This is a genomic window from Actinosynnema sp. NPDC037264, assembly GCF_055603705.1.
Genome location: NZ_JBVJVK010000018.1, coordinates 1 through 56398, shown reverse-complemented (window position 1 = coordinate 56398; position 56398 = coordinate 1). Strand labels below are relative to the sequence as shown.

Below are 56398 nucleotides of genomic sequence, written 5' to 3'. Positions count from 1 at the left end.
GTCGCCCGCGAGCTGATCTACACCGGCAGGCACGTCGACGCGCCGGAGGCACTGCGGCTCGGGCTCGTCAACGCGGTGTTCGACGACCGCCATGAGATGCTCACCGCCGCACGCGCCGTGCTCGGCCGGGTCGCCGGCAACTCGGCCACGGCGGTGTCGCTGGCCAAGGCCGCGGTCAACGCGACCAACGGCACGACCGTCGCCGCCGGCCTGGCACTCGAGCTCGACGCGTTCCGGGAGGCGTTCACCACCGACGACATGCGGGAGGGCACGGCGGCCTTCCTCGCCAAGCGCCCGCCCGCCTTCGCGGGCCCGACCCCGCTGGGCACGACCCGGGAACCGCTGCTCCACGACTAGCCGAGGAGGTGCGCGATCAACGACACTCACATCGCCCTGCTGCGCTCCCTCCACGACGAGCACGCGCCCGCCCTGTGGCGGTACGTGCGCCGGCTGACCGGGGACGACGAGCTGTCCCGCGACGTGGTGCAGGAAGCGCTGCTGCGGGCGTGGCGCAACCCCAAGGTGCTCGAACAGGGCGCGACGGCGGCTCGGGCGTGGCTCTACACGGTGGCGCGCAACGTGGTGATCGACGAGCGCCGCAGCGCACGCGCGCGCTGGGAGATCGGGTCCGAACGGCTGCCCGAACGGGCGCGCGACGACCACAGCGACTCCGCGCTGGACGCCTGGCTGGTGGCCGACGTGCTCACCCAGTTGACGCCGGAGCACCGCGCGGTGATCGTGCGTGCGTACTACATGGGGCAGTCGGTCGCCGAGCTGGCCGTCGCGCTGGACCTGCCGGAGGGCACCGTGAAGTCCCGGCTGCACTACGGTCTGCGGGCGCTGAGGGTGGCGCTGGAGGAGAAGGGGGTCACCGGACGTTGAGCTCGCCAGTCGATCCGTACCGGGACTGGGGTGCCGCGTACGTCCTCGGTTCGCTGTCGCCCGGCGAACGGCGGGAGTTCGAGGGGCACCTCCCGGGGTGCCCGGAGTGCTCGGGTGACGTCGCGTCGTTCGCGGGCGTGCCCGGCATCCTCTCGGCGGTGCCCCGTGACCGTGCGCTCGACCTGCTCGAACCCGAGGCCGCGGCCACCGAGCCGCCGCCCGCGGTGCTCGTCGGCCTGCTGGCCGCGGAGCGGGCGCGACGGTGGCGCGCGCGGGTCCTGGTGGCCGCCGCGCTGGTCGTGGCGGCGTTGACGGGGGCGGCGGTCGCGACGGCCGTGCGACCGACCGCCCCCGTCGCCGCGACCACCGTCCCGGCCACCTCGACCACCACGCCGACGCCCCCGCCCGACGTCGAGCTGCACCAGACCATGCCGAGCCCCGTGACGGCCAGCGTGCGGCTGGTGGACGAGCCGTGGGGCACCCGGATCGACGTGCTGTGCTCCTACGCCGTGCCGGACGGGCCGCCGCCGCCCGTGTTCGCCTACTCCCTGCACGTGCTCCTGGCCGACGGCGCCGCGGTGCGGGTCGCGACCTGGACGGCCGGTCCCGGCTCGACCACCCGGCCGACCGCGACGACCGAGCTGGCCCGGTCCGACATCACCGGCGTCGAGATCAGATTGGTGCAGAAGGACCTGGTCCTGCTCCGCGTCTCGTTCTGACCCCGGCCCGCGGCGGCCCGCCGGCCGCCAGGACGATCACCCGCAGGCCCGGGACCTGCTGCAAGCGCACCTGCACGACTGGATGCACGTGCGCTCGCCGAAACGGCCGCCGACGTGTCCCAGATCACCCCGGGCGACGGCCGGCGCGGCCTCAGACACCTTCCTGGCCGATCGTCAAGAGGGGTGAGCGTCGATACGGTGCGTTGCATGACCGCACCTGAGCGTTCGCGGCTGGCCCGAGAACGGCTCTCGCGCGAGTTACGAAGGCTGCGCACCGAGGCCAAGATGACCGGAACGGCCACGGCGCGCGCTACCGGGATGAGCCAGTCCAAGCTGTCGAAGATCGAGAACGGCATGCTCCTCCCGTCCGTGACCGACGTGGAGCGCCTGGTCGCCGAGCTGTCCGCGACCAGGGAGACCAGGGTCGAGCTGGTGGAGTTGGCCCGTCAGTTGCACGCCGAGGCGGAGACCCGCCGCGTGGTGCTGCACCGCGGGGCGCACCGCCACCAGCAGACCGTGGCCCGCATCGAGGCCCGTGCCACCACCAGCCGCTTCTTCCAGAACGCGGGTGTGCCCGCGCTGCTGCAGAGCGAGAACTACCTGCGGGTCGTGCACAACACGATGCCCCTGCACGAGCAGGACACGGCGATCGCCACCCTGCGCAGCCGCCGTGCCCGGATGGACGACCTGGGCAAGCGGTTCGTGTTCCTGCTGGCCGAGAGCGCGCTGCGCTGGCGGATGGGGTCCGCGGACCTGATGTGCGAGCAGATCGACCACCTCGTGCAGATCGTCCGAAGACCCAATGTGCAGCTCGGCGTGGTGCCGTGGACGGCGGACGCGAACATGGTGGCCCTGCACGGGTTCCAGGTGTACGACGAGCGGGTGGTGACGTTGAGCGTGCTGACCGGCAACGCCACCATCACCGACCCGCACGACGTGCGCGAGTACCTGGCCCTGTTCGGCAGGCTCGAACGGCTGGCGGTGCGCGGCGACGCGCTGGAGGACCTGCTGGAGCACATCTCCAGGGACCACCGCAAGCTCGGCTGAGCTGGGTGGTTAGGCTGCCGGTGACCACTTCGTCCCCGTCGGTAGGTGCCCCGCCACCCCATGCTGAACATCTTCGCCCGCGCGTCCGTTTCGCGCGTCACCGATCCGATCGGCGCGTGGCTGCTGCGCCGCGGCCTCACCCCGAACGCCGTCACGGTGCTGGGCACCGTCGGCTCCGTCGCCGTCTCGCTGTGGTTCATCCCGCGCGGGCAGCTGTTCACCGGCGCGGCGCTGGTCACCGTGTTCGTGCTGTTCGACCTGATCGACGGCGCGATGGCGCGCGCGCAGGGCGGCGGCACGAAGTTCGGCGCCGTGCTGGACGCGAGCTGCGACCGGATCGCCGACGGCGCGCTGTTCGCCGCCATCGCCTGGTGGGCGTTCGGCGCGGGCGAGCACGGCCTGGCCGCGGCGACCCTGGTCTCGCTGGTCGGCGCCCAGGTCACGTCCTACGTGAAGGCCCGGGCCGAGGCGTCCGGGCTCTCCGCCGACGGCGGGCTGGCCGAGCGCGCCGAGCGGTTCATCGTGGCCCTGGTCGGCGTCGGCCTGCACGGGCTCGGCGTGCCCTACGTCCTGCCGGTGGCGCTGTACCTGCTGGCCGCGCTGGTGTCGATCACCGTGGTGCAGCGCATCCTGGCCGTGAGCCGCGCCGCGAAGGAGCTCGGTACGTGACCGCTCGCGACATCAAGGGCACCCTGGTCGACCTGGGCTACGCGGCCGGGTGGCGCCTGGTGCGGCTGCTGCCGGAGAGGGCGGCGCGGGCGCTGTTCGACGCGGTCGCCGACCGGGCCGCCGGGCGTGGCGGCGGTGGCGTGCGGCAGCTGCGGTCCAACCTGCGCCGGGTCGTGCCGCAGGCGGGCGAGGCCGAGCTGGACGAGCTGGTCCGGCTGGCCGTGCGCTCCTACGCGCGGTACTGGCGCGAGGCGTTCCGGATGCCGTCGCTGGACCAGCGGGAGCTCTACGCCGAGCTGGACCGGACGATGACCGGCGTCGAGAACCTGGACGCGGCGCTGGCCGAGGGACGCGGCGCGGTCATCGCGCTGCCGCACTGCGGCAACTGGGACATGGCGGGCGTCTGGCTGGTCGGGCACTGCGGCACGTTCACCACCGTCGCCGAGCGGCTCAAGCCCGAGTCGCTGTACCGGCGGTTCATCGCGTTCCGGGAGAGCCTGGGCTTCCAGGTCGTGCCGCTGACGGGCGGCGACCGCAACCCGGCGCTCGTGCTCGCCGAACGACTGCGGGCGAACCAGGTCGTCTGCCTGCTCGCCGACCGCGACCTCACCGCGGGTGGCGTGCCCGTGACGTTCTTCGGCGAGCGCACCATGATGCCCGCCGGCCCCGCGCACCTGGCCGCGACCACCGGCGCGGCGCTGATCCCGGCCGGCCTCTGGTTCACCGAGGACGGTTGGGTCATCCGGCTGCACCCGCCGATCCGGGTCCCCGGCACGGCGGGCGTGCCCGCGGCGACCCAGCAGATGGCCGACGTGTTCGCCGCCGACATCGCCGCGCACCCCACCGACTGGCACATGATGCAGCAGCTGTGGCTGGCCGACCTGCCGGAGAGCAGGCAGAAGGCGCTGCGCCGGGTCCTGGCCCGCCGGGGGGAATCCGCGTGAAGGTCGGCATAGTCTGCCCGTACTCCTTCGAAGTGCCAGGGGGAGTGCAGGCGCACGTGGTCGACCTGGCGCGCGCGCTGCGCGGCCTCGGGCACGAGGTGGAGGTGCTGGCGCCCGTCGACGACGACACGCCGGTGCCGGAATTCGTCACCTCGGCCGGTCGGGCGGTCGCGATCCCGTACAACGGTTCAGTGGCGCGACTCTCGTTCGGACCGGTGTCGTTCACCCGCGTGCGGCGGTGGATCGCCGAGCACGACTTCGACGTGCTGCACCTGCACGAGCCGACCGCGCCGTCGTTGTCGATGCTGGCGCTGATGGTGGCCGACGGCCCGATCGTGGCCACCTTCCACACGTCGACGCCGCGCTCGAAGATGCTCTCGGCGTTCCAGGCGGTGCTGCAGCCGTTCCTGGAGAAGATCACCGCCCGGATCGCGGTGTCCGCGCTGGCCCGCCGCGTGCAGGTGGAGCACCTCGGCGGTGACGCGGTGGAGATCCCCAACGGCGTCGACGTCGGGTTCTTCGCCGACGCGACGCCCCTGGACGGCTACCCGCGACCCGGCGGCACGGTCGGGTTCGTCGGCCGGTTCACCGAGCCGCGCAAGGGCATGCCGGTGCTGCTCGAGGCGTTCCGCGAGCTCGACGCGCCGGACGTGCGGCTGCTGGTGGTGGGTCGCGGCGACGCAGACGAGCTGCGCAAGCAGGCGGGGCCGGAGCTGGCGTCGCGGATGGTGTTCCTCGGCATGGTGGACGACGAGACGAAAGCGCGCGCGCTGCGCAGCGTGGACGTCTACTGCGCGCCCAACACCGGTGGCGAGAGCTTCGGGGTCATCCTCACCGAGGCGATGTCGGCGGGCGCGGCGGTGCTCGCCAGCGACCTCGACGCGTTCCGCCGCGTGCTCGACGACGGCAAGGCGGGCGTGCTGACCCCGGTGGGCGACTCGTCGGCGCTGGCCCGGGCGTTAGGGGAGCTGCTGACCGACCCCGGCCGGCGGGCGGACTACGTGGACGCGGCGCGGCAGCGGGTGATGATGTTCGACTGGTCGGTGGTCGCGAACCAGGTGGTGCGGGTGTACGAGAGCGCCATGGCGGCGGACCCGCGTCGGGTGGGTGAGGCGTGACGAGCTCCGGCGTCGCGACGACGTTCCTGGTGTTGCTGGCGTTGGCCGTGCTGGTCGGCCCGTGGACGCTCGGCACGGCCAACCGGCTCGACCGGCTGCACGTGCGCACGGACGCGGCCTGGGCGGCGCTGGACGCCGCCCTGGCGCGGCGCGCGGTGGTGACGCGAGCGGTGGCGGCGGTGTGCGGCAAGCCGGAGCTGCGTGCGGCGGCGGACCGGGCCGAGCGGTCGGCGCGGCCGGACCGCGAGGCGGCGGAGAACCGGTTGTCGGCGTTGCTGGACGCGCTCGACCGGTCCGTCCTGGAGCCCGCGCTGGCGGCCGAGCTGTCCGATGCGGAACAGCGGGTGGTGCTGGCCCGTCGGGTGCACAATGACGCCGTGCGCGACACGTTGGCCTTGCGCCGGCGTCGGTCCGTGCGGTGGTTGCGGCTCGCGGGCACCGCGCCGACGCCGTCCTATTTCGAGATCGCCGAACCCGGCGGTGACGCCGAGGCGTCCACGTTGACCCAGCGCGTGTCGGCGCGGGTCGTGCTGCTGGACGTCGAGGACCGGGTGCTGTTGTTCGAGGGGTTCGACCCGAGCCGGCCGGACGAGCCGTTCTGGTTCACCGCGGGCGGTGGGGTCGAGCCGGGGGAGGACGTCCGGACCGCGGCGGTGCGGGAGCTGTTCGAGGAGACCGGTGTCGAGGTCTCCGGTGACGAGCTGGTCGGTCCGGTGTGGAAGCGGCACGCCGTGTTCGCCTTCGACGGCTTGAACTACGCGGCGGTCGAGTGGTTCTTCGTCGGAAAGGTGGAGGCGGTCGACGTGGACACCTCGCGGTTCAACGAGATCGAGCAGCGGACCATTCGCCGGCACCGGTGGTGGTCGGTGGAGGAACTGGCGTCGACCGACGCCACGGTCTACCCGGCGCAGTTGGCGGAGGTGCTGCCCGACGCGCTGGTCGGGTGGGACGGCACGACCCGTTCGGTCCGATGATCGGGATCTCGAGCCGGATGGACGACGTCGTCGCCTTCTACCGCGCTCTGGAGGAGTCGGACCGGCCGCGCGCGTACTTCGAGTTCGTGGACGTCGAGGGCTGGGTGGACGAAGGCGCGCGTGCGCTCTACGAGACCGTGGAGCACGAGGGTGAGCTGATCGCGATCCGGCAGATCGAGTTACCCTCGGCGGGTGGGATGCACCGCTACTCGTGGCGGCGGATGGAGGACGCGTACGGCGGCCTCACCGACGAGCCGATCGACCCGCACGACGACCCGGTGAAGCCCATACCCCGTGAGGTCTTCGTCGAGCGGTGGAACTCGTTGATGTACGAGGTGTGACGGCGCTCGACCCGTTGCGGCACAGGCTGATCACCACCCCTCGGCGCCGTGCCTCGCGCGAGGCCGGACCGCGCCGCGCGCGTGCCCGCGTCGGTGACGCTCGACCCGGCCGCGCTCTGCCCGCGTCGGGACGCTCGACCTGGCCGCGCACGTGCCCGCATCGGTCACGCTCGACCTCACCGGCGCCGAGCCGATCGGCCGCGGCCTGAGGGCTCCTACCGGCAGGGCGTGCCGGCCCGGACCCCGGCCACCGGTGTGCCCGCCGCCACCAGCGTGCAGCGTGTCCGCGTGACCAGCGTGCGGAGTGCCCGCCGCCGGCGTGCGGAGTGTCCGCCGTCGCCGCCGGCGGGCACGACCGGTTGGCGGCGGCGTCACCCCGGCGCGGCTAGAGGATGAACGTCGCGATCATCTGCCCGAGCAACCGCACGTCGGCGTGCCCCTTGAACTCCAGCCGCACCTGACCCAGGCCGCTGAACCACAGGTCGAGCTCGGCGTCCATGTCGAACGTGCCCGCCGTCTCGATCGAGAACGCCTGCACCCGGCTGTAGGGCAGCGACGTGAAGTCCTTCTTGCGGCCGGTCATGCCCTGGACGTTCACCGCGATCACGCGCTTGTTGGTGAACACCACGAAGTCCCGGACCGTCTTGAAGCTCGACACGATCTGCTCGCCCTGGATCAGGATCGGCGACACCTGCGACGCGATGTCCTCCGGCCGGCACGGCGCCAGCTTGAAGACGGACTGCTTCTCGAAGTCGATCACGACTTCGACGGTACCGGCTACCGGGGCCACCCCGCTGGGTTCGAGCACGATTCCCGGGAGATCCCCGACCCCGTACCGGGGAAGTCCCCGAACCGGTCCGCGTGCGCGTGGGCGAAGAAGTAGCAGAACGCCTCGCACTCGGCGTCCACCACCGCCACCCGGGGATCGCGGGCCACGGCTTCGTAGAACTCCTGGCCGAGCGCCAAGACGAAGCCGCGCGCGTACAGGAAGCCGTCGTCCGAGCCGTCGGTGACCGCCTGGACGTCCGCCCGGTCGATGTCGTACAGCTTGCGCTCGACGACCCGGTCCAGCGCGGTCAGCTCCTCGGCGGACAGCCCCTCGCACGCCCGCGCCAACGCCCGCAGCACGCCTTCGAGGTGCTCTTCCAGCTCGGCGGCCTCCTCGAAGGCCTCCTCGGACACGTCGCGCTTGGCCAACGCGCGGCGCACCTCGTTCGGGCCGGGACCGAGACCGGCCCAGGCGTCTTCCAGCATCGCCCAGAAACGGGCCTCGTCAGCGGCGGTGGGGAGAGTCATGCGGCGACGCTAGCGAGGGGGTCCGACAATTCCGGTCCCGGCGAGGTCAGCCGGCGCGCTCGAAGCTGTCGATCGCGCCGCCCCAGGAGGGCCCCTCCCATGTGACGACGAGCGCCGAGCCGTCCGGCTTGAGCTCCAGCGTCCCGCGCTTGCGGTCCTCGTTCGGCGTGGTGCAGTCCAGGGTGAGGGCCGGCTTGGCCGAGTCGGCGTCGGCGATCGTGCCGGGGCAGGCCAGCTCACCGGTGGTCCGCGCGGTCGTGCCGGTGATGGTGAGGGTGGCGATCGGGCTGTCGTTGATCGGCTCCCACGTGCCGGTCAGACCCTCGGCCTCCGGCTCCTCCGCCGCCTCCGACGTGGCCGCAGTGGTGGTGGTCGTCGCCGGGGACGCGTTCTGCCCGCCGTCGTCACCGCCGCAGCCGGACAACACCCCCGCGGACAGCCCGAGAACCGCGGCGGTCAGTGCCAAGCGCATGGAAGGGTCCCTCCTCGTTGATCTTCCCGAGAACGCGGACCATCCCAGCACAACACCCCCGGACCGGGGCGATCGACCCCGGGGCGCGCGGGTGGCCGCGCGCCCCGGACGCGGTCACACCCGGCCGATCACCCCGTCCCCGTAGGACGCGAGCGTCTTGTCCTTGTCGTCGTGCATCAGGTACAGCGCGAAGTTGTCCACGCCGACCTCCTTCAGCTCCTGCAACCGGTCCACGTGCGCCGACGCCGGCCCGAGCAGGCAGAACCGGTCCACGATCGAGTCCGGCACGAAGTCCGCCGACCGGTTGCCCGCCTTGCCGTGGTGGGCGTAGTCGTAGCCCTCGCGGTCCTTGATGTAGTCGGTCAACGCCGCGGGCACCGCGCCCGAGTCGCCGTACCGCGCGACCAGGTCGGCCACGTGGTTGCCGACCATCCCGCCGAACCAGCGCAACTGGTCGCGCTGGTGCGGCAGGTCCGTCCCGACGTACGCGGGCGCGGCCACGCACATCGTGATCGCCGACGGGTCGCGGCCCACGGCCACGGCCGCTTCGCGCACCGTCCCGATCGTCCACCGCGCGATGTCCACGTCCGCGGTCTGGAGGATGAACCCGTCGGCCTGCTCGCCGACCATCCGCAACGCGCGCGGCCCGTAGGCGGCCATCCACATCTCCAGCCTGCCGTCGCGCACCCACGGGATGCGCACCGGCGTGCCGTGGTGCTCGGCCTCCCGGCCCTCGGCCAGGTCCTTGATCACGGTCATGGCCCGGCCGAGCGTGGCCAGCGACGCGGGCCGCTGCCCGATCACCCGGCGCGCCGAGTCGCCGCGCCCGATGCCGCACACCGTGCGGTTGCCGAACATGTCGTTCAACGTCGCGAACAGCGACGCCGTCACCGACCAGTCCCGCGTGCTCGGGTTGGTCACCATCGGGCCGACGACCAGCTCCTTCGTCGCCGCCAGCACCTGCGAGTAGATGACGAACGGCTCCTGCCACAGCACGACCGAGTCGAACGTCCAGCCGTAGCGGAAGCCGTTGTCCTCGGCGGCCTTGAGCCCGGCCACCACGTCCCGCGCGGGCGGGTCGGTCTGGAGCACCACCCCGAAGTCCACGTGCCCCCCTACACCAGGTACTGGTTCAGCTCGCGGGACAGGAACTTCCCGTGCCCGGCCGCGCCGTGGAAACCGCCGGCGTCCACGACCACCCGGCCGCGGGAGAGCACCGTGTCGACCTTGCCGGTGATCTCCATGCCCTCGTACGCCGAGTAGTCGACGTTCATGTGGTGCGTGGCGGCGGAGATGACCTGCTGCGCCGACGGGTCGTACACCACGACGTCGGCGTCCGCGCCGGGCGCGATGACACCCTTGCGGGGGTGCAGGCCGAACATCCGCGCCGGCGTGGTGGAGCAGATCTCCACCCACCGCTCGAGGCTGATCTCGCCCTTGACCACGCCCTGGTGCAGCAGGTCCATCCGGTGCTCGACGCCCGGCATCCCGTTGGGGATCTTGGAGAAGTCGCCGCGCCCGAGCTCCTTCTGGTCCTTGAAGCAGAACGGGCAGTGGTCGGTCGACACCACCGACAGGTCGTTGGTGCGCAGGCCGCGCCACAGCTCCGACTGGTGCTCCTTGGGCCGCAGCGGGGGAGAGGCGACGTACTTCGAGCCCTCGAAGTCCGGTTTGGCCAGGTCCTCCAGCGACAGGTACAGGTACTGCGGGCACGTCTCGGCGAACACGTTCTGCCCGGTGTCGCGCGCCTTCGTCACCGCGTCCAGCGCCTGCGCGGCGGACAGGTGCACGATGTAGAGCGGCGAGCCGGTGACCTTGGCCAGCGTGATGGCGCGCGAGGTGGCCTCGCCCTCCAGCTCGGCGGGCCTGGTCAGGCCGTGCTCGACCGGGTCCGTGCGGCCCTGCGCGAGCGCTTGCGCGACCAGCTGGTCGATCGCGATGCCGTTCTCCGCGTGCATCATGATCGTCGCGCCGGTCTCGCGGGCCTTCTGCATGGCGCGCAGGATCTCGCCGTCGGTGGCGTAGAAGACGCCGGGGTAGGCCATGAACATCTTGAACGTGTTCACGCCCGCGTCGATGCAGGACTCCATCTCCTTCAACGACGTGTCGGTGACGTCGGAGACGATCATGTGGAACCCGTAGTCGACCGCGCACCGGCCGTCCGCCTTGGCGTGCCACTTGTCCAGGGTGGACAGCAGCGAGGAGCCCTTGGGCTGCACGGCGAAGTCGATGATCGTGGTGGTGCCGCCCCACGCCGCCGCGATCGTGCCGGTCTCGAACGTGTCGGCGGAGAACGTGCCGCCGAACGGCATCTCCATGTGGGTGTGCCCGTCGATGCCGCCGGGGATCACGTACTTGCCCGTGGCGTCGACGGTCTCGTCCGCCCGCACGGGGAAGCCGGGCGCGAGCAGCGCGGCGATCTTCTCGCCGTCCACCAGCACGTCGGCCTCGAACGCGCCGGTGGCGTTCACCACCGTGCCGCCCTTGATGAGGATGCTCACGGCCGCACCAGCCCTTCGTAGGTGTCGGGGCGGCGGTCGCGGTAGAACGCCCACAGGTTCCGGACCTCGGCCAGCAGGTCCATGTCCAGGTCGCGCACCACGACCTCCTCCTCGGTGTCGGAGGCCGCCTCACCCACGAGCTGCCCCCGTGGGTCGGCGAAGTACGACTGGCCGTAGAAGTCGTTGTCGCCCAGCGGTTCCACGCCGACGCGGTTGATCGTGCCGACGTAGTACTCGTTGGCCACGGCCGCCGCGGGCTGCTCCAGCCGCCACAGGTACTCGGACAGGCCGCGGCTGGTCGCCGACGGGTTGAACACGATCCGGGCGCCGTTCAGCCCGAGCTCCCGCCAGCCCTCCGGGAAGTGCCGCTCGTAGCAGATGTAGACGCCGACCTTGCCCACCGCGGTGTCGAACACCGGGTAGCCGAGGTTGCCCGGCTTGAAGTAGAACTTCTCCCAGAACCCCTTGACCTGCGGGATGTGGTTCTTGCGGTGCTTGCCGAGGTACGTGCCGTCCGCGTCGATCACCGCGGCGGTGTTGTAGTAGATCCCCGGCTGCTCCTCCTCGTACATCGGCACGACGAGCACGACGCCGAGCTGCCCCGCCAGCTCGCACATCAGGTCGGTGGTCGGGCCGTCGGGGATGCCCTCGGTGTAGGAGTAGTAGTCCGCGTCCTGCACCTGGCAGAAGTACGGCCCGTAGAACAATTCCTGCAGGCACACCACCTGCGCGCCCTGCGACGCGGCGGAGCGCACCGCCTCGACCGCGTTCGCGATCATCGACTCCTTGTCGCCGGTCCACTTCTGCTGCACCAGACCAGCACGGATGATGTTGCTCACGCGTTCTCCCTCCGTGGCGCCAGCACCAGGTAGGCGAGCATGCCGCCGACCAGGCCGACGACCCAGTTGTAGTCGTAGAGCGGTTTGAGGAACGGGATCAGGCCGTCGACCGGGAACGGCCCGCCGTGCGCGCCGCCGACCGCCAGCACCGAGCCGATCGCCGTGGCCACCACCGCGCGCCAGTTCCAGCCCGCCTTGAACCAGTACGCGCCCCGCCCGGCCAGGTACAGGTCCGGCAGCTCCAGCCGCGTCTTCGCCAGCACCCAGTAGCCGGCCACGAACACACCCGCCACCGACGCCAGCAGGCCGCCGTAGAAGCCGAGCCAGGTGAAGATGTAGATGCTCGGGTCGGAGATCAGCCGCCACGGCTGGATCACGATGCCGATCACGCCGGTGATCAGGCCGCCGACCGCGAAGGTGATCTTCTTCGGGAACGCGTTGGAGAAGTCGTAGGACGGGCTCACCACGTTCGCCGCGAGGTTCGCCGAGACCGTCGCCAGCACCAGCGCCACCAACGCCACCAGCACCACCGCGGTGCTGTCGAACCGGCTTGCCAGCTCCGCCGGGTCCCAGATCGCCTCGTCGTACAGCGCCATCGCGCCCGAGGTGGTCAGGATGGCCACGATCGCGATAAACGACATCGTGGTCGGCAGGCCGAGGACCTGGCCGAGCACCTGCTTGCGCTGGCTGCCGCCGAACCGGGTGAAGTCCGGCATGTTCAGCGACAGCGTCGACCAGAACGCGATCATGGCCATCAGCGACGGGAAGAACACCTTCCAGAAGTCGACGCCCCAGCCGAGCTTGGACGGCTCCGACAGGATCGGGCCGAACCCGCCCGCCTTCACCGCCACGTAGCCGAGCAGGATCAGGAAACCCACGCTGACCAGCGGCGCGGTCCAGTTCTCGAACCGGCGGATCGCCTCCATGCCGCGCCAGATGATCAGCATCTGCAGCACCCAGAACGCCAGGAAGCACAGCCACAGCGTCCACACCTGGCCCAGCACGACCGGCGCGTGCACCCACCCCTCGCCCGCCAACCGGCCCACGATGACGTGCAGCGCCTTGCCGCCGACCCAGGTCTGGATGCCGAACCACGCGCACGCGATGAACGCGCGCAGCAACGCGACCAGGTTCGCGCCGCGGATGCCGTAGAACGCGCGGGCGAACACCGGGAACGGGATGCCGTACTTCGTGCCCGCGTGGCTGTTGAGCAGCATCGGGACCAGCACGATCAGGTTGCCCAGGGTGATGGTCAGGAACGCCTGCACCCAGTCCATCCCCAGCGCCACCAGCGACGCGGCCAGCGTGTAGCTGGGGATGTTGTGCGCCATGCCCATCCACAGCGCGAAGAAGTTGTAGGTGGACCAGGTGCGCCGCTCCAGCGGCACCGGCGCCAGGTCGGAGTTGTAGTGCGGGCTGTCCGCGATCGCGGAATGATCACGCAGCTCGACGCGGCCGTCGGGATCGGCTGTGACCTGGGTTGCGGAGTCAAGGGCCATCGGTCACTTCCCTGTTACGCTCGTGAAACACCCTTCGTGCGGGCGGTTCGGCGCGATTTCCATCCCGGCATCCTCCGGTCGGCCCGCGCGCGTGGGCAGTGGCAAAGTGTCCACGCTTGCCATGATCAGGGCACACTCTGTCCATTGCCACTCAAGCCGCTGGTCCGGGCCGGTGCGCGTGGTCCCGGCCGGCCCTCGACTGGCGGGTGAGCGGTGTCCTAACGTCCGTTGGATGAAGCTCGAACTGCGGCACCTGCGGGTCGTCTGCGCGATCGCGGACGCGGGCAGCCTGTCGAAGGCGTCCTCCCTCTTAGGCCTGGCGCAACCCGCCCTCACGGCCCAACTGCACCGGATCGAAGGTCTGCTCGGCGGCAAGCTGTTCGAGCGCGACCACAAGGGCGCCCGGCCGACCGTGCTCGGCGAACTCGTGCTGGAGCGGGCGCGCGTGCTGCTGCCCGCGTTCTCCCGGTTGCAGGAGGACGCGACGCGCCTGCTCGACGACACCGCGCCCGGCGACCGGTACCGGGTCGGCGCGGTGAACGGCCCGATGCTCGGCGGGCTGGTGCACCGGCTCACCGAGGCGCACCCCGGCGCGCACGTCTCCACGCAGGTGTCGTGGTCCGGGCGGGAGCTCTCCGCCATGGTCGCCGCGGGCCGGCTGGACTACGTGCTGGTCGGCGTGTGCGGGGACGCGCCGCCGCCGTCGGAGCACGGGCTGACGTGGCACGTGATCGCGGTCGACCCGGTGTTCGTGCTGATGCCCGAGGACCACCCGTTCACCGTGCTGGGCGAGGTGGAGCTGGGTGCGCTGAAGGACACGCAGTGGGCCGTGACGCCGGGTGACGGCTGCTTCGGCGACTGCTTCGTGGCCGCGTGCAGCCGGGCCGGCTTCACCCCGCGCACCATGTACGAGGTCGACATCAACAGCTGCATCGACCTGGCCTCCTCCGGCGACGCGGTCGCGCTGTGCCAGCCCACGTTCCGCCGCACGCCGGGCCTGGTCGCGATGCCGCTGGCGGGCGCGCCGCTGCGGTGGCGGCACCTGATCGGCTGGGACCCGGAAGGGCCGGCCGCCGCGTTCGGCCCGCAGGTGCTCCGCTACGCCGCCGAGGCCTACCGGGAGACCGCCGAGCGCAACCCGCGCTACGCGGGCTGGTTGCCGGCGCACCCGGAGTACGGCGCGGTGCCGCCTCAGGCGTTGGTCTGACCTCGCCCTCGGTGCCCGGCCCGGGTTCGGGGCGCTCGCCCTGGCCATCGGACCGGGACTTCGTGCTCGGGCAAGGCGGCCATCACCGCGTCTTATGACCTAAGTGGTATTACCGCGAACGGATCGGCGGACCTACTTTCACGGGGAATCCCTGCCCTCCTTCGAGGAGAATTCCCCATGTCAGCACTGTTGAGACCGATCGCGCTCGCCGCGGCGCTCGTCGCGGCGGGGATCCTGACCCCCGCCGCCGCGCAGGCGGCGCCCGCGGGCCAAGAGGCCGAGGTCCTGGCCGCCATCCAGCGCGACCTCGGCCTGGACGCCGACCAGGCGCGTGCCCGGCTGGCCGCCGACGAGCGCTCCGCCGACACCGCGCGCGGCCTGCGCAAGCGGCTGGACGGCCGGTTCGGCGGCGCGTGGGTCGACTCGTCCGGCACGCTCACCGTCGGCGTGACCCGCGCGTCCGACGTGGACCAGGGCGGCGTGCGGACGAAGCTCGTCCAGCGCAGCGAGGCCGACCTGGACGCGGTGAAGTCTGCACTGGACGCGAACGTGGCGCGCGCGCCGAAGTCCGTGCCCGGCTGGTACGTCGACCTGCCCACCAACACCGTCGTGGTCAAGTCGCACCCCGGCGACATCGCCGCGGCACGCGCGTTCGTCGCGTCGTCCGGTGTCGCGGCGTCGGCCGTCCGGTACGCCGCCACCACCGAGGCCCCGCGCCCGCTGATCGACGTGATCGGCGGCAACGCCTACAACATCGGCAGCGGCACCCGCTGCTCGGTCGGCTTCTCCGTGAACGGCGGGTTCGTCACCGCCGGGCACTGCGGCTCCACGGGCGCGTCGACGTCCAACCCGAGCGGCACGTTCCGCGGGTCGAGCTTCCCCGGCAACGACTACGCCTGGGTGCAGGTCGCCGCGGGCAACACCCCGCGCGGCCTGGTCAACAACTACTCCGGCGGCACGGTGTCGGTCGCGGGCTCCCAGGACGCGCCGGTCGGCTCGACCGTGTGCCGCTCCGGGTCGACCACGGGCTGGCACTGCGGCACCATCCAGGCCCGCAACTCGTCGGTGACCTACCCGCAGGGCACGGTGACCGGCCTGATCCAGACCACGGTGTGCGCGGAGCCGGGCGACTCGGGCGGCTCGCTGCTGGCCGGCACCCAGGCGCAGGGCGTCACGTCCGGCGGCTCGGGCAACTGCCGCACCGGCGGCACCACCTACTTCCAGCCGGTCAACGAGATCCTCCAGGTCTACGGCCTCACCCTGGTGACCAGTGGCGGCGGCGACCCCGACCCGCCGACGGGCTGCCAGAACTCGGAGACCACCTACAACGGCTCCCTCGGCGCGGGCGGTCAGGCGTACCAGCCGAACAACAGCTACTACCAGTCCACGGTGTCGGGCGCGCACGTCGGCTGCCTCGCGGGCCCGGGCGGCACCGACTTCGACCTCTACCTGGAGAAGTGGAACGGCAGTTCCTGGGCGGTCGTGGCCAAGGGCGACAGCCCCGCCGCGAGCGAGACGGTCAACTACAACGGCACACCCGGCTACTACCGCTACCGCGTGCACGCGTACAGCGGCTCGGGCAGCTACACGCTCGGGGTCACGAACCCCTAGCCCGGGGGGGAAGAAGCCGCCGCGGGACCGTGTCGCCCTTACGTCTCCCCGACACGGTCCCGCGCGGCCACGATCCGCCAACGGGGGCGGGCGGCCCCGCGGTTCCGGTACCCCGACCCCGGACCCGCGGGGCTCTCACCACCGCCCGCGCACCGCATCGGCCTCGGGGTGGCCGATCCCGGTGAACAGCTCCCACGACTCCCACCAGGCGCGACGGGCGTCGTCGTGCCGCCCGAGCGCGGCGTGCGAGTCGCCGAGACGGCACAGCGTGTACGCCCGCGACCAGCGGTCACCGAAGTCGCGGTGGCACTCGAGAGCCTCCTCGAACCGCGCCACGGCACCCTCGAAGTCGCCGATGCGGTGGTGGATGCGCCCCAGCCCTTCGGTGGCGTCCGCGTAGCTGATCCGGTCGCCGGAGCCGGCCATCATGTCGATCACCTGGTGGAAGCGGTCGCGCGCTTCGTCGAGGTCGCCCACGCCGACGAGCGCGCGGCCGAGCTGGATGCGGGCGTTGACCCGGCGCGCGCGGTGACCGGTGGCATCGGCGATGGCGACCGCCCGCTGGGCGTGGGAGTGCGCGTCCTCGACCGCGCCGCGGCGCTCGTGCGCCAGGCTGATCGCCTCGTGGGCATGTGCTCGACTGGTGTCCCCGGCGGGGATCGCCAACGCCCGGTTCAGGACCTCGACCGCCTCCAGGTACCGCCCGCTGAGCGTGTACACCCGGCCGAGCACGCACAGCACCAGCGCCTCGATCCCGCGGTCGCCCAAGGCGCGGGCCGCCGCCAACGCGTCGAGCTGGGTGGCCTCCCAGTCGCGCCACCTGCCGCTGCGCCCGAAGTACGACGACAAGGCCCACGGCAGCCGCCACGTGTGACCGGTGAAGCCCTCGCGGACGGCGAGGTCCACCGCCGCCAGGAGGTTGCCGTGCTCGGCGGTGAACCAGTCCCACGCCGAGCCGAGGTCCGGCACCTCGGGCAGGACGACGCCGGGCCGGGCGGGTTCGAGGGGGATGGGGTCGCGGTGGGGGTAGAGCTGCCGTTCACCGGCGAAACCGGCGTGCAGGTAGCAGTCGAGCATCCGGGTCACCGCCGCGTGCGTCTCCTCCGTCGCCTCCTCTTCCGCCGCCCGCTCTGCGGCGTACTCGCGCAGCAGGTCGTGGTGGCGGTACCGGCCGGCTGAGCGCACCTCCAGCAGGGCCGCACCGGTCAGCTCGCCCAGCAGGCGTCGCGTCCGCGGCGCGGGCAGGCCTACCAGGCTCGCCGCCGCGGGCACCCCGACGTCCGCGCCGGGGTGCAGGCCCAAGAGGCGGAACAACCTCGCCGCGTCCTCGGACAACGTGCGGTAGGACCAGTCGAAGACCGCCCGGATGTCCAAACCGTCCCCGGTGGACAACTCGGCGATCTCGGTCACCAACTCGCCGACGCCCAGGTGCGGCTCGGTCGTCGCCCGGCTGCCCGCGATGGCCAACGCGATCGGCAGCCGCGCGCAGCGCTCGACCAGCTCGTCGACCGCCCGGCGTTCCGCCCGCGCCCGGTCCGCGCCCAGGTAGGTCGAGAGCAGCTCACGGGCCTCCACCCCGGACAGGAAGTCGAGCACCAGCGGCTTGGCCTGCTCACGTGCCACCAGACCGGCGAGGCGATTGCGACTGGTCACCAGCACGACGCAGGTGGGGCTGCCCGGCAGGAGCGGCCGGACCTGGTCGGGGTCGCGCGCGTTGTCGAGCAGGATCAGCATGCGCCTGCCCTCGACGTGGCTCCGGTAGAGCGCGACCTGCGCCGCCAGGTCCACCGGGATGCGCTCTTCGGGCACCTGGAACGCGTCGAGGAAGCCGCGCACCGCGGTGGCCGGGTCGATCGGGCCGCGCGGGTCGAAGCCCCGCAGGTCCACGTACAGCTGACCATCGGGGAACCGGTCGCGTTCCCGGTGCGCCCAGTGCACCGCCAACGTCGTCTTCCCGATGCCGGCGGTGCCGCCGATCGACGTGATCAGCAGGGTGGACTGGCGATCGACCTGCGCGGACAGGAAGTCGAGGGCGTCCGCACGTCCGACGAAGTGCGGCACGGCCGGCGGCAGTTGGTTGATAGGGGCGGGTGGTGCGGGGTGGACGTGCACGCCGCCGTGGATGGCGCCGGCTTGCAGGACCGGACCGTGCACCGGTCCGACCACCCCGTTGTGTAACTCGTCCACGCAGCCAGTGTGCCTCGATCGGGTGGGGTGTGGACACGGAGCGTCAGTCACCTGATCGAGCGGTCAAGGGTGGGGGTGGTTCCGGTCGATGCGGAGTAGGTCAACTTGCAGGTCCCCAACCAGGTTAGGAAAACCGTGTCCGGATACCGCACGCGCGGACTCCTGCGTGCCGCCGCCCTGCTCGCCGTTGGTACGTCCCCGCTGCTCGCCTCCGCCGCCTCCGCGGCGGAGGGGCCCACCGAGATCGTCGACGGCACGATCGGCAAGATCGGCAACGCCCCCGAGATCGGCCTCGACGCGACCAGGCCCGTCACCGACCTGCTCAGCGGTCAGGCCGTGAAGCTGCCCGTGCCGCTGCCCGGCGGCACGTCGGACGTCACGGCGCCCAAGGTGGCCGCACCGGCCGCGCTGAAGGCACCCGAGGCGCCCGGGCTGCCGTTCGTGGGCGACGTCCTCGCGCCGCAGGCCCGCGCCCTGCCCGAACTGCCGGAACTGCCCTTGAAGCCGGCGATCTCCGGCCCGGCCGAGACGCCCGACCTGGCCGGCGAGCTCGGCAAGCTGCCGGTCCCGCTGGGCTGAGTCGCTTCAGGTGGGCGGGCGGGGTAGCTGAGGATCCCGCTCGCCCATCTCCTGCACCAACAGCGCCACGTACAGCGAGAGCACGGACTCCGGGTCCTCCAGGGACACCCCGAGCACCTGCTCGATCCGGCTCAGCTGCTGGTAGTACGCCGTGCGCGACAGGTGCGCGGCCGCCGCCGCGGCGGACTTGTTGCCGCCGTGCTCGCAGAAGCACCGCAGCAGCTCCACCAACCGGGTGCCCTGGTTGGCGTCGCGCGACAGCAGCGTCCCCAGCTCACGGTCCGCGAACGCGACCACCCGCTCGTCCTCCCGCAGCAGGTGCAGCAACCCGCGCAGCCGCACGTCGTCCAGCCGGTGGTAGAGCCTGGTCCCCGGCGACCGCAGCGCCGCACCCGCCACGTGCGCCGCCTCGCCCAACGACCGCCGCACGTCCGGCACCGCGGTCACGGTCGTGCCGACGGCCACCACCACCGGCAACGCGTGCTGCGTCGCCGCCGCCCGCCGGTGCACCTCCCGCGCCAACCGCCGCAGCACGCCGTCCAACCCCGCCTGCGGCGGCAACGACAGCAACGCCCGCACGCTCGTGTCGTCCACGACGCCCACCAGCGCGGGCACGGTCACCCGCCGCGCCGCCAACGCCGTCGCCTCGGCCAGGTCCCGCAGCACCTCCTGCGACGCCAACGCCTGCGCGGGCGCGCTCGCCGTCCCCGGCCGGATCGCCACGCCGACGAGCTGCCGCCGTTCCAGCGGCACGCCGAGCGCCGCCGCCCGCGTCGGCAGGTCGTGCGGCGGCTGCCCGAGCAGCTGCGTGAGCAGCGTCCGGTGCGTCTGCCGTTCCAACGACTCCCGGTCCCGCGCCACCAGCCGGTGCACGGCCAACGCCGACGCGGCCCGTTCGGCCACCACGACGTGCCGGTGCGGCGGCTGCTCGGGCGTCAGCAGCACCAGCCGGCCCCAGTCCGCGCCACGTGCGCCGACCACCGTCACCAACCACCCGGCCTGCTCGTGGTAGGCGGTCCGCTCGGACACGGCCACCGCGCGTGAGCGCTGGCCCCAGTCGGCCAGCAGCGCGGTCGGGTCCTGACCGGCCGCGTCGTAGGCCAGCACCTCGTGCCCCAACGTCTCCAGCACCACCGGCAGCCCGGCCGTCCGGGCCACCTCCCGCAGCACCTCGGCGGGCTCGGCGCCTGCCACGGTCAACGCGGTGAACGCCTCGTGCACCTGCTCGGCCGCCCGCAGCTCGGTCAGCTGCGCGTCCACGATCAGCGACACCACGGCCTCGGTCACCGACACGAACCGGGTCTCCCGCGCCAACGTGACCAGCGGCAGCTCGTGCTGCTCGGCGGCGGCGACCAGCGCGCCCGGCACCGCGTCGCTCCACCGCCGCACCAGCTCGACGACCAGCCCGGACGCGCCGACCGACGCGAGGTCGGCGACGTAGCGGCGCAGCCCGTCCGGGTCGTCGGGCAACGCGATGCCGGTGGTCAGCACCAGCTCGCCGCCGCGCAGCAGGTGCGCGATGTCGGCCACCTCGGCGACGTGCACCCACCGCACCCGGCGGCCCATCCCGGCCGCGCCCGCGACCACGGCGGGCTCGCCGCGCCGGACCACGGGCAGGGCCAGCGCTTCGGCAACCGTGGGGTACATGGACACAACGTAATCCGCCGGGCCGGAAAGCGGTACAGGTTGTCCATGGCGGCCCTCCGCGCCGCCGACCACACTCCACGGGAGGGACCTACGACCGGAGGACGCGATGGGACACGAGGAGCTGCTCGCCCGGCACCGCGCGGTGATGCCCGACTGGATGGCCCTCTACTACGAGCGCCCGATCGAGCTGGCGAGCGCGAGCGGACGCCGCGTCACCGACCGCGAAGGGCGCACCTACCTGGACTTCTTCGCCGGCATCCTGACCAACGCGGTCGGCTACGACGTCGCCGAGATCTCCGACGCGATCCGGTCCCAGCTCGCGACCGGCGTGCTGCACAGCTCCACGCTCTACCTGATCCGCTCGCAGGTCGAGCTGGCCGAGAAGATCGCCGAGCTGTCCGGCATCCCGGACGCCAAGGTGTTCTTCACCAACTCCGGCACCGAGGCCAACGAGACGGCGCTCATGCTGGCCACCCAGTTCCGCCGCAGCGACCAGGTCCTCGCGCTGCGCAACTCCTACCACGGCCGCGCGTTCGCCACGGTCGCGATCACCGGCAACCGGGGCTGGTCGGCGTCCTCGCTCAGCCCGGTGAAGGTCAGCTGGGTGCACGGCGGCTACCGGTTCCGCAGCCCGTTCAAGGACCTCTCCGACGCCGACTACGTCAAGGCGTGCGTCGCGGACCTGCGCGAGGTGATCGAGACGACCACCGCGGGCGACGTGGCGTGCATGATCGCCGAGCCGATCCAGGGCGTCGGCGGGTTCTCCTCGCCGCCGGACGGGTTGTTCGGCGCGTTCAAGGAGGTGCTGGACGAGTACGGCATCCTCTTCGTCTCCGACGAGGTGCAGACCGGTTGGGGCCGCACCGGGGAGCACTTCTGGGGCATCCGGTCGCACGGCGTGACGCCCGACGCGATGACGTTCGCCAAGGGCCTCGGCAACGGCCTCGCGATCGGCGGCGTGGTCGCGCGCGGCGACCTGATGGACTGCCTGACGGCCAACTCGCTGTCCACGTTCGGCGGCAACCCGATCGCCACGACGGGGGCCCTGGCCACGCTGAACTACCTGCTCGACCACGACCTGCAGGCCAACGCCGCCAAGCTCGGCGAACGGCTGATCGACGGGTTGCGCGACATCGCGGCGGACCGGCCCTCGGTCGGCGACGTGCGCGGCAAGGGTTTGATGATCGGCATCGAGCTGGTGGGCCCGGACGGCGCGCCGGACGCGGCGCGGGCGGTCGCCGTGCTGGAGGGCACGCGGGAACGCGGCCTGCTGGTGGGCAAGGGCGGCCTGTACGGCAACGTCATCCGCCTCGCGCCGCCGATGAGCTTGACCGAGGACGAGGTCGAGGAAGCGCTCGGCATCCTGGAGGACGTGCTGTGAACACGAGCAGGGTCTCGCACTGGATCGGCGGCAAGCCTTGGAACGGCGAGAGCGCGCGCTCCGGTGACGTGTTCGACCCCGCGACCGGGCAGGTGGCGAGCCGGGTCGACTTCGCCGACGAGTCCACCGTGGACGCGGCGGTGGCTGCGGCGCGCGAGGCGTTCGGTTTGTGGCGCAGCGCGTCGCTGACGCAGCGGTCGAACGTGATGTTCGCGTTCCGCGAGCTGCTGAACGCGCGCAAGGGCGAGCTGGCCGCGATCGTCACCGCCGAGCACGGCAAGGTGCTGTCCGACGCGGCGGGGGAGGTGCAGCGCGCGCTGGAGGCCGTGGAGTTCGCGTGCGGCATCCCGCACCTGCTCAAGGGCGGGTTCAGCGAGAACGCGTCCACCCGGGTCGACGTGTACTCGATCCAGCAGCCGCTGGGCGTGGTCGGCGTGATCTCGCCGTTCAACTTCCCGGCCATGGTGCCGCTGTGGTTCGTGCCCAACGCCATCGCGTGCGGCAACGCCGTGGTGCTCAAGCCGTCGGAGAAGGACCCCTCGGCGGCGAACTTCATCGCGGAGCTGTTCGCCGAGGCCGGATTGCCCGACGGCGTGCTGAACGTCGTGCACGGTGACAAGGTCGCCGTGGACCGGCTCCTGGAGCACCCGGACGTGAAGGCGGTGTCGTTCGTGGGGTCGACACCGATCGCGCGCTACGTCTACGAGACCGGCACGCGGCACGGCAAGCGCGTGCAGGCGCTGGGCGGCGCGAAGAACCACATGGTCGTGCTGCCGGACGCGGACCTGGACCTGGCGGCGGACGCGGCGGTGTCGGCGGGCTTCGGCTCGGCGGGCGAGCGGTGCATGGCGATCTCGGTCGTGGTCGCGGTGGACCCGGTCGGCGACGAGCTGGTGGCCAAGGTCGTGGACCGGATGGAGAAGTTGCACGTCGGCGACGGCCGCCGGCCCGGCTGCGAGATGGGACCGCTGGTCACGGGCGCGCACCGCGATCGCGTGCTGTCCTATGTAGACAACGGACAGGCCGAAGGGGCGTCGTTGGTGGTGGACGGCCGGCAGCACGCGATCGACGGCGCCGCCGAGGGGTTCTGGCTCGGGCCGACGCTGTTCGACCACGTCGGCACGGACACGGCGCTCTACCGGGACGAGATCTTCGGGCCGGTGCTGTCGGTGCTGCGGGTGGCGACGTACGACGACGCGCTGGACGTGGTCAACGCCAACCCGTACGGCAACGGCACGGCGATCTTCACCAACGACGGCGGCGCGGCGCGGCGGTTCCAGAACGAGGTCGAGGTCGGCATGGTGGGCGTGAACGTGCCCATCCCGGTGCCGGTCGCGTACTACTCGTTCGGCGGGTGGAAGGACTCGCTGTTCGGCGACTCGCACGCGTACGGGCCCGAGGGCGTGCACTTCTTCACCCGCACCAAGGTCGTCACCGGCCGGTGGCTCGACCCGTCGCACGGCGGGGTGAACCTCGGCTTCCCCCAGAACACGTGAGGGCGCTGGTGGAGCGGTTCTACGCCGACGCGTGGAACCGCTGGGACGACTCGGTGGTCGACGGGCTGCTGGCCCCGGACTTCACGTTCCGGGGCTCGCTCGGCGACACCGTGCGCGGGCGGTCCGGCTGGCGGGCGTACCGCGACCGGGTGCGCGCCGCCGTGCCGGACTTCCACAACGAGGTCACCGCGCTCGTGGTCGAGGGCGACGCCGCCGCGGCACGCCTGCGCTACACCGGGCACCACCGCGGGGTGCTGCTCGGCGTGCCCGGGACCGGCGCGCTCGTCGACTACAGCGGCGCCGCCTTCTTCACCGCGCGCGGCGGGTTGCTGGCGGACGCCTGGGTGCTGGGCGACCTCGACGCGTTGCGCGCCCAGCTCACCTCTGCGCCGCCAACGCCTGGGGGAGCGGGTCGTACCGGCTGAACCGGCGGGTGTAGGTGCCGGTGCCCGAGGTCAGCGAGCGCAGTTCCACCGCGTACCGGAGCAGTTCGGTGGCGGGCACCTCGGCGCGGATCACCGTGTACCCCGGGCTCTCCGCCTCCGTGCCGAGCACCCGGCCGCGTCGGCTCGACAGGTCTCCCAGCACGGTGCCGAGGTGGTCGTCGGGCAGTCGCACGGTCACCTCGTCGACGGGTTCGAGCAGGCACGTCTTGCCGTTCGCGGCGGCCTCCTTCAACGCCAGCGCGCCGGCGGTCTGGAACGCGGCGTCCGACGAGTCGACCGAGTGCGCCTTGCCGTCCACCAGCGTGACGCGGACGTCCACCACGGGGTGGCCGCCCGACAGGCCGCGTTCGAGCTGGGCCCGCACGCCCTTCTCGACGCTCGGGATGAACTGGTTGGGCACCGCGCCGCCGACGATCTTGTCCACGAACTCGAAGCCGGACCCGCGCGGCAGGGGGTCGACCACGATGTCGCACACCGCGTACTGGCCGTGCCCACCGGACTGCTTCACGTGCCGCCCGTGGCCCTTGGCCTGGCTCGCGAACGTCTCCCGCAACGCCACCCGCACCGGCTCGGTGTCGACCTCCGCGCCGCCTGCGCGCAACCGCGCCAGCACGACGTCCGCGTGCGCCTCGCCCATGCACCACAGCACCAGCTGGTGGGTCTCGGCGTTGCGCTCCAGCCGCAGCGTGGGGTCGCCCGCGACCAGCTTGCCCAGGTTGCGCGCCAGGTTGTCCTCGTCGCTGCGGCTGCGCGGGACGACGGCCACCGGCAGCAGCGGTTCCGGCATCTCCCACGGCGCCACCAGCAGCGGCTTCTCCGGAGCCGACACCGTGTCGCCGGTCTCGGCGGAGCCGAGCTTGGTCAACGCGCACAGGTCGCCCGCCACGCAGTACGGCACTTCGCGCAGGTTCGCGCCCAGCGGCGAGTAGACGTGCGCCACGCGTTCGTCCACGTCGTGGTCCTCGTGACCGCGGTCGGCCATGCCGTGACCCGACACGTGCACCGGGCGTTCGGGGCGCAGCGTTCCGGAGAACACGCGCACCAGCGACACCCGGCCCACGTACGAGTCGACCGCCGTGCGCACGACCTCGGCCACCAGCGGGCCGTTCGGGTCGGCGGCCAGGCGCGGCTGCGGGATGCCGTCCACGCCGGTGACCTGGGGCAGCGGGTGCTCCAGGGGAGAGGGGAACGCGCGGGCGATGCCGTCGAGCATTTCCGGCAGGCCGAGACCGGTCAACGCGCACACCGGCATCACGGGGTGGAACGAGCCGCGCGCGACCGCCGTCTCCAGGTCCGCGACGAGCGTCGCCTGGTCGATCTCCTCGCCGCCGAGGTAGCGGTCCATCAGGGTCTCGTCCTCGCTCTCCGCGATGATCCCCTCGATGAGCGCGTTGCGCTCCTCCTCGAAGCGGGGGTCGTCGGTGGTGAGCAGGTTGACCAGCCCGTCGCCGTCGGGCAGGTACAGCGGCACGACGCCCGCGCCGAACGCCGCCTGGCACGCGGCGATCTCGCCCGGCACGTCGGCCCGCTGGTGGTCGGTGCGGGCGACCACGACCGCCCGCGGCATGCCGACCATCGCGCACTCCTCCCAGAGCGCGACCGTGGCCGGGTCGACGCCTTCCGCCGCGCTGACCACGAACAGCGCCGCGTCGGCCGCGCGCAGGCCGGCGCGCAACTCGCCGACGAAGTCCGCGTAGCCGGGCGTGTCGATGAGGTTGATCTTGATGTCGCCGTGCTGGACCGGGGCGACCGCGAGACCGACCGACCGCTGCTGGCGCACCGCGGCGGGGTCGTGGTCGCACACCGTGTTGCCCTCGGTGACCGATCCTGGTCGGGTCAGCACGCCGGTGCTGGCGAGCAGGGCCTCGGCGAGCGTCGTCTTGCCGGAGCCGGACGGGCCGACCAGCACGACGTTGCGGACCTTGGCCGGGTCGTCCACAGCGACCGCGCCTGCCGAGTGGCCGTTGTCGGAGTGTTTGCTGCCCATTGGGACCACCCTCCACAAGTATTTAGTGTTCGATCTCACACCCGTGGGGCGCGGGGGACAACCCCAAGCGGCCACACCCAACCCGGCAGGAGGAATCCGGACGGAGGCCGCGCCCACCTCAGCCGCACGTCGCCGCGTCGTCGACCGGCCCGCCGCCAAGCCGGCGGGTGGCGTGCACCACTACCTGCGAAGGAAGTGGAAGTGGCCTGCCGAGAACGTGCCTGATTGGCATGCTTCGGCGGTCCACGTCGGCCGTACCATGGTGGTGTTCGCCCCCTACTTCGAGAAAGGCTGGTCGTGACCACTTCACCCGACGCCGGCACCCAGGTCACCGGCACTTCCCGCGTCAAGCGGGGCATGGCGGAGATGCTCAAGGGCGGCGTGATCATGGACGTGGTCAACGCCGAGCAGGCCAAGATCGCCGAGGACGCCGGCGCCGTCGCCGTCATGGCGTTGGAGCGGGTGCCAGCCGACATCCGCGCGCAGGGCGGCGTGTCCCGGATGAGCGACCCGGACATGATCGACGGCATCATCGCCGCGGTGTCGATCCCGGTCATGGCCAAGGCCCGCATCGGTCACTTCGTCGAGGCGCAGGTGCTGCAGTCCCTCGGCGTGGACTACATCGACGAGTCCGAGGTGCTGACCCCGGCCGACTACGCCAACCACATCGACAAGTGGCAGTTCACCGTGCCGTTCGTGTGCGGTGCGACGAACCTGGGCGAGGCGCTGCGCCGCATCACCGAGGGCGCGGCGATGATCCGCTCCAAGGGCGAGGCCGGCACCGGTGACGTCTCCAACGCCACCACGCACATGCGCAAGATCCGCGCGGAGATCCTGCGGTTGCAGAACCTGCCCGCCGACGAGCTGTACGTCGCGGCGAAGGAGCTCCAGGCGCCGTACGAGCTGGTCCGCGAGGTCGCCGAGGCGGGCAAGCTGCCGGTCGTCCTGTTCACCGCGGGCGGCATCGCCACGCCGGCCGACGCGGCGATGATGATGCAGCTCGGCGCGGAGGGCGTGTTCGTCGGTTCGGGCATCTTCAAGTCCGGCAACCCGGCGCAGCGCGCGGAGGCGATCGTGAAGGCGACGACGTTCCACGACGACCCGGACGTGATCGCGAAGGTCTCGCGCGGCCTCGGCGAGGCCATGGTCGGCATCAACGTGGACGAGATCCCGGAACCCCACCGCCTGGCCGAACGCGGCTGGTAATCCAGGACGTGACGAGCGGCCCGCCGGACTTCCCGGCGGGCCGCTTCTGCGTCAGGAGATTGAGCACCTCTCCGGTGATCAGTTCGGGGGCGGCGAGTTCGCTGGTCAGGACGCGGTGGCGGAGCGGTTGGACGGGCTCGGCGCCGATCAGTGCTTCGATCAGGGCCGAGGCGTCGATCACGATCGTCGCCACAGGTGCTTGAACAGTTCGTCGTGGTGGGCGTCCTGCTCGGCCCGGCAAGCGGCCAGGACGGCGACGGCGTTCGTGGGCTCGCCGCGGAACAGGTCGAGGTCCGCCATGACGTCCGACATGGTGGGGCCCCCGGTGAACTCGGCCTGGCGGTGCGCGACCTGCGTGCGTAGGCCGAAGGCGTGGTTGTCGGACACGTGATCCAGGTTAGTCCTGGGCATCGACATTCGCGTGCACCTCCCGTGGTGTCATGCGAGGTCTATCGGCTGGTCGACCGCCCGGCCTGATCGCTCGAACGTGCGTTCTAGGCGTGCTCCGAGACCAGTAGGGCGGTGGTCCCCTGTTCGAGTGCCTGGGCGGTGTGCGGGACGTCGCCGGGGTAGAGCAGGTAGTCGCCGGGACCCAGTTCGACCGGCTCGGTCTGCGGGCCGGCGAGCATGCGGCCGGTGCTGACGATCACGTGTTCCACGGTTCCCGGCATGTGCGGCTCGGACTCGCGGGCCGGGCCCGGTTCCAGTTGGAGCATGTAGATGTCACGCCGGGCGCCCGGCGGGCACGACGCCAGCAGGGTCGCGGTGTAGTGCGCGCGTTCCGAGTAGATCGCCGGACCCTCGCCCGCGCGGATCACCCGGATGCGCGGCGTCGGCGGGTCGACCAGGCGCGAGAACGGCACGCCGAGCGCAACGCCGAGCGCCCACAGGGTCTCCACGCTGGGATTCCCGCTCGCCGACTCCAGCTGGGACAACGTGGACTTCGCGATGCCCGCCCGCTTGGCCAGTTCGCTCAACGACAGCCCGACGCGCTCGCGCTCACGGCGCAGCGAGGCGGCGATGACGTCGAGCGGAGCCCCTGTGTTCGACATGACAGTCCAATCGTTCGGCTTGACGAACGCCTTGTCACTGTTCATCGTAAAAGACGATGCGTTCGACATGGCGAACCCTTGATGCCGAGCTGCTGCGTGACGTCGCCGCGGTAGCCGCCGGCGCCGCGGTCAGCGGCGCCTCGTTCGGCGCGATCTCCACCGGCGCGGGCCTGCCCTGGTGGCTGCCCGTGGTGATGTCGCTGCTCGTCTTCGCGGGCGGCTCGCAGTTCATGGCGGTCGGGGTCGTCGCCGCCGGTGGCAGCCCGGCCGCCGCCGTGCTCGCGGGCCTCCTGCTCAACATCCGCCACCTGCCGTTCGGTCTGGCGGTCGGCGACGTGCTGGGCAAGGGCCTGCTGCCACGGCTCGTCGGCAGCCACCTGCTGATCGACGAGACGACCGCGTTCGCGCTGGCCCAGAGCGACCCGCGCAAGGCCAAGGCCGCCTACTGGTCGTGCGGCGTCGCGCTGTTCATCGCCTGGAACGTGGCCGTGGTCGCGGGCGCGCTGGTCGGCCGGAACATCGGCGACCCGGCCGCGTTCGGGCTGGACGCCGCGTTCCCCGCCGCCCTGCTCGCGCTCCTGCTGCCCGCGCTCAAGGACAAGGCCACCCGGCACGCCGCCCTGCTCGGCGCGGCCATCGCCCTGGCCACCACGCCGTTCCTGCCCGCAGGCGTCCCGGTGCTGTTCGCCCTGGGCGGCCTGCTGATCACCGCACGACAGGAGGTCAAGCCGTGACGCTGACCGCGGTCCTCGTGCTCGCCGTGGGCACCTACGCGTTCCGCCTGGCCGGGCCGCTGCTGCGCGACCGCCTCACGCTGTCCGACCGGGTCAAGCTGCTGATGTCCACCTCGGCCACCGTGCTGCTGTTCGCCCTGGTCGCCACGGCCACGCTCACCAAGGGCCAGGGCTTCGCGGGCCTCGCCCTGCCGATCGGCGTCCTGGTCGCCGGTGTCGCGGCGTGGCGCAAAGCGCCGTTCGTCGTCGTGGTCGTGCTGGCCGCCGTGACGACCGCGGGCCTGCGCTTCGTCGGCGTGTCCTAGAGGTATTCGCGCAACCGCCCGGCGAGCCGGTGGCGGTCCTGGGTCGCGCCGAAGTCCGGCTCCGCGCCGCCCGTCCGGCCGGCCAGCACGTCGTCGACGAACTGCGCCACCTCGTCCGGCGGCGGCACGAGCGGCTGGCCGAGGTGCGCCACGACGACCGGCTTCTCGGTCGGATCGGTCTCCACCGCGATCGACCAGCCGCGCTGCTCGTTCCACAGCAGCATCAGGTCGGGTCCCGGCCCCTCCAGGCCGAGGTACGCGGTGGCGGTGTCACTGACCTCGAACTCGGTGCCCTCGGGTGGCACGCCGATCTCCTCGGCCACCGCTTGCACGTACCGGGCCAGTCCGAGGCTGATCAGCGCACTGTCGTCCATGTCCTCATTCTGGACCTCTCCGCGCGCTCCCGGCCGCTCACCCGGCGATCGGGGCCGTGAGCCACGTCTCCGGGATGCCGAACGCGTCCACCAGGCCGCGCGCGTGCGGCCGCAACCGGCCGCACAACTCGTTCACCGCCTGGGACACCGCCTTCGCCCGCTGCGGCGTGAGCCTGCCGTGCTCCAGGAACCACGCCCGGTCCGCCTCGATCGTGCTCAACGCGTACAGGTCGCACACCTGGTCCAGCAACGCCGTGGCCTCCGGATCGCGGCACCGGTCCACCGCCGCCACGAACGCCTCCAGCACCACCCGGTCCACGTGGGCGCGTGCGGCGTGCAGCACGTGGTCCTGCGCGGCGTTGAACACGTCGAACGCGTCGTCCCGCGACGCGCGCCGCAACCTCCGCGCCAACCCCTCCAGCACGTGCTTCTCGCGGTCCTCGAACTGCCGCACCTGCCACCCCCGGTCCAGCAACGCGTCCGAGCTGCCCGACACCAACCGGTCGATGATCGCCCGCGCCGCCGTCCGCTCGATCACCACACCGACCGCCTGGTCCGCCACGAACCGCGCCATGCCCCACGGGTCCAGGTCGCCGACGTGATCGCGATAGCTGGTCAGCAACCCCTTCGCGACCAACTGCAGCAGCACCGTGTTGTCGCCCTCGAACGTCGTGAACACGTCGGTGTCCGCCTTCAACCCGGCGATCAGGTTCTCCGACAGGTACCCGGCCCCGCCGCACGCCTCCCGACACGTCTGGATCGTCTCCGTGGCGTGCCAGGTGGCCACCGCCTTCAACCCCGCCGCCCGCGACTCCAACTCCCGCTGCTGCCGGTCGTCGGCCACGTCGTGCAGCGCCGACACCAGCTCCTCCTGCGCGAAGTGCAACGCGTACGACGTCGCCAACGCGGGCAGCAACCGCCGCTGGTGCGCGAGGTAGTCGAGCACCACGACTTCCTCACCCGTGTCGGGCCGCGTGAACTGCCGCCGCGCCTCGCCGTACCGGACGGCCAACGCCAACGCCTTCTTCGTCGCGCTGCCCGCACCACCGGCCACGCTGATCCGCCCCCGGACCAACGTCCCGAGCATGGTGAAGAACCGCCTGCCCTCACCCTCGACGGGGCTGGAGTACGTGCCGTCCGGCGCGACGTCCCCGTACCGGTTGAGCAGGTTCTCCCGGGGCACCCGCACCCCCTCGAACCACAACCGCCCGTTGTCCACGCCGTTCAGCCCGGCCTTCGGCCCGCAGTCCTCGATCCGCACGCCCGGCATCGGCGCGCCGTGCTCGTCCCGGATCGGCACGAGCACCGCGTGCACGCCGTGCGTCACACCACCCGTCACCAACTGCGCGAACACCACCGCCATCCGCCCGTCACGCGCCGCGTTGCCGATGTAGTCCTTGCGCGCCGACGGGTCCGGCGTGTCGACGACGAACTCCTCGGTGTCCGGGTCGTACGTCGCCGTGGTGCGCAAGTGCTGCACGTCCGACCCGTGCCCCGTCTCGGTCATCGCGAAGCAACCGGGCAACTCCAACGCCATGATCGCCCGCAAGTACCGCTCGTGGTGCTCCTCCGTCCCCAACGCCTGCACCGCACCACCGAACAACCCCCACTGCACACCGGCCTTCACCATCAACGACAGATCCCCGAACCCCAGGACCTCGAACGCCACCACCGACCCACCGACATCGTCCTGCCCGCCGTACTCGGCCGGGAACCCGATCAACGGGTGCCCACCGCCGGCCAACACGTGCATCTGCTCCAACACCCAGGCCCGGTACTCCTCGCGCCCCAGCTCACCAGCCGGCTTCAACCCGCCGAGCAACTCCAACGACCTCCGCCGCAACACCCCCCAACGCCCATCCAGCAACTCCCGCAACGCCTCAACCCCACCCGCCGCAATCCCCATACCCCTTTGCTAACACACCTCCACCCCACCGGCCCGCCGACAACCTCGCCCCACCTCTCACCCGACCCGCCCCACCGTCCACCGCCACGCCCTTCCTCCAACAGAAGGGCTTCGTGTCATCCCGCCGACCTGGCTCCGCCCTACCGCGCGTGTCAAGGGGGCACCTTCCACCCCGACAGGAACGATGGGCTGGAACCGCCCCCTTGATACGTGTGGTAGCCCGTAGGGAGGTCGGTGGGATGACACGAAACCCGACCAACAACGGACCCGCCGCCGAACCGCCCACCCCGCCGTCATCCTGCTGATCTGCCCGTCCGGCGAGGACTCTTTCGCTCTTCAACGCCCTTACCCCGATCGGAGTAACACCCCTCCACCTCCAGGCGACCTCATCAGTGGCACCACTCTGGAGGCAACCCATGACTTTCCGTAATCGCTGCAGGCGGATCGCCATCACCGCCGCGCTCGCACTGACCACCCCACTGCTGGCACCACTGCTCCTGACCGGTCCCGCCGTCGCCGATCCCAACAACAACTCACCGGCCAAGCTCACCAAGGCCGTCACGCTCGACGGCGTGCTGCGCCACCTCGACGCGTTCCAAGCCATCGCCGACACCCACGGCGACCGGGCCGCCGGCAGGCTCGGCTACCAGGCGTCGGTCGACTACGTCGTCGACACGCTCACCACCGCCGGGTACGAGCCGACCGTGCAGCAGTTCGACTTCCCCTACACCGAGGAGAGGTCCGAACTCGAACAAGTCGCACCCACCCCCACCACCTACGTCGCCGGCCGCGACTTCACCCGCAACAACTTCACCCCGACCTTCATCGGCGAGGCCACCGCACCGGCCTACCCGGTCGACGTCGTCATCCCGCCCGGCCCGACACCGAACTCCAACAGCAGCGGCTGCGAGGCCGCCGACTTCTTCGGCTTCCCGATCGGCGGCATCGCGCTGCTGCAACGCGGCACGTGCGGCTTCGCCCAGAAGGTCCTGAACGCCCAGGCCGCGGGCGCCTCCGGCGTCGTCCTGTTCAACGAGGGCCAGCCGGGCCGCACCGGCCTGTCCACGCCGATCGGCGACACGCCCGGCCTCGCGATCCCGGTCGTCTTCGCCACCTACGCGGTCGGCGAGGCGCTCGCCACCAACGCTCCCCGGATCGTCCGGGTGAAGGTCGACTTCTTGTCCGACACGCGCACCGCGTGGAACGTGTTCGCCGAGTCGCGCGAGGGGTTGGCCGACAACACGGTGATGGCCGGCGCCCACCTCGACAGCGTGCAGGACGGCGCCGGGATCAACGACAACGGCACGGGTTCCGCCGCGCTGCTGGAGACCGCCGTCCAGATGGCCAAGGTCAAGACCAACAACCTGGTCCGGTTCGCGTGGTGGGGTGCCGAGGAGGAAGGCCTGCTCGGCTCCGAGCACTACGTCGCCACCCTGCCGCAGGCCGAGCTGGACCGGATCGCGCTGTACCTGAACTTCGACATGGTCGGCTCGCCGAACTACTTCAACGGCGTCTACGACGGTGACAACTCCAGCGGCACCGCCCCGCCCGGCTTCATCCCGCCGGGCTCGGCGGAGATCGAGGACGTGTTCGAGAAGTTCTACGCCGACCGCGGCGTGCCGTCGGAGGACACCGAGTTCTCCGGCCGGTCCGACTACGGCCCGTTCATCCAGGTCGGCATCCCGGCCGGCGGCCTGTTCACCGGCGCCGAAGGCACCAAGACCGCCGCCCAGGCGGCCCGCTACGGCGGCGTCCCGGGCGCCGCGTTCGACCCGTGCTACCACCAGCCGTGCGACAGCCTCACCCCGGTGGACGACGGCGCCGACCCCGCGCTGTACGCGCAGCTGGACGCCGCCTACGACCTGCGCGGCAACGTCAACGCCGTGGCTCTCGACGTCAACTCCGACGCCGTCGCCACCGCCGTCATCACCTTCGCCTTCGACACCTCGACCGTGAACAGCGTGCGCTCACCGGGCAAGTCCCACGGCTCTTCTTCGGTGCGCATCACTTCTTGACCTCACCGAACACCGAACACCGAACACCGAACACGATCACCGATCACCGGCTTGACCTCACCGATCACCGATCACCGCCCGCCGGCGGCACGGTGTGCTTGCGAACGTGCTGGAACAGCAGGTTCGTCTGCACCTCGCTGACCTCCCGGCGGGTGGTGAAGCGGTCGAGCACCAAGCGTTGCAGGTGGGCCGTGTCCGACACCGCGACGTGCACCAGGAAGTCCTCCGGCCCCGCCACGTGCGACATCGCCAGCACCTCCGGCAACGTCAGCACGTAGTCCATGAACGGCTCCACGATCGCCCTCGTGTGCGGCCGGACCCGCACCGCGATGATCGCCTGCACCGGTCGTCCCACGGCGGCCAGGTCCACCTCCGCGTGGTAGCCGGTGATCACGCCCCGCTCGCGCAGCGACCGGTGCCGGACCACGCACGTCGACGCGGCCACGTTGACCCGGTCCGCCAGGTCCTTGTTGGGCAGCCGAGCGTCCTTCTGCAGCTCCTGCACGATCGCCGCGTCCACCGAATCCAGCACCGCAAATCCCTCCTGTCGCCGAACAGCCTGCGGAACCTATCCCTATCTGCCGACGATAAGTCCAAGATTCGCGCATGACCCGGTTGCGAACGACGGCGGTGCACGGTGGGCGCGACGATCTCGCCGACCTGGGCGTGCACGCCCTGCCGATCGACCTGTCCACCACCTACCCGATCCCGGACCAGGCCGAGGGCGGCCACGCGCTGCAACACCTCGCCGAGGGCGCGGCGCACGCCGCCTCGCCGGTCTACTCCCGGCTGCACAACCCGACCGTCGCCCGGTTCGAGCGGGCCCTGGCGACGCTGGAAGGGACGTCTGCCGCCGTGGCGTTCGGCAGCGGCATGGCCGCGGTGACCGCCGTGGTGCAGGCCGCGTGCGTGCTGACCGGCAAGCCGCACGTGGTCGCCGTGCGCCCGATCTACGGCGGCACCGACCACCTGCTGTCGTCCGGTCTGCTCGGCGTGCGCACCACCTACGCGACAGCCGACCGCGTCGCCGGCGCGATCACCCCCGACACCGGCCTGGTGGTCATCGAGACACCGGCCAACCCCAACCTGGACCTGCTCGACATCGCCGCGATCGTCGCGCAGGCGGGCGACGTCCCGGTGATGGTGGACAACACGTTCGCCACGCCCGTGCTCCAGAACCCGGCCGCCCTCGGCGCCACCTACGTGCTGCACTCCGGCACCAAGTACCTCGGCGGGCACGGCGACGTGCTCGGCGGCGTGGTGGCGTGCGCCGAGTAGCGGGCCGCGGCGCTGCGCCAGATCCGGATCATCACCGGCGCGGTGCTGCACCCGCTGGGCGGCTACCTCATGCACCGCGGCCTGGCCACGCTGCCGCTCCGCGTCGAAGCGGCCCAGCGCAGCGCGATCGAGCTGGCCGCACGGCTGGACTCGCACCCCGGCACCGGCCTGGTCCGGCACCCGAGCCTGCCCGGCGCCGACCCGGCCGGCCTGATCGGCACGCAGCTGCGCGGTCCGGGCGCGGTGCTGGCGTTCACCTCCCGTGAAGACCCGACCGCGGTCGTGCGCAGGCTCGAGCTGATCACGCCCGCCGTGAGCCTCGGTTCGGTCGACACGCTCATTGAGCATCCCGCCGCGTTGACGCACCGACTGGTGCCCGACACCGCGCGCGAGGCGTCCGGCGTGCCGGCCAACCTCCTGCGCCTGAGCATCGGCCTGGAGGACGTCGAGGACATCTGGGACGACCTCGACCGCGCCCTCTCCGGATACGACCGCACCCTCTCCGGGCATTGTGAAGAGGATTACATCAAGTCTTCCTCAAGCGATTTCCGAGAACGGGCCGTCAGCCACTAGCGTTTCGCCGTCATGGTGTGAACCGGGCGCGCGCAGTCGGCCGCCGTCGAGTGCCCCAATCGGGCCGACCGGCAGCCGGACCTGCTACAACAGGCCACCGCGCGTCCCGGTTCGCGCCATGTCGCGAAGCCGGTGGTGAATGCCGAAGTGGCGTGGCTATTCGGCTTTCCGAATTCCGTCGCGCGAACCCGCACCCACCCCGACCGGACCAACCCGGACCCGACCGGACCAACCCGGAGCCGGCCGGACCGGACCAAACCCGGACCCGGACCCGGACCGGACTCGTCTGGACAGGCCCGGCCCGGCGGTCGGATCGCGTTCCCGCTTTCCCCGTGCTCGCCGCGCCGTCCTCCGCTCCGCGGTGCGGGCGAGCCGCCTGAGCCCGTCGTTCGACGGCCCACCAGGCCGCCGAACGGGTCGCGGTGCGCGACTGGCGCGCCGCGGGAGGACCGAACGGCCGGGCGGGTGCCACGAGCACCCGTCCGGCCCGGTCACCTAGGCTGGTGGCAGTTCACCTAGGAGGAAACCCAGCCGTGTCCGTCGTCGGTGTCCTCGCCCTCCAGGGCGACGTCCGTGAGCACCTCGTCGCGTTGGCCGAGGCCGACGTGCTCGCCCGTCCGATCCGCCGGCCCGAGGAGTTGGCCGAGGTCGACGGCGTGGTGCTGCCGGGCGGCGAGTCGACGACCATCAGCCGGCTGCTCGCCACGTTCGACCTGCTCGAACCCCTGCGCGCCCGGATCAAGGAGGGCATGCCCGCGTACGGTTCGTGCGCCGGGATGATCCTGCTGGCCGACCGCGTCCTGGACGGGCGGCCCGACCAGCACCAGCTCGGCGGGCTCGACATCGTGGTGCGGCGCAACGCGTTCGGCAGGCAGGTCGATTCCTTCGAGGCCGAACTCGACTTCACCGACGTGGGCGAGGTGCACGCGGTGTTCATCCGCGCCCCGTGGGTGGAATCGGCGGGATCGGACGTGGAAGTACTCGCCCGGGTGCCCGAAACGGAAGACGCCGGAGAGGCCGCCGGTAGGATCGTCGCGGTTCGGCAGGGGCACGTGCTCGCCACCTCGTTCCACCCGGAACTGACCGGCGACGGGCGGGTGCACCGCCTTTTCGTGGACATGGTCCGTGCCGCGGGCTGAGTATTCGACGGAGGAAAGATGAGCGGCCACTCAAAGTGGGCGACCACCAAGCACAAGAAGGCCGCAATCGACGCCAAGCGCGGCAAGCTCTTCGCGCGGCTGATCAAGAACATCGAGGTGGCGGCCCGCACCGGCGGTAGCGACCCCGACGGCAACCCCACCCTGTACGACGCCATCCAGAAGGCGCGGAAGAACTCCGTGCCGCTGGACAACATCGAGCGCGCCCGCAAGCGCGGCGGTGGCGAGGAGGCCGGCGGCGCGGACTGGCAGACCATCATGTACGAGGGCTATGGCCCCAACGGCGTGGCGGTGCTGGTCGAGTGCCTGACCGACAACCGCAACCGGGCCGCGTCCGAGGTCCGCACCGCGATGACCCGCAACGGCGGCTCGATGGCCGACCCGGGCTCGGTGGCCTACATGTTCACCCGCAAGGGCGTGGTCATCGTGCCGAAGGGCGACCTGTCCGAGGACGACGTCCTGATGGCGGTGCTCGACGCGGGCGCGGAGGAGGTCAACGACCTCGGCGAGAGCTACGAGGTCGTCTCCGAGGCCGGTGACCTGGTCGCGGTGCGCAAGTCCCTCCAGGACGCCGGGTACGACTACGAGTCGGCGGAGGCGAACTTCCTGCCGTCGGTCACCGTGCAGCTGGAGGCCGAGGGCGCGCGGAAGATCTTCAAGCTGATCGACGCGCTCGAGGACTGCGACGACGTGCAGAACGTGTTCGCGAACTTCGACGTCTCCGACGAGGTGATGGCCGAGGTCGACTGAGCCCCGGCTCTGGACCAGACCTCCTGATCGGTTTGAGCGGAACCCTGGACCGGACCCCTGGACCGGACCTGTGGACCGGACCTCTGGGCTCGTCCTGGACCCGAACCCCGACGGCCCCGTGTCGGCAAGCTGCCGCCGCGGGGCCGTCGCCGTGGTGACCTGTCGTCCGTCCGAGGCACGTCGTGGCCGTGCTTATGCGGGGTTGACGCCGGCAACGGGCACAATGGCCGGGTGTCGAACCCCTCCGCCCCCTCCGTCCAGGACATCAACCTGCGCAACTGGCTGTTGACGCAGGCCGAGCAGCACGGCCACGCCGTCGTCACCGTGCCCGAGGACGACGAAGGCGCCGGCTACTCGTTCTCCGTCGGCGCGTGGCGGCGGTTCGGCGTCGCCGAGGCCGTGGTCCTGGGCCTGCCACCCGAGCACGCGCAGGTGCTCATCCGCGCGTACGTCGACCGCGCCAGGCGTGGCGAGCGGTTCGTGCCCGGTCGGCTCTACTACGACTTCCTGGACGGCGTGCCGGTCACGTTCGAGCGCGTCTTCAAGGGCTTCTACCCGGAGTTCTTCGGCAGCGCGTTCCTGCTCTACGGCAAGGGCGACTTCGCCGCCCTCCAGATCATCCTGCCGACCGCGGACGGCAAGTTCCCGTGGCACCACGACGCGCCGATGGGCTTCGGCGACTGGCAGCTGCTGCTGACCGAGAGCGGCCGGCCGGAGAGCTGGGAGCCGGGCGTCACCGGTCCCTGACCCGTCGCTGAGCGACTCCACCAGCACCCCATCAGCACTGTTCGGCACCGTTCGGGCCCCGCCGCACCACGCGGCGGGGCCCGACGTCGTTGTCCGGGAAATGTTGTCAGGGCATCGCCCACCGACCGCTGACAACGTCCGAGGGCTATCAATGGCCTGTGCGTCGATATGTCGGGGGCTACGCACACGCGAGGGGGAGGTACGCCCCGTCCCGCGTAGTCGGGGAGCTGCGCGGGGCGGGACGTGCGCGACGAGGCTTGGCCACGGGGGCCCCGCCCGTGCCAAGGAATAGGCCGTGGGGGAGAGCCTCCGATGGGCTCTCCCCTCGGTGCCCGCGCTATTGCGCGCCCAACCGCCACCGGGCCGTCATCGGGTCATCCCCGAAACAGCCGCCTCCCGCGTCCCCTACGTCACCGCCCGCAGCGTCCCCGGCGGCACCGCCCACCGCGTCCCCAACGGCACCGCACCGAGTCCGCCGCGCATCGCCCACCGCGTCCGCTACGGCGTCCGGCCGAGCATCGCGACGAGCCTGGTCTGCGGGTCCGCGTTGTCGGGCACCGGCACCGGCGGGTCGAACAGCCCGCCCGCCGCCCACGCCTCCACGTTCGGCTCCATGTACTCCAGCACCGCCTCGGCCAGGTCCGGGTCGATCCGCTCGTCCGCCCCGATCGCCCGCGCCAGGTCCCAGGCGTGCACGGCCAGGTCGGAGGTCATCTGCCAGCCGTACTCGACCGCCGTCGCCTTGCCGTAGCTCAGGTGCACGGGCTTGAGCAGCGCTTTCGGCGCGATCCACGCCTCGCGCGCCGCGGCCGCCGCCAGCACCCACGAGTGCAGCGGGTCGTGGCCGAGCTGGTCGCCGTCGAACCGGTCGCCGACCTGCTCGATCGTGCAGCCGGCCAGCAGTTCCGGCGCCCACAGCTGCTCGTGGACCAGGTGGTTGACCAGGTCGTGGACCGACCACTCCTTGCAGGGTGTGGCCCAGTCCCACTGCTCGGGGCGCACCAGGCGCACCCGCGAGTCGAACTCCGTCATCGCGCGTCCGTGAGCCTCGATCAGATCCACCCCACGAGTGCACCAAACGTTGAACCGGAGCGCACCCCGAGCCTGTGCGATAGGCCACTCGGACGTATCGCGGTTTCATTCCGTACACCCGTACGGCGTAATGTGGCCGGGTCTGCCGACGGTGACATCGTTGACACAGGAGGAACCAGTGAGCGCCACGAGCGCCGTCTCCACCCCGCAGCGGGGCTTCTTCGGTCATCCCCGAGGACTGTCGACGCTGTTCTTCACCGAGCTGTGGGAGCGCTTCTCCTACTACGGGATGAAGGCGATCCTCGCCTACTACCTGTACCGGTCCACCGCCGAAGGCGGCCTCGGGCTCGACCAGAGCTTCGCGCTGTCCCTGGTCGCCATCTACGGCGCGTCGGTCTACATGTCCGGCGTCGCGGGCGGTTGGCTGGCCGACCGGGTGCTCGGCGGGCAGCGGGCCGTGTTCTACGGCGGTGTGCTGATCATGTTCGGGCACATCGCGCTGGCGCTGCCGATCGGCCTGGCGGGCGTCTACACCGGGCTGATCCTGATCGTGCTCGGCACCGGTCTGCTCAAGCCGAACATCTCCACGGTCGTCGGCGGCCTGTACGACCGACAGGACCCGCGCCGCGACTCCGGCTTCACGATCTTCTACATGGGCATCAACCTCGGCGGCTTCCTCGCGCCGCTGGTGTGCGGGTTCCTCGGCGAGACCTACGACTGGCACCTCGGCTTCGGCGCGGCGGCGGTCGGCATGGCGCTGGGCCTGGTCGTCTACCGGCTCGGCCAACGGGGTCTCGGCGACTCGGCCTCCACGCCCCCGTTCCCGCTGCCCGCCGAGGAGCGCGGCCGGGTCATCGGTCGGATCGTGGGCGTGGCCCTCGGCTCGGTGGCCGTGGTCGCGTTGCTGGTCGTGCTCGGGGTGCTCGGCGCGGAGGGCGTGATCAACCTGATCAGCCTGCTGTCGGTGCTGCTGCCGATCGGCTACTTCACCGTGATGATCCGCAGCCCGCGCACCACGCCGGTGGAGCGGTCGCGGGTGATCGCCTACATCCCGCTGTTCATCGCGGCGGCGATGTTCTGGCTGCTGTTCGAGCAGAGCGCCACCGTGATCGCCGCGTTCGCCGACACCAGGGTCGACAACTCGTTCCTCGGGTGGGTGTTCCCGCCGTCGTTCATCCAGTCGATCAACCCGGTGATGATCATCGCGGTCGCGCCGCTGTTCGCGCTGCTGTGGGTGAAGCTGGCCAACCGCCAGCCCTCGACGCCGCGCAAGTTCGCCTACTCGTTGCTGCTGGTCGGGCTGTCGTTCCTGCTGATGATGATCGCCAGCCAGGGTGACCCGTCGGTGCGGGTGAGCTTCCTGTGGCTGGTGCTGATGTACCTGGTCATGACGTGCGGCGAGTTGCTGCTGTCGCCGGTGGGCCTGTCGGTGACGACGAAGCTGGCGCCGCGCGCGTTCGCCTCGCAGACCATGGGCCTGTGGTTCCTGGCCACGGCGGCCGGCTCGGGTGTGGGCGCGATCGTGGTGCGGTTCTACAGCGACGAGAACGCCGTGGCGTACTTCGGCGTGCTCGGCGCGGTGGCGATCGGCCTCGGCGTCGCGCTGGTCGTCGGCACGAAGTCCATCCACCGCTTGATGCGGGGCGTGGACTGATCTGACCCCGTTCGGTGAGGGGCGCGGCGTACGCCCCTCACCGAACGGTCATCCGGCCTCGGGCCGGGTCGGATCCCGCTGCTTGAACGCCCCGGCTACTTGAACGCCGCCGCGTTGCGCGCGGCCCAGTCGGCGAAGGACCCGGCCGGGCGGCCGAGGACCTGTTCCACGTCCGGGCGCACCCGCTGCTCGTCGGTGGTCGGCGTGCCGAGGACGTCGAGGGTGGCGTCCGCGACCCGCTCCGGCATGAACCGCAGCATCTGCGCCCGTGCCTCCTCGCGGGTCTGCTCGACGAACCGCACCGGCTCGCCCAGCGCGTCCGCGATCGCCGCGACCTGCTGCCGCGGCGAGACGGCCTCCGGCCCGGTCAACACGTACGTGCGGCCGCCGTGACCCGCCTCCCGCAACGTCACGGCCGCGACGGCGGCGATGTCGTCCGGGTCCACGGCGGGCAGCGCGACGTCGGCGAACGGCGCCGCGGCCACCCGCTGCTCGCGGATCGTCGCGGCCCAGGCGAAGGCGTTCGAGTCGAACGCGCCGGGCCGCAGCACGGTCCACTCCAGCGCCGACCGCCTGACGGCGTCCTCCAGGTCGGGGGAGTGGCGCAGCGTCTCGACCCCCTGCGAGGACAGCAGCACCACCCGCCGGACGCCACCGGCTTGCGCGCGGTCGAGCACCTCGGCCACCACGCTCCCGTTGCCGCCGGCCGACATCCAGTCCCCGGACGTCAGCAGGAACAGCGACTCGGCGCCCGCGAACGCGGGCTCCAGCTCCGCCGGCCGCATGAGGTCCGCCCGCAGCTGGCGCACGCCCTCGGGCATGTCCCCCGCCGAGACCCCGCGTGACACGGCGGTCACCCGCTCGCCCGCCTCGACCAGCGCCCGCACCAGCGTCCGCCCGACGTTCCCGGTCGCACCGGTCACCACGATCATGATCACTCCCCGTTGGCTGACTCCTGCTTGCCCCGGGAAAGCTACTGTCCTCGGTATAGTAGGTACCTAGAGGAAAGTATCGGCGGAAGGGGTCTGTTGTGACCAGTGGCACACGCCTGGCGGCGGTCGACCCGGAGCAGGCCTGTCCGATCGCGCCGGTGGTGGACCTCGTGTTCAGCCGCTGGACGACCCCGATCCTGTGGGCGCTCAACGAGTTCGGCCGGCAGCGGTTCGTGGAGCTGTCGCGCCGCATCACCACGATCACGCCCAAGGTGCTCACGCAGCGGCTGCGGCAACTGGAGCGCGACGGGCTCGTCGAGCGCACCTATTACGCCGAGGTGCCGCCCCGCGTGGAGTACGAGATCAGCGAGCTCGGGCGGAGCCTGGCGCCGTTGTTCGCACACCTGGCCGAGTGGTCCGCGGTGAACCTGGAGAAGGTCGAGCGGGCCAGGCAGGACCACGACGCGAAAGAACATGTGGGTGGTCGCAGGAATCCGCATTAGTGCGGAAAGGACGCAACGACCCGCCGCGGCGGCGGTGCGGCGGGTCGACGCGCGAGTACAGCATGCACCACATTCCTGAGCCTCAGCTGATGATTTCCACGATCGGGTGGTGTTTCTTCACGCCAGTGGTGACCGGAAGCCTCGCCGCACCCCTGATGACGCGCGACGGGCGGCGGTGCACGCGGCCCGCCGCTTTCAGGTCCGGGAACCGGCGGAACAGGCCGCGCAGGGCCGCCGCGCCCTCCATCCGCGCCAGCCCCGCGCCGAGGCAGTAGTGGATGCCCGACGAGAACGCCAGGTGCTCCCGCACGTCCGCGCGACCGGGGTCGAACCGGTGCGGATCGCCGAACACCGCCGGGTCGCGGTTCGCCGCCGCCAGCATCAGCATGATCGGCGTTCCCTTGGGCAGCCGCGTGCCGGCGACCTCGGTCGTCTCGAACGGCACCCGCACCGTGTACTGCACCGGCGGGTCGTGGCGCAGCGTCTCCTCCACGACGGCGTCGGCGTAGCCGGGGTCGGCGAGCAACCGCTCCCGGACCTCGGGGTGCCCCAACACCTCCAGCACCGAGTTGCCGATCAGGTTGACCGTGGTCTCGAAACCGGCCACCAGCAGCAGTTCCGTCGTGGCGATCAGGTCTTCGCGGGTCAGGTCGTCGTGCGCCACCAACGCGGACACGACGTCGTCACCGCCCGGGTGCCGCCGCCGGTGCGCGATCAGGTCGTCCAGGAACGCCTCGAACTCCCGCAACGCCTGCTGCAACGCCTTGAGCCCGCGCAGGTCCCGCACGCCGTCGAGCGCGCCGACCAACGCGCTGCCCCACCGGGCGAACGTCGCGTGGTCCGCGCCCGGCACGCCGAGCAGGTCGGCGATCACCTGGATCGGCACCCTGGCCGCGAAGTCCCCGACGAGGTCGAACGTGCGCCGGTCGGCCACCTCGTCCAGGTACTCCTCGACCACCCGCTCCACGGTCTCCGCCTGCGCGCGCAGGCCGCGCGGCGTGAACCAGGGCGCGACCAGCCGCCGCAACCGCGTGTGGTCGGGCGGGTTGCGCACCAGGAACGACTCCTCGACGGGGTTCACCAGTCGCCGCCCGTCGAGCTGGACCGACGAGTCCACCGGCGACAGCGCGCCCGCCGACAGGGGCCCGAAACCGGGATCGCGCAGCAACCGGGAGCACAGCTCGTGCGAGGCGGTGAGGTACAGCCCCATCCTCGTCTTCACCAGCACGCCCTGCCGGCGCACCGACTCGTACACCGGGTAGGGGTCGCTGGTCGGGTTCTCCCCGAGCAGCCGGGCGGCGGGATCGCCGAGGAGGGCTTGCGCCCGGACGATGGTGCGCCCCAGGAACAGCAGCGTCGCGTTCTTCACCGTGGACGGCATGCCACCACGGTGGCCTGAACGCGAGAAAGGTTCAAGCTCAGGCGCGGCCCGGAAATCCGATCGCCGCACCGGACCCGCCGCAACTACGCTCCCGCCCGATGACCACCGTCCTCTGGCTCCTCGGCCCCTCCGGCGTCGGCAAGTCGACGGTCGGCTGGCACGTCTACCGCTCCCTCGACCGCGCGTCCTACGTCGACGCCGACCAGCTCGGCCTCTGCTTCCCGTCGTCCGCCGACGACCCCGAGAACCACGTGGTCAAGTCGAGTGCGCTGGGCGCGTTGTGGCCGGAGTTCCAGGGTTCCCCGCTCGTCGTCTCCGGCTTCCTCAACACCGTCGGGGAAGCCCGCCTCTACACCGATCGCCTGTCCGGCGCGGACGTCACGTTGTGCCGGCTGCGGGTGAACCGGGCGGAGCTGCGCGCCCGGTTCGTCGGCCGCGGGTGGCTCGTCGAGCAGGCGGACCAGGCGCTCGACGACGCCGACGCGTTGGAGCGCGCCGACTTCGCCGACTTCACCGTGGACACCGACGGCCGCGCGCCCGCCGACATCGCGGCCGAGATCCGGACGAGGTGGGCCGCGTGACCGTCCTGTGGATCGCCGGGCCGCGTGCCGTCGGCAAGTCGACGGTGGGCTGGGAGGTGTTCACCCGGCTCTTCGCCCGCACCAAGGCCGGGTACGTCGACCTGGCCCAGCTCACGTTCGCCACACCGCCGCTTCCCGCGGCGGCGAAGGCGCGGCGGTTCGACGCGGTCCGGCGCGCCTACCGGGACGCGGGCGCCCGGCACCTCGTCGTCACGGGCGAGGTGGAGGACCAGGTGCCGGAGGCGCAGCTGTGCTGGCTGCACGCGAGCCACGACCAGCTCGTGGCCCGCCTGCTCCTGCGCGGCGCGGGCCGGGGTCCGGCGATCCCCGGCGACGAGCTGCGCGGGCTGACCGAGGCCGACCTGCGCCGCCTGGCCGTCCCGACCGTCGCGCCGGCCGCCGACCTCGTGGTCGACACCGACGGCCGCGCGCCCGCCGACGTCGCGGACGAGATCATGGACCGGTTCTTCCCCGCTTGACCGTTCCTGTGCCTCAACCGTTCCTGGTGCTGACCACCAGCTCCGCCAGCCGCCACGTGCCGCCGTCCGGCGTCCGCTGCGGCGTCCGCGCCAACGCCAGGTCGGGGAACCGTCGCAGCACGGCTGAAATCGCCACCTGCGTCTGCACGCGGGCGAACGCCGCCCCGAGGCAGAAGTGCGCGCCGTGCGAGTAACCGAGGTGCCCGACCGACGGCACGCGCGTGATGTCCAGCTCGTCCGGCGCGTCGTACACCCGCGGGTCGCGGTTGGCCGACACGATCGCCGTCATCACGGGCTGACCCTTGTCGATCACCACGTCGCCGAACGCCACCTCCTCCTTGGTGAACCGCGGCACGGTGAGCAGCTGCGGGCCGACCCACCGCGTCAGCTCCTCCACCGCGCGCGGCATCAGGCCCGGGTCCGCCCGCAGGGCGGCCAGCTGGTCGGGGTGGGCGAGCAGCGCTTCGAGGCCGTTGACGATGAGGTTGCTCGGCGTCTGCCCGGCGATCACCAGCTGCCACACCAGGGTGACCAGCTCCGCGTCGGTGAAGCGGTCGCCGTCCTCGTCCCGCACCCGCAGCAGCTGGGAGATCAGGTCGTCACCCGGTGACGTCCGGCGCAGCTCGACGGCCTCCAGCGCCCCCTCGACGATCCCCGGGATCGCGGCGACGAACCCCGGCCCGTAGCCGCTCACCACGGCCGCGCCGTACTCGCGCCACCGCGGCCGGTTCTCGGCGGGGATGCCGACCAGCTCGCAGATCACGTCCATCGGCAGCGGCCGGGCGAAGTGCTCCATGAGGTCCACCGCGTCGCCGTCCGGCAGGGCGTCGAGCAGCGCGGCCACGATCGCCTCGATCCGCGGCCGGAAGCCCTCCGCCCGACGCGCGGTGAACGCGGGCGCGGCCAGCTTGCGCAGCCGCAGGTGCTCGGGGCCGTTCATCTCGGACATCGTGCGCAGGTAGGGCTTGCAGTGCTCCGGGATGCCAGGCAGGCCCATGAAGCTGTTCGGGCTCAGCTCGAAGCGCGGGTCGGCGAGCATCGCCTTGGCGTCCTCGTGCCGGGTCAGGACCCACATGTCGCCCATGCCGGGCAGGGGCATCCGCGCCACGGGGCAGCGTTCGCGCGCCTGCCCGTAGGCGGTGAACGGGTCCAGCAGCACCTCGGGGTTGGCGGGGTCGATCTCGGGCACGGTCAACTCGAACCTCCGGATGTTCAGATCAGATGTTCTCATCATCTGAATGGTCACGGTATCTTGACCGTGCGACGCCTGGCAAACGGGGAGCGTGATGGTGCGGCTGAGCAGGGCGGAGGCGCAGGAGCGCAACCGGGCGCGGGTGCTGGACGCGGCCCGCGCGGAGTTCGTCGAACGCGGCTTCCGGGACGCCAAGATCGACACGATCGCGCGGCGCGCCGAGCTGACCAGGGGCGCGGTGTACTCGAACTTCCCCGGCAAGCGCGCCCTCTACTTCGCGGTGCTGGCCGACCTGGCGGAACGCGAGACCCCGCCGGCCGACCCGCAGCGCGGACCGGACCGGCGGACCGCGCTCGGCGCACTGGCCCGCGCGTGGGTCACCTCGCTCAGCCACGACGCGCTGGCGCGGGACTTCCTGTCCGAGGTGGCCGCCGAGGAGGTGACGCGCCGGCCGTTCACGCAGTTGATGAAGCTGGACGCGGTGCTGCTCAGCCTTGCCCTGGAAGCGCTCGACCCGGTCGTGCCGCCGCCCGGCTCGCCGCCCCTCCGGGTGGTCCGCCTCGCCGAGGTCGTGCTCGCCACCCTGCACGGCGCGAGCGGCCTCGCCACCGCCGCGCCCGGTTTCCTGGAGCCGTTCGACGTGATCAGCGCGTGCGAGCGGCTCGCGGACCTGGAGCTGAACGACTGGTGGGCGGCGCCTCCCGGCGCGGCGGTGCTCCCGGAGGACCGGCCGTGGGCTCCGCTCGCCGTGGTCGACCTCGTGCGCGGCGACGAGGTGACGCCGGACGAGGACGGCGTGGTGGTCGTGCTGGGGCTCAACCGGCTGGCCGCCGTGGAGGAGGCGGTGCGGACCGCCGCCGGCCGCGTGACCCTCGCGATGGTGACCGGCACGCCGGGGGAGCTGGCGCCGTTGGCGCGGCTGGTGCTGGCGCGGTTGTGCGTCGGCCTGCGGCAGGCGTTCCCGGTCGCGGCGTGGCCCCGGCTGCGGGTGGTGTGCGACGAGACCGGGGCGCTGGCGGGCGCGGCGGGCGTGCCGTCGGTCAGCGACGAGACCGAGACCGCGATCCGCGTCGAGGGCGGCCGGGTGGTGGCGCGGGCCGAGGGCTCAGGCGCGGGTCACGCGGTCAGCTCCGGGGCGCGGGTGCGGACCTAGTCACGGTCCGCGTCACGGGCCTGGCGGCGGCCGGACGGCGTTCCAGGACCTTGCGGAAGTCGGCCGGGATCGGGGTGCTGCGCAGTTCCGGCGTGCCGAAGGAGACGTACCGGTTCCAGCCGGTGGCCACCGGCGTGCCGTCGACGTCCGCGTCGAACCCCATGGTCAACGTGGTCGTGCCCAGCGTCCGCACCCGGACCGCGATGCGCAGCAGGTCGTCGAACCTGGCCGGGTTGAGGTACCGGATGGAGGTCTCGGCCATCACGAAGTCGACGCCGTGCTTCTCCAACTCCTTGTAGGAGCCCAGCAGCGATCGCAGCGTCTCCACCATGGCGGCCTCGAAGAAGACCGCGTAGCGCGACGCGTGCACGATCCCCTGGCGGTCGCAGTCGACCGGGCGCACCCGCACCCGGTGCACGTGGGCAGGTCGGGCGTCAGCCATGTCGGCGATCCTATGGGGTCACCTGGACGGTGCGCGTCGGCCTAGCGGTGACTGCTCCGAGTGATGCCCCGACCAGCTGGCCCGCCGCGACCAGCAAGATCACCGACGTCGGCGACCACGCGGTGAGCAGCGCGCCGCCGCCCGCCGCGCCCACCGCGTACGCCCCGATCTTCAGGCTCGCGCCCGTGGTCGACACCTGGCCGAGCAGCGGACCCGGCGTGTACCGCCGGCGCGCGGTGATCGTCGCGGTCAGCACGGGCCCTTGCGCCAGACCGCTGACCAGCGCCAGGACCAGCAACGCCGGGAAGTGCGAGGCGAGCGGCCACAGCGCGAGCGTCACCCCGTACAGGGAGACCGTCGTGAACACGACCCGCTCCGGACGCCACCGCGGCAGCCAGCGGCGGACCGCCAGGATGCAGCCGATGGCGCCGACCTCGAACACCGCCCACACCACCCCGGCCTGGTCGCCGTCCACGCCGAGCCCGGCGACGTGCAGCGGCAATGCCGTGGCGAGCATGCCGACCGACCCGTACCCGACCACGGACGCGATCGTCGCGCCCCGCAACGGCGGCGTGGTGACGAGGTGCCGCAGACCCCGCTCGACCGCCGCGCGCAGCGACGGGTGCTCGCCGGGCGGGTGCGGCGGCACGCGCAAGGTCAGCGTGCACAGCCCGCCCGCCAACGCCAGCGCGGCCACCACGGCCACCGCCGCGGCGGGCGACGCGGCCGTGCTCAGCACACCCGCCAGCCCCGGCCCGGCGACCGCCGCCGCGTTGAACAGCAACGCGTCCTGCGAGGTGGCCCGGTGCAGGTCGCCGGCCAGGCGCGGGACCAGGCTGGTGAACCCGCCGCTGGTCATCGGCAGCGTGATGCCCGCGACGAACGCCGCCGCCACGAGCCAGGGCGCCGGCGCGAACACCATGGCCACCGCCATCGCGCAGAGCGCGAACTGGTTGGCCGCCAACGCCGCCACCGGCCGCCGGGTCCGGTCGAGCCACGCGCCGAGCAGCGGCCCGGACAGGACCGACGGCACGGTGTACGCGGCGATCACCGCACCGGACAGCACGGTCGACCCGCTGCGCGAGAGGGCGAGCAGCACCACGGCCACGGCCACCATCTCGTCGGCCAGCCGGGCGAGACCCGCCGCCCAGAGGTACCGCCCCATCAGGCCTTGCGGCGGTGCCGTCGGACGCTCTCCTCCACCAGGTCCAGCACGGGTTCCAGGTCGTCGGCGGGCAGGCCCATGGCCAGGTGCGACACCAGGCCCTCCAGCACCAGCTCCAGGAACGACGTCAGCACGTCCACGTCCACGTCGTCGCGCAGGTTCCCGGCCTCGCGCTGGCGCTCCAGCCGCTGCCGGGTCGCGTCGGTCAGCTGGCGCGAGCGCTCCGCCCACCTGGCCCGGAACTCCTGGTCGGTGCGCAGCCGCCGCGACACCTCCAGCCGCGTGCCCAGCCAGTCCGCCGGGTGCTCGACGTCGTTGGGGTCCGGCGGGTACAGCAGGTCGCGCATCACCTGCACGAGCCCCTGCTGGGCGACGACCTCCGCCATGCGCAGCGCGTCGTCCTCGGCGAGGGCGAGGAACAGCGACTCCTTGTCCCGGAAGTGGTGGAAGATCGCGCCCCTGGACAGGCCGGTAGCCTCTTCCAGGCGGCGCACGGTCGCGCCTTCGTAGCCGAAACGCGCGAAACACGCACGAGCGCCGTCGAGGATCTGACGGCGACGGGCATCGAGGTGGTCCTGGCTCACCCTGGGCACCTGTCGATGTTGCCAGGGCCGCCTGACGAAATCCAATCAGTACGTACGGCTTGCCCTGTCCACTTTGGGGTGTACTTCGACGTCTCGACTCGAAACCCCAGGTCACCGTCACTACGGTGGCGCACCGTGACCGCAGGTGAGGACATTCGTCCGCCGCTGAGGCTGGTGTCGGGTTTGGGCTGGTCGAACCGACCGTCCACGGTGGACCGCAGTCGGCACGGGCCCGACTTGATCGATCTGATCAGGCTCGTCGGCCGGCGGCAGGGTGACGTGGCGGACGGTCCGGGCGAGTGCGCCGTGGTGGTCTTCGAGGCGTTGTGCGTGCCGGAACCGCTGCGCACGCCCGCCTACACCCTGGCGTTCGGCGACGACACCGGCGGCATCGGCGTCGACCGGTTGCCGCACTCGGCCGCGCGGTTCTTCGTGCACGAGGCCGCGTTGCACGTCCGCGTCGGCGACGAAGCGGTGATGGCCGACCAGTTGGACGCGCTGGCGAACCGGACCGACGCGCCGGTCCGCCTGGTGCCGTTCACGGCCGGCCACGTCGGCGTGCTGCGGTCGTCGTTCGCCCTGCCCGAGGGGCGGCGGCCGGCGGAGGTGCTGGACCGGATCGCCTTGGACGTGCCGTCCTCGCGTGCGGAGTTCCGCCGCCAGGCCGCGCGCTACCGGAGCAGGTGAGGGGCGCATGGGATCGCACTCACGGCGCTCGCGACCGACACCGCACGCGCCCCGACGAACGCCGCACACGTCCCAACCGACGCCGCACGCGCCATGGCGGACACCGCACGCGCCCCAACCGACGCCACACACGTCCCGACCGATAAGGCACGCGCCTCGACGGACGCCGCACGCCCCCCGACGACGGCGGTTCGCGTTCGTCGCGGTGGTCGCCGCGACGGCGCTGTCCCTGCTCACCGCCTCGGGCGCCGCGCACGGGCTCACCGACCACCAGTCCGAGGCCGCGACGATCTCGCGCGGCGCGGTGGAGTCCGAGCACGCCGGGTTCACCGGCACCGGGTACGTCGACTACGACGACACCTTCGGCGCCTACGTCGAGTACGCCGTGACCGCCGCCCGGGCGGGCACGCACGCGCTGGTCTTCCGCTACGCCAACGGGACCGACGACGACCTCCCGCTCGCGCTGACCGTGAACGGCAAGCGCGCGGGCGCCGTCTCGTTCCCCGGCACGGGCTCGTGGACCGCGTGGCGCGACGTCACCGCGTCCGTGCGGTTGTCGGCGGGCGTGAACCGGGTCCGCGCCACCGCCACCACCTCCGACGGCGGCCCGAACGCCGACCGCCTCGCGGTGGACGACACCGACGTCGAGGCGCCGACCCCGCCGCGCAACCTGCGCGCCACGGGCCGGTCCCAGACCACCGTGTCGCTCGCGTGGGACGCGGCCTCCGACGACGTCGGCGTGGTCGCCTACGACGTCTACCAGCACGGTCAGCTCATGACGAGCGTGTCCGGCACGACCCTGTCCGCCACCGTCACGGGCCTGCGCCCCGACACGTCCTACGACTGGACGGTCTTCGCCCGCGACGCCGCGCCCAACGTCTCGCAGGCCAGCGACAACGTCGTCGTGCGCACCGAGGCGCCGCCGCCGGACCACGAGGCGCCGACCGCGCCGGGCAACCTGCGCGCCACCGGCAAGTCCTCGACCAGCGTGTCGTTGGCGTGGGAGCCCTCCACCGACAACGTCGGCGTCACCGGGTACGTGGTGCACCGCGACGGCACGCAGGTGGCCACGACCGGCGAGCCGTCCACCACCGTGGGCGGCCTGACCGCCGGCACCGGCTACCGGTTCGCGGTGCGGGCGCGCGACGCGGCGGGCAACCTCTCGGCGCTCAGCGACGAGGTGATCGTCGCGCCCGGCGGGACGGCGCCGGCGGGTGAGCCGAGGCCCGGCGCGGTGACGACGGTGCGCGAGGGTACCGACGTGCCGTGGGGCCTGGCGTTCCTGCCCGACGGCACGGCGCTGGTGTCCGAACGGGAGCGGTTCCGGCTCTACCGCCTCACGCCGGACGGCAAGCGCACCGACGTCGGCCGGGTGCCGGGCGCGCAGGGCACCGACGGCGAGGGCGGCGTGCTGGGCATCGAGCTGTCGCCCACCTTCGCCACCGACGGGCTCGTGTTCATCTACCACACGGCCGACGACGGCAACCAGGTCGTGCGCGCCAGGCTGATCGGCGAGACGCTCACCGGCTGGACCACGATCCTGGCCGGCATCCCGAAGAACCGCTACCACAACGGCGGCCGGCTGCGGTTCAGCCCGGACGGCAGGCACCTGTTCGTCTCCACCGGCGACGCGCAGAACGGCAGCTACGGGCAGAACCTCGAGACGAACGCGGGCAAGATCCTGCGCATCAACCCGGACGGCTCGATCCCGGCGGACAACCCGTTCCCGGGCAAGGCGATCTGGAGCTACGGGCACCGCAACGTGCAGGGCCTCGACTTCGACTCGCAGGGCAGGCTCTGGGCGACGGAGTTCGGCAACAACACGCTCGACGAGCTCAACCTGATCCAGCGCGGCGGCAACTACGGCTGGCCCGGCTGCGAGGGCACGCAGGGGTACTGCGAGGACAGCATCCCGCCGAAGCGGACGTGGCCGACCACGGCGGCGGGGCCGAGCGGGCTCGCGATCGTCAACGACCACCTGTTCATCGGCACCACGGTCGGCCAGCGGGTGTACCGGCTGCGCATCGAGGGCTCGGAGCTGGTCGAGGAGCAGACCTACTTCCAGGGCGAGTACGGGCGGCTGCGGACCGTCGAGGTCGACCGGGAGGGCGACCTCTGGCTGACCACGTCGTGGGACCGGGACTGGGAGCCCGGCAACGACCGCGTGCTGCGCGTCGACGTCGAGTACCCGGGTTCCTGATCGGTCACCCGGATGCCACGAGTTGTTCACGCCGTGCCCGGATTGTCCGCTCGGGCACCGGGAATGACCCACTCGGAGCAGCCCGGAGGCCGCCTGAACGCGGTCACGCGCCACCCGACCGGCCGTCAGCCGCGCTCGCGCCACCCGACATGTCGTTGATCCGTAAGGGTTTTCCACAGCTGCGAGTGTCGGTGCCTGCGTGTAGCGTCGAACGGACGAGATTTGATCACGGGGAGTGCAACCAGTGACTGCTGTCCGTAACGCACCGGCTCCGGGGCCCACCCCGGCGGTGTTCCGGGATCGAGCGGAGGCCGAGGCCTACGTCGCCTCGGTCTGCTTCAAGCACGGGCCTCCGAGGCTGCTCGGAGTCGAGTTGGAATGGACCGTCCACCACGTCGAAGATCCCCGCCGACCGCTCGACGCGAAGACCCTCGCGGCCGCGCTCGGCCGGCACGCGCCACCGACCCTCGTCCCCGACAGCCCTCAGCGGCCACTGCCCTCCGGCACCCCGCTGACCGTGGAACCGGGTGGCCAGGTCGAGATCTCCACACCGCCGCGCGATTCCCTGACGGATCTGCTCAAGACCGTCGCCGCGGACATCGAACACCTCCACAGCCTGCTCGAACCGGCCGGTCTCCGGCTCGGTCAGCACGGCGCCGACCCGTTCCGCCCGCCACGCCGGATGCTCCAGGTCCCGCGCTACGCGGCCATGGAACACGCCTTCGCCCCGATCGGGCCCGAGGGCATCACGATGATGTGCAGCACCGCGGGCCTGCAGGTCTGCCTGGACGCCGGGCTGGCCGCCGACCTGCCGCGGCGCTGGGCCGCGGTGCACGCGCTCGGCCCCGTCCTCACCGCCCTGTTCGCCAACTCACCGGGGGTGAACGGCCGTCGGACGGACTGGGCCAGCGCGAGGATGCGCACGCTCTACGGCACCGACCCGGTGCGCACCCGTCCGGCGGCGGTGTGCGCGAACCCGGCCGACGCGTGGGCCAAGCGCGTGCTCGACACCCCGGTCATCGCGGTGCGCAGACCGGGGCCGAACTGGCTGCCGCCGTACCCGTTGACGTTCGCCGACTGGATCGAGGGAGCGCTCGACGGCCCGCCGACGGCCGACGACCTCGACTACCACCTCACCCTCCAGTTCCCGCCGGTCCGACCGCGCGGGTACTTGGAGGTCCGCTACCTGGACTCGCCGCCGGACGGCCGGTGGCTGCCGCCGGTCGTGCTGATGGCGGCGTTGTTCAGCACGTCGGCCTCGGTGGACGGGGTGCTCGCGGCGACCGAGGGCGCCGCGAACCGCTGGCTCGCCGCCGCGCGGTACGGCTTGGCCGACCCGGTGCTCGCCCGCGCGGCGCGCGACGTGGTCGACCTGGGCTGCGCCGCGCTGTCCGACACCGACCTGTCGGTCGGCCAGACCGACGCGATCGCCGAAGAACTGCACCGCACGCTCGCTGAGAAGACCGGAGGGGGCCGTTCATGACCAGCACCGAAGACCTTCGCGACCGGGTCGCCGCCCAGCTCACCAGGGCACGTGACCGCAGCAGGCTGCTCACCGACGCGGTGGACGACCACGACCTCGTCCGCCAGCACTCCAAGCTGATGTCACCGCTGGTGTGGGACCTCGCGCACATCGGCAACCAGGAAGAGCTGTGGCTGGTCCGCGACGTGGGCGGCCGCGAGCCGGTCCGGGCGGACATCGACGAGCTGTACGACGCGTTCAAGCACGCCCGGTCGGCCCGGCCGGAACTGCCGCTGCTCGGGCCCGCCGAGGCGCGCCGGTACGTCGGCGAGGTGCGGGACAAGGTGTTCGACGTGCTCGAGCGCACGCCGCTGGAAGGCCACCGACTGGTCGACGGCGGGTTCGCGTTCGGCATGATCGTGCAGCACGAGCAGCAGCACGACGAGACCATGCTGGCCACGCACCAGCTGCGCGTGGGCGACCCGGTGCTGGACGCGCCGCGCCCGCCGCGCGGCGGCCCGGTGGGTCCGGCCGAGGTGCTGGTGCCCGGCGGGCCGTTCACCATGGGCACGTCCACCGAGGCGTGGGCGCTGGACAACGAGCGGCCCGCGCACCAGGTGGTCACCGAGCCGTTCTTCATCGACACCACGCCGGTGACGAACGGCGCGTACGCGGCGTTCATCGCCGACGGCGGCTACCGGGACCCGCGGTGGTGGAGCGAGGCCGGGTGGGCGCACGTCCGGAAGGCGTCGCTGGTCGCGCCCCGGTTCTGGGAAAGGGTCGGCGACCAGTGGTACCGCACCGCGTTCGGCCGCACGGAGCCGATCGAGCCCGACCAGCCGGTGGTGCACGTCTGCTACTACGAGGCCGAGGCGTACGCGAAGTGGGCGGGCAAGAGGCTGCCCACCGAGGTGGAGTGGGAGAAGGCGGCCCGCTTCGACCCGGCGACCGGCCGGTCCCGCCGCTACCCGTGGGGCGACGAGGACCCGACGGAGGCGCACGCGAACCTGAACCAGCGGCACCTGACGCCCGCCCCGGTCGGGGCGTACCCGGCGGGCGCGTCGGCGTTGGGCGTGCACCAGCTCATCGGCGACGTGTGGGAGTGGACCAGCTCCGACTTCCACGGCTACGCCGGGTTCGAGGTGTTCCCGTACGCGGAGTACTCCCAGGTGTTCTTCGGCCCGGACTACAAGGTGCTGCGCGGCGGGTCGTTCGGCAGCGACCAGGCCGCGGTGCGCTCGACGTTCCGCAACTGGGACTACCCGATCCGGCGGCAGATCTTCGCCGGCTTCCGCTGCGCGAGGGACGCCTCGCGGGACGAGCTGACCTGACCGTGTGCCGCCATCTGGGTTATCTGGGCCCCGCCGTGCCCGTCGCCGCGCTGGTGCACGACCCGCCGCACTCGTTGGTGCGGCAGTCGTACGCGCCGCGGGACATGCGCGGCGGCGGCACGGTCAACGTGGACGGGTACGGCGTGGGGTGGTACCCCGCGCCGGGCGGCCCGGCGGTGCGCTACCGCCGGGCGGGCACGATCTGGTCGGACGAGAACCTGCTGGCGCTGAGCCGGGTGACGGTGTCCGGCGCGGTGCTGGCCGCGGTGCGCTCGGCGACGGTCGGCATGCCGGTGGCGGACACCGCGTGCGCGCCGTTCACCGACGGGCAGTGGTTGTTCAGCCACAACGGGCGGGTCGCCGACTGGCCGGAGTCCGTGGTGGACGTGGCCAAGACCCTGCCGGTGGCCTCGTTGCTGACGCTGGACGCGCCGACCGACGCCGCCCTGCTGTGGGCGTTGGCGCGGTCGCGGCTCGCTTCGGGGGCCGCGCCGGGCGCCGCGCTGGCCTCGGTCGTGTCCGAGGTCGCCGCCGCCGCGCCCGGCTCGCGGCTGAACCTGCTGCTCACCAACGGCACCGTGCTCGTCGGCACGACGTGGACCCACTCGTTGTGGGTGCGCTCCGGCGACGGCGCGGTGACGTTGGCCTCCGAGCCGTTGGACGACGACCCGCGCTGGCGGGAGGTGCCCGACGGGCACGTCGTCACGGCTGATGTGTCTACTGTGGACGTTCAACGGATTGGACGAGGATGACCGAGCCTGTGCTGGACGTGCACCTGACCCCCGAGGACGCGGCGATCGCGCTGCGCGCCGAGGCGCGGGCGGGGCTGACCGCGCGGCCGAAGTGGGTGTCGCCGAAGTGGTTCTACGACGCGGTCGGCAGTGACCTGTTCGAGGAGATCACCCGGCTGCCCGAGTACTACCCGACCCGCGCGGAGCGGGAGATCCTGGTGGCGCGGGCGGCGGAGATCGCCTCGATCACCGGCGCGCACTCGTTGGTGGAGCTGGGTTCCGGCTCGTCGGAGAAGACCCGGCTGCTGCTCAGCGCGCTGCGCTCACACGGCACGCTGACGGAGTTCGTGCCGTTGGACGTGTCGCCGTCGGCGTTGACGGAGGCGGCCCGGGCGATCATGGCCGCGTACCCCGGGCTGCGGGTGCACGGCGTGGTCGGCGACTTCACCGAGCACCTCGGCCTGCTGCCCGGCGCGCCGCCGCGGGTGGTGGCGTTCCTGGGCGGGACGATCGGCAACCTGATCCCGGAGGAGCGGGACAAGTTCTTCGCCTCGGTGCGCGAAGTGCTGGACGCGGGGGAGTGGTTGCTGCTCGGCACGGACCTGGTGAAGGACCCGGACGTGCTGGTGCGCGCGTACGACGACGCGCAGGGCGTGACGGCGGAGTTCAACCGCAACGTGCTGCGGGTGATCAACCGGACGTTGGACGCCGACTTCGACCCGTCGGACTTCGAGCACGTGGCCCTGTGGAACGCCGAGGAGGAGTGGATCGAGATGCGCCTGCGGGCCGTGCGCCCGGTCAAGTCCCACGTCGCCGGGCTGTCCTTGGACGTGGAGTTCGCCGAGGGCGAGGAACTGCGCACCTCGCCCTGGCACGTCACCACCGACGAGGGACGCGGGGTGGTGTTGATCGGCGACGCCGCGCACGCCGTGTACCCGTTCTTCGGCCAG

55 protein-coding genes and 1 pseudogene (1 of these 56 cut by a window edge) are annotated in these 56398 nt (G+C 72.0%); 34 read left to right on the top strand and 22 right to left on the bottom strand.

What is annotated here, in order from left to right; all coding sequences use genetic code 11:
- The 9 genes from ACZ7GX_RS21215 to ACZ7GX_RS21175 form a co-directional block, all read left to right on the top strand.
- On the top strand, positions 1–357 hold the 3' end of the coding sequence (locus ACZ7GX_RS21215) for an enoyl-CoA hydratase/isomerase family protein (RefSeq protein ID WP_498778806.1). 468 nt of this gene lie to the left of the window's left edge; the window shows 357 of its 825 coding nt (coding positions 469–825); the start codon falls outside the window, past its left edge; the stop codon is at positions 355–357.
- A gap of 15 nt (positions 358–372) precedes the next feature.
- Entirely contained in the window at positions 373–882 is a 510-nt protein-coding gene (locus ACZ7GX_RS21210; protein ID WP_498778937.1) for a sigma-70 family RNA polymerase sigma factor, read from the top strand.
- Positions 879–1601: a zf-HC2 domain-containing protein gene (locus ACZ7GX_RS21205; RefSeq protein ID WP_498778805.1), complete on the top strand. Its 723-nt coding sequence runs from the start codon at positions 879–881 to the stop codon at positions 1599–1601. The genes ACZ7GX_RS21210 and ACZ7GX_RS21205 overlap by 4 nt, the downstream gene beginning before the upstream one ends.
- 207 nt (positions 1602–1808) lie before the next feature.
- Complete coding sequence (locus ACZ7GX_RS21200; protein WP_498778803.1) at positions 1809–2648, top strand: helix-turn-helix domain-containing protein; 840 nt, start codon at positions 1809–1811, stop codon at positions 2646–2648.
- Between the two features lie 60 nt (positions 2649–2708).
- On the top strand, positions 2709–3317 hold the full coding sequence (pgsA, locus tag ACZ7GX_RS21195; protein ID WP_230565608.1) for a phosphatidylinositol phosphate synthase: 609 nt from the start codon (positions 2709–2711) through the stop codon (positions 3315–3317).
- An 11-nt stretch (positions 3318–3328) separates the two neighbouring features.
- A complete protein-coding gene (locus tag ACZ7GX_RS21190; protein WP_498778935.1) occupies positions 3329–4261 on the top strand; it encodes a phosphatidylinositol mannoside acyltransferase in 933 nt (310 codons plus the stop codon).
- Entirely contained in the window at positions 4258–5379 is a 1122-nt protein-coding gene (locus tag ACZ7GX_RS21185; protein ID WP_498778799.1) for a glycosyltransferase family 4 protein, read from the top strand. The genes ACZ7GX_RS21190 and ACZ7GX_RS21185 overlap by 4 nt, the downstream gene beginning before the upstream one ends.
- On the top strand, positions 5376–6353 hold the full coding sequence (locus ACZ7GX_RS21180) for an NUDIX hydrolase (protein WP_498778797.1): 978 nt from the start codon (positions 5376–5378) through the stop codon (positions 6351–6353). Before ACZ7GX_RS21185 ends, ACZ7GX_RS21180 begins: the two co-directional genes overlap by 4 nt.
- A complete protein-coding gene (locus ACZ7GX_RS21175; protein WP_498778795.1) occupies positions 6350–6694 on the top strand; it encodes a hypothetical protein in 345 nt (114 codons plus the stop codon). The genes ACZ7GX_RS21180 and ACZ7GX_RS21175 overlap by 4 nt, the downstream gene beginning before the upstream one ends.
- Before the next feature lie 385 nt (positions 6695–7079).
- Here ACZ7GX_RS21175 and ACZ7GX_RS21170 read toward each other — a convergent pair whose 3' ends face one another.
- The 7 genes from ACZ7GX_RS21170 to ACZ7GX_RS21140 all read right to left on the bottom strand — a co-directional run bounded on the left by ACZ7GX_RS21170 (position 7080) and on the right by ACZ7GX_RS21140 (position 13301).
- Positions 7080–7454, bottom strand: a complete 375-nt coding sequence (locus tag ACZ7GX_RS21170) for a PH domain-containing protein (protein WP_053714859.1) — start codon at positions 7452–7454, stop codon at positions 7080–7082.
- A gap of 17 nt (positions 7455–7471) precedes the next feature.
- The gene (locus ACZ7GX_RS21165; RefSeq protein ID WP_498778792.1) at positions 7472–7990 is read right to left on the bottom strand and encodes a DUF4240 domain-containing protein; all 519 of its coding nucleotides are present in this window, start codon (positions 7988–7990) and stop codon (positions 7472–7474) included.
- A gap of 46 nt (positions 7991–8036) precedes the next feature.
- Positions 8037–8462: a hypothetical protein gene (locus ACZ7GX_RS21160; RefSeq protein WP_498778791.1), complete on the bottom strand. Its 426-nt coding sequence runs from the start codon at positions 8460–8462 to the stop codon at positions 8037–8039.
- 114 nt (positions 8463–8576) lie between these two features.
- A complete protein-coding gene (locus tag ACZ7GX_RS21155; protein ID WP_498778790.1) occupies positions 8577–9569 on the bottom strand; it encodes a TIGR03842 family LLM class F420-dependent oxidoreductase in 993 nt (330 codons plus the stop codon).
- Between the two features lie 8 nt (positions 9570–9577).
- The gene (gene hydA, locus ACZ7GX_RS21150; RefSeq protein ID WP_498778788.1) at positions 9578–10963 is read right to left on the bottom strand and encodes a dihydropyrimidinase; all 1386 of its coding nucleotides are present in this window, start codon (positions 10961–10963) and stop codon (positions 9578–9580) included.
- A complete protein-coding gene (locus tag ACZ7GX_RS21145) occupies positions 10960–11802 on the bottom strand; it encodes a nitrilase-related carbon-nitrogen hydrolase (protein WP_498778785.1) in 843 nt (280 codons plus the stop codon). Before ACZ7GX_RS21145 ends, hydA begins: the two co-directional genes overlap by 4 nt.
- Positions 11799–13301 (bottom strand): NCS1 family nucleobase:cation symporter-1, encoded by a 1503-nt coding sequence (locus tag ACZ7GX_RS21140; RefSeq protein ID WP_498778783.1) that lies wholly within the window; start codon positions 13299–13301, stop codon positions 11799–11801. The genes ACZ7GX_RS21145 and ACZ7GX_RS21140 overlap by 4 nt, the downstream gene beginning before the upstream one ends.
- Before the next feature lie 232 nt (positions 13302–13533).
- Between ACZ7GX_RS21140 and ACZ7GX_RS21135 the strand changes: the two genes are divergently transcribed.
- Entirely contained in the window at positions 13534–14508 is a 975-nt protein-coding gene (locus ACZ7GX_RS21135) for a LysR family transcriptional regulator (RefSeq protein ID WP_498778781.1), read from the top strand.
- A 177-nt stretch (positions 14509–14685) separates the two neighbouring features.
- The gene (locus ACZ7GX_RS21130; RefSeq protein ID WP_498778780.1) at positions 14686–16119 is read left to right on the top strand and encodes a S1 family peptidase; all 1434 of its coding nucleotides are present in this window, start codon (positions 14686–14688) and stop codon (positions 16117–16119) included.
- A 135-nt stretch (positions 16120–16254) separates the two neighbouring features.
- Here the strand turns inward: ACZ7GX_RS21130 and ACZ7GX_RS21125 are convergent, their stop codons facing one another.
- Positions 16255–18306, bottom strand: coding sequence for an ATP-binding protein (locus ACZ7GX_RS21125; protein ID WP_498778779.1), 2052 nt, complete (start codon positions 18304–18306; stop codon positions 16255–16257).
- Between the two features lie 135 nt (positions 18307–18441).
- Between ACZ7GX_RS21125 and ACZ7GX_RS21120 the strand changes: the two genes are divergently transcribed.
- The gene (locus ACZ7GX_RS21120; RefSeq protein ID WP_498778776.1) at positions 18442–18885 is read left to right on the top strand and encodes a hypothetical protein; all 444 of its coding nucleotides are present in this window, start codon (positions 18442–18444) and stop codon (positions 18883–18885) included.
- A gap of 6 nt (positions 18886–18891) precedes the next feature.
- Here the strand turns inward: ACZ7GX_RS21120 and ACZ7GX_RS21115 are convergent, their stop codons facing one another.
- Positions 18892–20532, bottom strand: a complete 1641-nt coding sequence (locus ACZ7GX_RS21115) for a PucR family transcriptional regulator (RefSeq protein WP_498778773.1) — start codon at positions 20530–20532, stop codon at positions 18892–18894.
- A 106-nt stretch (positions 20533–20638) separates the two neighbouring features.
- On the opposite strand from ACZ7GX_RS21115, the gene ACZ7GX_RS21110 reads away from it, so the two are divergent.
- The 3 genes from ACZ7GX_RS21110 to ACZ7GX_RS21100 are packed head-to-tail and all read left to right on the top strand — an operon-like array spanning position 20639 to position 23834.
- Positions 20639–21913, top strand: coding sequence for an aspartate aminotransferase family protein (locus ACZ7GX_RS21110; protein WP_498778772.1), 1275 nt, complete (start codon positions 20639–20641; stop codon positions 21911–21913).
- The gene (locus ACZ7GX_RS21105) at positions 21910–23409 is read left to right on the top strand and encodes a CoA-acylating methylmalonate-semialdehyde dehydrogenase (RefSeq protein ID WP_498778770.1); all 1500 of its coding nucleotides are present in this window, start codon (positions 21910–21912) and stop codon (positions 23407–23409) included. The genes ACZ7GX_RS21110 and ACZ7GX_RS21105 overlap by 4 nt, the downstream gene beginning before the upstream one ends.
- Positions 23406–23834, top strand: coding sequence for an ester cyclase (locus ACZ7GX_RS21100; RefSeq protein WP_498778768.1), 429 nt, complete (start codon positions 23406–23408; stop codon positions 23832–23834). The genes ACZ7GX_RS21105 and ACZ7GX_RS21100 overlap by 4 nt, the downstream gene beginning before the upstream one ends.
- Here the strand turns inward: ACZ7GX_RS21100 and ACZ7GX_RS21095 are convergent.
- Complete coding sequence (locus ACZ7GX_RS21095; protein ID WP_498778766.1) at positions 23788–25842, bottom strand: elongation factor G-like protein EF-G2; 2055 nt, start codon at positions 25840–25842, stop codon at positions 23788–23790. The genes ACZ7GX_RS21100 and ACZ7GX_RS21095 overlap by 47 nt on opposite strands.
- 297 nt (positions 25843–26139) lie before the next feature.
- On the opposite strand from ACZ7GX_RS21095, the gene pdxS reads away from it, so the two are divergent.
- Complete coding sequence (pdxS, locus tag ACZ7GX_RS21090) at positions 26140–27048, top strand: pyridoxal 5'-phosphate synthase lyase subunit PdxS (protein ID WP_498778764.1); 909 nt, start codon at positions 26140–26142, stop codon at positions 27046–27048.
- A 177-nt stretch (positions 27049–27225) separates the two neighbouring features.
- On the opposite strand, the gene ACZ7GX_RS21085 is transcribed toward pdxS, so the two are convergent.
- Complete coding sequence (locus tag ACZ7GX_RS21085; RefSeq protein ID WP_498778762.1) at positions 27226–27435, bottom strand: hypothetical protein; 210 nt, start codon at positions 27433–27435, stop codon at positions 27226–27228.
- A 107-nt stretch (positions 27436–27542) separates the two neighbouring features.
- Positions 27543–28100 (bottom strand): helix-turn-helix domain-containing protein, encoded by a 558-nt coding sequence (locus ACZ7GX_RS21080; protein ID WP_498778761.1) that lies wholly within the window; start codon positions 28098–28100, stop codon positions 27543–27545.
- A 56-nt stretch (positions 28101–28156) separates the two neighbouring features.
- On the opposite strand from ACZ7GX_RS21080, the gene ACZ7GX_RS21075 reads away from it, so the two are divergent.
- The gene (locus ACZ7GX_RS21075; protein ID WP_498778758.1) at positions 28157–28834 is read left to right on the top strand and encodes an AzlC family ABC transporter permease; all 678 of its coding nucleotides are present in this window, start codon (positions 28157–28159) and stop codon (positions 28832–28834) included.
- On the top strand, positions 28831–29139 hold the full coding sequence (locus tag ACZ7GX_RS21070; RefSeq protein WP_498778756.1) for an AzlD domain-containing protein: 309 nt from the start codon (positions 28831–28833) through the stop codon (positions 29137–29139). Before ACZ7GX_RS21075 ends, ACZ7GX_RS21070 begins: the two co-directional genes overlap by 4 nt.
- Here ACZ7GX_RS21070 and ACZ7GX_RS21065 read toward each other — a convergent pair.
- On the bottom strand, positions 29136–29513 hold the full coding sequence (locus ACZ7GX_RS21065; RefSeq protein ID WP_498778755.1) for a DUF6292 family protein: 378 nt from the start codon (positions 29511–29513) through the stop codon (positions 29136–29138). The two genes, ACZ7GX_RS21070 and ACZ7GX_RS21065, sit on opposite strands and share 4 nt — an antisense overlap.
- 37 nt (positions 29514–29550) lie before the next feature.
- Positions 29551–31419: an acyl-CoA dehydrogenase family protein gene (locus tag ACZ7GX_RS21060; protein ID WP_498778753.1), complete on the bottom strand. Its 1869-nt coding sequence runs from the start codon at positions 31417–31419 to the stop codon at positions 29551–29553.
- Positions 31420–31835: 416 nt separating this feature from the next.
- Between ACZ7GX_RS21060 and ACZ7GX_RS21055 the strand changes: the two genes are divergently transcribed.
- Positions 31836–33434, top strand: coding sequence for a M28 family metallopeptidase (locus ACZ7GX_RS21055; protein WP_498778752.1), 1599 nt, complete (start codon positions 31836–31838; stop codon positions 33432–33434).
- Positions 33435–33498: 64 nt separating this feature from the next.
- On the opposite strand, the gene ACZ7GX_RS21050 is transcribed toward ACZ7GX_RS21055, so the two are convergent.
- Positions 33499–33966, bottom strand: a complete 468-nt coding sequence (locus tag ACZ7GX_RS21050) for an Lrp/AsnC family transcriptional regulator (RefSeq protein WP_498778751.1) — start codon at positions 33964–33966, stop codon at positions 33499–33501.
- Positions 33967–34040: 74 nt separating this feature from the next.
- Between ACZ7GX_RS21050 and ACZ7GX_RS21045 the strand changes: the two are divergent.
- The 4 genes and pseudogenes from ACZ7GX_RS21045 to ACZ7GX_RS21030 all read left to right on the top strand — a co-directional run bounded on the left by ACZ7GX_RS21045 (position 34041) and on the right by ACZ7GX_RS21030 (position 37939).
- Positions 34041–35285, top strand: a pseudogene (locus ACZ7GX_RS21045) (trans-sulfuration enzyme family protein).
- A gap of 533 nt (positions 35286–35818) precedes the next feature.
- Complete coding sequence (pdxT, locus tag ACZ7GX_RS21040; protein ID WP_143192976.1) at positions 35819–36424, top strand: pyridoxal 5'-phosphate synthase glutaminase subunit PdxT; 606 nt, start codon at positions 35819–35821, stop codon at positions 36422–36424.
- 18 nt (positions 36425–36442) lie between these two features.
- Complete coding sequence (locus ACZ7GX_RS21035; RefSeq protein WP_230565635.1) at positions 36443–37192, top strand: YebC/PmpR family DNA-binding transcriptional regulator; 750 nt, start codon at positions 36443–36445, stop codon at positions 37190–37192.
- Between the two features lie 231 nt (positions 37193–37423).
- Positions 37424–37939 (top strand): DUF4262 domain-containing protein, encoded by a 516-nt coding sequence (locus tag ACZ7GX_RS21030; protein ID WP_498778748.1) that lies wholly within the window; start codon positions 37424–37426, stop codon positions 37937–37939.
- A gap of 498 nt (positions 37940–38437) precedes the next feature.
- Here ACZ7GX_RS21030 and ACZ7GX_RS21025 read toward each other — a convergent pair whose 3' ends face one another.
- Positions 38438–38971, bottom strand: a complete 534-nt coding sequence (locus ACZ7GX_RS21025) for a TIGR03086 family metal-binding protein (RefSeq protein WP_498778746.1) — start codon at positions 38969–38971, stop codon at positions 38438–38440.
- A 178-nt stretch (positions 38972–39149) separates the two neighbouring features.
- Here ACZ7GX_RS21025 and ACZ7GX_RS21020 point away from each other — a divergent pair, with 178 nt between their 5' ends.
- Positions 39150–40625 (top strand): peptide MFS transporter, encoded by a 1476-nt coding sequence (locus ACZ7GX_RS21020; protein WP_498778744.1) that lies wholly within the window; start codon positions 39150–39152, stop codon positions 40623–40625.
- Positions 40626–40720: 95 nt separating this feature from the next.
- Here the strand turns inward: ACZ7GX_RS21020 and ACZ7GX_RS21015 are convergent, their stop codons facing one another.
- A complete protein-coding gene (locus ACZ7GX_RS21015; protein WP_498778742.1) occupies positions 40721–41557 on the bottom strand; it encodes an NAD(P)H-binding protein in 837 nt (278 codons plus the stop codon).
- A gap of 98 nt (positions 41558–41655) precedes the next feature.
- Between ACZ7GX_RS21015 and ACZ7GX_RS21010 the strand changes: the two genes are divergently transcribed.
- Positions 41656–42060, top strand: coding sequence for a winged helix-turn-helix transcriptional regulator (locus ACZ7GX_RS21010; protein ID WP_498778741.1), 405 nt, complete (start codon positions 41656–41658; stop codon positions 42058–42060).
- An 82-nt stretch (positions 42061–42142) separates the two neighbouring features.
- Here the strand turns inward: ACZ7GX_RS21010 and ACZ7GX_RS21005 are convergent, their stop codons facing one another.
- Positions 42143–43441, bottom strand: coding sequence for a cytochrome P450 (locus tag ACZ7GX_RS21005; RefSeq protein ID WP_498778740.1), 1299 nt, complete (start codon positions 43439–43441; stop codon positions 42143–42145).
- 98 nt (positions 43442–43539) lie between these two features.
- On the opposite strand from ACZ7GX_RS21005, the gene ACZ7GX_RS21000 reads away from it, so the two are divergent.
- Together ACZ7GX_RS21000 and ACZ7GX_RS20995 are read left to right on the top strand one after the other, a co-directional pair.
- Positions 43540–44022: a hypothetical protein gene (locus ACZ7GX_RS21000; RefSeq protein WP_498778739.1), complete on the top strand. Its 483-nt coding sequence runs from the start codon at positions 43540–43542 to the stop codon at positions 44020–44022.
- Positions 44019–44501 carry a hypothetical protein gene (locus ACZ7GX_RS20995; protein ID WP_498778738.1) on the top strand — a complete coding sequence of 161 codons (483 nt, stop codon included), beginning with the start codon at positions 44019–44021 and terminating at the stop codon, positions 44499–44501. Before ACZ7GX_RS21000 ends, ACZ7GX_RS20995 begins: the two co-directional genes overlap by 4 nt.
- A gap of 13 nt (positions 44502–44514) precedes the next feature.
- Here ACZ7GX_RS20995 and ACZ7GX_RS20990 read toward each other — a convergent pair whose 3' ends face one another.
- The gene (locus ACZ7GX_RS20990) at positions 44515–45732 is read right to left on the bottom strand and encodes a cytochrome P450 family protein (protein WP_498778737.1); all 1218 of its coding nucleotides are present in this window, start codon (positions 45730–45732) and stop codon (positions 44515–44517) included.
- A gap of 55 nt (positions 45733–45787) precedes the next feature.
- Between ACZ7GX_RS20990 and ACZ7GX_RS20985 the strand changes: the two genes are divergently transcribed.
- Positions 45788–46846, top strand: coding sequence for a TetR/AcrR family transcriptional regulator (locus tag ACZ7GX_RS20985; RefSeq protein WP_498778736.1), 1059 nt, complete (start codon positions 45788–45790; stop codon positions 46844–46846).
- Here the strand turns inward: ACZ7GX_RS20985 and ACZ7GX_RS20980 are convergent.
- From ACZ7GX_RS20980 to ACZ7GX_RS20970, 3 genes are read right to left on the bottom strand one after another with little or no spacing between them, the layout of a single operon-like run.
- Positions 46818–47288, bottom strand: coding sequence for an acyl-CoA thioesterase (locus tag ACZ7GX_RS20980; RefSeq protein ID WP_498778735.1), 471 nt, complete (start codon positions 47286–47288; stop codon positions 46818–46820). The genes ACZ7GX_RS20985 and ACZ7GX_RS20980 overlap by 29 nt on opposite strands.
- 10 nt (positions 47289–47298) lie before the next feature.
- Positions 47299–48453 carry an MFS transporter gene (locus tag ACZ7GX_RS20975; protein ID WP_498778734.1) on the bottom strand — a complete coding sequence of 385 codons (1155 nt, stop codon included), beginning with the start codon at positions 48451–48453 and terminating at the stop codon, positions 47299–47301.
- Positions 48453–49046: a TetR/AcrR family transcriptional regulator gene (locus ACZ7GX_RS20970; RefSeq protein WP_498778733.1), complete on the bottom strand. Its 594-nt coding sequence runs from the start codon at positions 49044–49046 to the stop codon at positions 48453–48455. Before ACZ7GX_RS20970 ends, ACZ7GX_RS20975 begins: the two co-directional genes overlap by 1 nt.
- Before the next feature lie 228 nt (positions 49047–49274).
- Between ACZ7GX_RS20970 and ACZ7GX_RS20965 the strand changes: the two genes are divergently transcribed.
- The 6 genes from ACZ7GX_RS20965 to egtD form a co-directional block, all read left to right on the top strand.
- Entirely contained in the window at positions 49275–49724 is a 450-nt protein-coding gene (locus ACZ7GX_RS20965; protein WP_498778732.1) for a Scr1 family TA system antitoxin-like transcriptional regulator, read from the top strand.
- Between the two features lie 205 nt (positions 49725–49929).
- Positions 49930–51924 (top strand): PQQ-dependent sugar dehydrogenase, encoded by a 1995-nt coding sequence (locus ACZ7GX_RS20960; RefSeq protein WP_498778731.1) that lies wholly within the window; start codon positions 49930–49932, stop codon positions 51922–51924.
- A gap of 244 nt (positions 51925–52168) precedes the next feature.
- Positions 52169–53407, top strand: coding sequence for a glutamate-cysteine ligase family protein (locus ACZ7GX_RS20955; protein ID WP_498778730.1), 1239 nt, complete (start codon positions 52169–52171; stop codon positions 53405–53407).
- A complete protein-coding gene (egtB, locus tag ACZ7GX_RS20950) occupies positions 53404–54717 on the top strand; it encodes an ergothioneine biosynthesis protein EgtB (RefSeq protein WP_498778729.1) in 1314 nt (437 codons plus the stop codon). Before ACZ7GX_RS20955 ends, egtB begins: the two co-directional genes overlap by 4 nt.
- A 2-nt stretch (positions 54718–54719) precedes the next feature.
- Positions 54720–55469, top strand: coding sequence for an ergothioneine biosynthesis protein EgtC (gene egtC / locus ACZ7GX_RS20945; RefSeq protein WP_498778728.1), 750 nt, complete (start codon positions 54720–54722; stop codon positions 55467–55469).
- The coding region (egtD, locus tag ACZ7GX_RS20940) for an L-histidine N(alpha)-methyltransferase (protein ID WP_498778727.1) at positions 55466–56398 on the top strand (933 nt) is incomplete at its 3' end. The genes egtC and egtD, both read left to right, overlap by 4 nt.

Excerpts from the sequence above, each read along its gene's own strand:
- ACZ7GX_RS21060 (WP_498778753.1), bottom strand. The coding sequence starts at position 31,419 with ATGGGGATTGCGGCGGGTGGGGTTGAGGCGTTGCGGGAGTTGCTGGAT.
- ACZ7GX_RS21000 (WP_498778739.1), top strand. The coding sequence starts at position 43,540 with ATGACCACCGTCCTCTGGCTCCTCGGCCCCTCCGGCGTCGGCAAGTCG.
- ACZ7GX_RS21135 (WP_498778781.1), top strand. The coding sequence starts at position 13,534 with ATGAAGCTCGAACTGCGGCACCTGCGGGTCGTCTGCGCGATCGCGGAC.
- ACZ7GX_RS21160 (WP_498778791.1), bottom strand. The coding sequence starts at position 8,462 with ATGCGCTTGGCACTGACCGCCGCGGTTCTCGGGCTGTCCGCGGGGGTG.
- ACZ7GX_RS21130 (WP_498778780.1), top strand. The coding sequence starts at position 14,686 with ATGTCAGCACTGTTGAGACCGATCGCGCTCGCCGCGGCGCTCGTCGCG.
- ACZ7GX_RS21095 (WP_498778766.1), bottom strand. The coding sequence starts at position 25,842 with ATGGGCAGCAAACACTCCGACAACGGCCACTCGGCAGGCGCGGTCGCT.
- ACZ7GX_RS21080 (WP_498778761.1), bottom strand. The coding sequence starts at position 28,100 with ATGTCGAACACAGGGGCTCCGCTCGACGTCATCGCCGCCTCGCTGCGC.
- ACZ7GX_RS21025 (WP_498778746.1), bottom strand. The coding sequence starts at position 38,971 with ATGACGGAGTTCGACTCGCGGGTGCGCCTGGTGCGCCCCGAGCAGTGG.
- ACZ7GX_RS20990 (WP_498778737.1), bottom strand. The coding sequence starts at position 45,732 with ATGAGAACATCTGATCTGAACATCCGGAGGTTCGAGTTGACCGTGCCC.
- ACZ7GX_RS21005 (WP_498778740.1), bottom strand. The coding sequence starts at position 43,441 with ATGCCGTCCACGGTGAAGAACGCGACGCTGCTGTTCCTGGGGCGCACC.
- ACZ7GX_RS20980 (WP_498778735.1), bottom strand. The coding sequence starts at position 47,288 with ATGGCTGACGCCCGACCTGCCCACGTGCACCGGGTGCGGGTGCGCCCG.
- ACZ7GX_RS20985 (WP_498778736.1), top strand. The coding sequence starts at position 45,788 with ATGGTGCGGCTGAGCAGGGCGGAGGCGCAGGAGCGCAACCGGGCGCGG.
- ACZ7GX_RS21075 (WP_498778758.1), top strand. The coding sequence starts at position 28,157 with ATGCGTTCGACATGGCGAACCCTTGATGCCGAGCTGCTGCGTGACGTC.
- ACZ7GX_RS21110 (WP_498778772.1), top strand. The coding sequence starts at position 20,639 with ATGGGACACGAGGAGCTGCTCGCCCGGCACCGCGCGGTGATGCCCGAC.
- ACZ7GX_RS21200 (WP_498778803.1), top strand. The coding sequence starts at position 1,809 with ATGACCGCACCTGAGCGTTCGCGGCTGGCCCGAGAACGGCTCTCGCGC.
- ACZ7GX_RS21115 (WP_498778773.1), bottom strand. The coding sequence starts at position 20,532 with ATGTACCCCACGGTTGCCGAAGCGCTGGCCCTGCCCGTGGTCCGGCGC.
- ACZ7GX_RS21065 (WP_498778755.1), bottom strand. The coding sequence starts at position 29,513 with ATGGACGACAGTGCGCTGATCAGCCTCGGACTGGCCCGGTACGTGCAA.
- ACZ7GX_RS21140 (WP_498778783.1), bottom strand. The coding sequence starts at position 13,301 with ATGGCCCTTGACTCCGCAACCCAGGTCACAGCCGATCCCGACGGCCGC.
- ACZ7GX_RS21175 (WP_498778795.1), top strand. The coding sequence starts at position 6,350 with ATGATCGGGATCTCGAGCCGGATGGACGACGTCGTCGCCTTCTACCGC.
- pgsA (WP_230565608.1), top strand. The coding sequence starts at position 2,709 with ATGCTGAACATCTTCGCCCGCGCGTCCGTTTCGCGCGTCACCGATCCG.
- egtB (WP_498778729.1), top strand. The coding sequence starts at position 53,404 with ATGACCAGCACCGAAGACCTTCGCGACCGGGTCGCCGCCCAGCTCACC.
- ACZ7GX_RS21035 (WP_230565635.1), top strand. The coding sequence starts at position 36,443 with ATGAGCGGCCACTCAAAGTGGGCGACCACCAAGCACAAGAAGGCCGCA.
- ACZ7GX_RS21165 (WP_498778792.1), bottom strand. The coding sequence starts at position 7,990 with ATGACTCTCCCCACCGCCGCTGACGAGGCCCGTTTCTGGGCGATGCTG.
- ACZ7GX_RS21015 (WP_498778742.1), bottom strand. The coding sequence starts at position 41,557 with ATGATCGTGGTGACCGGTGCGACCGGGAACGTCGGGCGGACGCTGGTG.
- ACZ7GX_RS21055 (WP_498778752.1), top strand. The coding sequence starts at position 31,836 with ATGACTTTCCGTAATCGCTGCAGGCGGATCGCCATCACCGCCGCGCTC.
- ACZ7GX_RS20975 (WP_498778734.1), bottom strand. The coding sequence starts at position 48,453 with ATGGGGCGGTACCTCTGGGCGGCGGGTCTCGCCCGGCTGGCCGACGAG.